The sequence below is a fragment of the Tepidicella xavieri genome (assembly GCF_004363315.1).
Lineage (GTDB): Bacteria > Pseudomonadota > Gammaproteobacteria > Burkholderiales > Burkholderiaceae_C > Tepidicella > Tepidicella xavieri.
On sequence record NZ_SNYL01000010.1, the window covers coordinates 1 to 54,581 of the forward strand.

General features: G+C 64.7%; 63 protein-coding genes and 1 other RNA gene (1 of these 64 running past the window's edge). 14 read left to right on the forward strand and 50 right to left on the reverse strand.

All coding sequences use genetic code 11. The features are described 5' to 3' along the window. Positions 1–112: 112 nt before the first annotated feature. The 28 genes from DFR43_RS09080 to DFR43_RS09210 form a co-directional block, all read right to left on the reverse strand. Positions 113–571, reverse strand: a complete 459-nt coding sequence (locus DFR43_RS09080; RefSeq protein ID WP_133597888.1) for a lysozyme — start codon at positions 569–571, stop codon at positions 113–115. Then, entirely contained in the window at positions 568–1,044 is a 477-nt protein-coding gene (locus tag DFR43_RS09085) for a hypothetical protein (RefSeq protein ID WP_133597890.1), read from the reverse strand. The genes DFR43_RS09080 and DFR43_RS09085 overlap by 4 nt, the downstream gene beginning before the upstream one ends. Beyond that, on the reverse strand, positions 1,041–1,343 hold the full coding sequence (locus DFR43_RS09090; RefSeq protein ID WP_133597892.1) for a DUF6127 family protein: 303 nt from the start codon (positions 1,341–1,343) through the stop codon (positions 1,041–1,043). The genes DFR43_RS09085 and DFR43_RS09090 overlap by 4 nt, the downstream gene beginning before the upstream one ends. A gap of 65 nt (positions 1,344–1,408) precedes the next feature. Further along, positions 1,409–1,759: a DUF2793 domain-containing protein gene (locus tag DFR43_RS09095; protein WP_133597894.1), complete on the reverse strand. Its 351-nt coding sequence runs from the start codon at positions 1,757–1,759 to the stop codon at positions 1,409–1,411. A gap of 3 nt (positions 1,760–1,762) precedes the next feature. Then, complete coding sequence (locus DFR43_RS09100; RefSeq protein WP_133597896.1) at positions 1,763–2,359, reverse strand: glycosyltransferase family protein; 597 nt, start codon at positions 2,357–2,359, stop codon at positions 1,763–1,765. Next, positions 2,359–4,632, reverse strand: a complete 2,274-nt coding sequence (locus DFR43_RS09105; protein WP_133597898.1) for a phage tail protein — start codon at positions 4,630–4,632, stop codon at positions 2,359–2,361. Before DFR43_RS09105 ends, DFR43_RS09100 begins: the two co-directional genes overlap by 1 nt. Further along, positions 4,632–4,793, reverse strand: coding sequence for a hypothetical protein (locus DFR43_RS09110; protein WP_342776097.1), 162 nt, complete (start codon positions 4,791–4,793; stop codon positions 4,632–4,634). The genes DFR43_RS09105 and DFR43_RS09110 overlap by 1 nt, the downstream gene beginning before the upstream one ends. A 134-nt stretch (positions 4,794–4,927) precedes the next feature. Beyond that, on the reverse strand, positions 4,928–5,155 hold the full coding sequence (locus DFR43_RS09115) for a hypothetical protein (protein ID WP_133597900.1): 228 nt from the start codon (positions 5,153–5,155) through the stop codon (positions 4,928–4,930). Positions 5,156–5,310: 155 nt separating this feature from the next. Then, complete coding sequence (locus tag DFR43_RS09120; RefSeq protein WP_133597902.1) at positions 5,311–6,102, reverse strand: DUF2163 domain-containing protein; 792 nt, start codon at positions 6,100–6,102, stop codon at positions 5,311–5,313. 5 nt (positions 6,103–6,107) lie between these two features. After that, entirely contained in the window at positions 6,108–7,679 is a 1,572-nt protein-coding gene (locus DFR43_RS09125; RefSeq protein WP_133597904.1) for a hypothetical protein, read from the reverse strand. Next, entirely contained in the window at positions 7,676–8,734 is a 1,059-nt protein-coding gene (locus DFR43_RS09130) for a hypothetical protein (protein WP_133597906.1), read from the reverse strand. The genes DFR43_RS09125 and DFR43_RS09130 overlap by 4 nt, the downstream gene beginning before the upstream one ends. 18 nt (positions 8,735–8,752) lie before the next feature. Beyond that, positions 8,753–11,458: an AAA family ATPase gene (locus DFR43_RS09135; RefSeq protein WP_133597908.1), complete on the reverse strand. Its 2,706-nt coding sequence runs from the start codon at positions 11,456–11,458 to the stop codon at positions 8,753–8,755. Then, positions 11,458–12,099 carry a DUF6441 family protein gene (locus DFR43_RS09140; protein ID WP_133597910.1) on the reverse strand — a complete coding sequence of 214 codons (642 nt, stop codon included), beginning with the start codon at positions 12,097–12,099 and terminating at the stop codon, positions 11,458–11,460. Before DFR43_RS09140 ends, DFR43_RS09135 begins: the two co-directional genes overlap by 1 nt. A gap of 4 nt (positions 12,100–12,103) precedes the next feature. Continuing rightward, complete coding sequence (locus tag DFR43_RS13625; RefSeq protein WP_164499723.1) at positions 12,104–12,259, reverse strand: hypothetical protein; 156 nt, start codon at positions 12,257–12,259, stop codon at positions 12,104–12,106. 29 nt (positions 12,260–12,288) lie between these two features. Further along, a complete protein-coding gene (locus DFR43_RS09145; RefSeq protein WP_133597913.1) occupies positions 12,289–12,702 on the reverse strand; it encodes a hypothetical protein in 414 nt (137 codons plus the stop codon). After that, positions 12,702–13,454 carry a phage tail tube protein gene (locus tag DFR43_RS09150; protein ID WP_133597915.1) on the reverse strand — a complete coding sequence of 251 codons (753 nt, stop codon included), beginning with the start codon at positions 13,452–13,454 and terminating at the stop codon, positions 12,702–12,704. Before DFR43_RS09150 ends, DFR43_RS09145 begins: the two co-directional genes overlap by 1 nt. A 2-nt stretch (positions 13,455–13,456) precedes the next feature. Next, complete coding sequence (locus DFR43_RS09155; protein ID WP_133597917.1) at positions 13,457–13,660, reverse strand: DUF7210 family protein; 204 nt, start codon at positions 13,658–13,660, stop codon at positions 13,457–13,459. Positions 13,661–13,667: 7 nt separating this feature from the next. Then, a complete protein-coding gene (locus tag DFR43_RS09160) occupies positions 13,668–14,093 on the reverse strand; it encodes a hypothetical protein (protein ID WP_133597919.1) in 426 nt (141 codons plus the stop codon). Between the two features lie 10 nt (positions 14,094–14,103). Next, a complete protein-coding gene (locus DFR43_RS09165; RefSeq protein ID WP_133597921.1) occupies positions 14,104–14,382 on the reverse strand; it encodes a hypothetical protein in 279 nt (92 codons plus the stop codon). Further along, positions 14,382–15,386: a major capsid protein gene (locus tag DFR43_RS09170; RefSeq protein WP_133597923.1), complete on the reverse strand. Its 1,005-nt coding sequence runs from the start codon at positions 15,384–15,386 to the stop codon at positions 14,382–14,384. The genes DFR43_RS09165 and DFR43_RS09170 overlap by 1 nt, the downstream gene beginning before the upstream one ends. A gap of 2 nt (positions 15,387–15,388) precedes the next feature. Next, the gene (locus DFR43_RS09175; protein WP_133597925.1) at positions 15,389–15,766 is read right to left on the reverse strand and encodes a head decoration protein; all 378 of its coding nucleotides are present in this window, start codon (positions 15,764–15,766) and stop codon (positions 15,389–15,391) included. A 1-nt stretch (position 15,767) separates the two neighbouring features. After that, on the reverse strand, positions 15,768–16,976 hold the full coding sequence (locus DFR43_RS09180) for a S49 family peptidase (protein WP_133597927.1): 1,209 nt from the start codon (positions 16,974–16,976) through the stop codon (positions 15,768–15,770). 11 nt (positions 16,977–16,987) lie between these two features. After that, the gene (locus DFR43_RS09185; RefSeq protein ID WP_133597929.1) at positions 16,988–18,475 is read right to left on the reverse strand and encodes a phage portal protein; all 1,488 of its coding nucleotides are present in this window, start codon (positions 18,473–18,475) and stop codon (positions 16,988–16,990) included. Position 18,476: 1 nt separating this feature from the next. Further along, entirely contained in the window at positions 18,477–18,698 is a 222-nt protein-coding gene (locus DFR43_RS09190; protein ID WP_133597931.1) for a phage head-tail joining protein, read from the reverse strand. Then, complete coding sequence (locus DFR43_RS09195) at positions 18,698–19,090, reverse strand: hypothetical protein (protein WP_133597933.1); 393 nt, start codon at positions 19,088–19,090, stop codon at positions 18,698–18,700. The genes DFR43_RS09190 and DFR43_RS09195 overlap by 1 nt, the downstream gene beginning before the upstream one ends. Then, a complete protein-coding gene (locus tag DFR43_RS09200; RefSeq protein ID WP_133597935.1) occupies positions 19,090–19,581 on the reverse strand; it encodes a hypothetical protein in 492 nt (163 codons plus the stop codon). The genes DFR43_RS09195 and DFR43_RS09200 overlap by 1 nt, the downstream gene beginning before the upstream one ends. Positions 19,582–19,598: 17 nt before the next feature. Further along, positions 19,599–21,569: a phage terminase large subunit family protein gene (locus DFR43_RS09205; RefSeq protein WP_133597937.1), complete on the reverse strand. Its 1,971-nt coding sequence runs from the start codon at positions 21,567–21,569 to the stop codon at positions 19,599–19,601. After that, positions 21,569–22,129: an elements of external origin gene (locus DFR43_RS09210; protein WP_133597939.1), complete on the reverse strand. Its 561-nt coding sequence runs from the start codon at positions 22,127–22,129 to the stop codon at positions 21,569–21,571. Before DFR43_RS09210 ends, DFR43_RS09205 begins: the two co-directional genes overlap by 1 nt. Positions 22,130–22,236: 107 nt before the next feature. On the opposite strand from DFR43_RS09210, the gene DFR43_RS09215 reads away from it, so the two are divergent. The 3 genes from DFR43_RS09215 (at position 22,237) to DFR43_RS09225 (ending at position 23,569) form a co-directional block, all read left to right on the forward strand. Next, the gene (locus DFR43_RS09215) at positions 22,237–22,443 is read left to right on the forward strand and encodes a DUF6900 domain-containing protein (protein ID WP_133597941.1); all 207 of its coding nucleotides are present in this window, start codon (positions 22,237–22,239) and stop codon (positions 22,441–22,443) included. 96 nt (positions 22,444–22,539) lie between these two features. Beyond that, a complete protein-coding gene (locus DFR43_RS09220; RefSeq protein WP_133597943.1) occupies positions 22,540–23,103 on the forward strand; it encodes a DUF3489 domain-containing protein in 564 nt (187 codons plus the stop codon). Between the two features lie 97 nt (positions 23,104–23,200). Then, positions 23,201–23,569: a hypothetical protein gene (locus DFR43_RS09225; RefSeq protein WP_133597945.1), complete on the forward strand. Its 369-nt coding sequence runs from the start codon at positions 23,201–23,203 to the stop codon at positions 23,567–23,569. On the opposite strand, the gene DFR43_RS09230 is transcribed toward DFR43_RS09225, so the two are convergent. The 18 genes from DFR43_RS09230 to DFR43_RS09315 all read right to left on the reverse strand — a co-directional run bounded on the left by DFR43_RS09230 (position 23,533) and on the right by DFR43_RS09315 (position 37,728). Then, entirely contained in the window at positions 23,533–24,798 is a 1,266-nt protein-coding gene (locus DFR43_RS09230) for a site-specific DNA-methyltransferase (RefSeq protein ID WP_133597947.1), read from the reverse strand. The genes DFR43_RS09225 and DFR43_RS09230 overlap by 37 nt on opposite strands. Then, complete coding sequence (locus DFR43_RS09235) at positions 24,795–26,210, reverse strand: site-specific DNA-methyltransferase (protein ID WP_133597950.1); 1,416 nt, start codon at positions 26,208–26,210, stop codon at positions 24,795–24,797. Before DFR43_RS09235 ends, DFR43_RS09230 begins: the two co-directional genes overlap by 4 nt. A gap of 312 nt (positions 26,211–26,522) precedes the next feature. Next, positions 26,523–26,945 (reverse strand): DUF6362 family protein, encoded by a 423-nt coding sequence (locus DFR43_RS09240; protein WP_009518273.1) that lies wholly within the window; start codon positions 26,943–26,945, stop codon positions 26,523–26,525. 1 nt (position 26,946) lies between these two features. Further along, positions 26,947–27,420 carry a crossover junction endodeoxyribonuclease RuvC gene (locus DFR43_RS09245; protein WP_009518275.1) on the reverse strand — a complete coding sequence of 158 codons (474 nt, stop codon included), beginning with the start codon at positions 27,418–27,420 and terminating at the stop codon, positions 26,947–26,949. A gap of 139 nt (positions 27,421–27,559) precedes the next feature. Beyond that, the gene (locus DFR43_RS09250) at positions 27,560–29,854 is read right to left on the reverse strand and encodes a phage/plasmid primase, P4 family (protein WP_009518277.1); all 2,295 of its coding nucleotides are present in this window, start codon (positions 29,852–29,854) and stop codon (positions 27,560–27,562) included. Beyond that, on the reverse strand, positions 29,847–30,443 hold the full coding sequence (locus tag DFR43_RS13950; RefSeq protein WP_009518279.1) for a sigma-70 family RNA polymerase sigma factor: 597 nt from the start codon (positions 30,441–30,443) through the stop codon (positions 29,847–29,849). The genes DFR43_RS09250 and DFR43_RS13950 overlap by 8 nt, the downstream gene beginning before the upstream one ends. Next, positions 30,436–30,648 carry a helix-turn-helix domain-containing protein gene (locus DFR43_RS09260; protein WP_133597952.1) on the reverse strand — a complete coding sequence of 71 codons (213 nt, stop codon included), beginning with the start codon at positions 30,646–30,648 and terminating at the stop codon, positions 30,436–30,438. The genes DFR43_RS13950 and DFR43_RS09260 overlap by 8 nt, the downstream gene beginning before the upstream one ends. Further along, positions 30,645–31,379: an isoleucyl-tRNA synthetase gene (locus DFR43_RS09265; protein WP_009518281.1), complete on the reverse strand. Its 735-nt coding sequence runs from the start codon at positions 31,377–31,379 to the stop codon at positions 30,645–30,647. Before DFR43_RS09265 ends, DFR43_RS09260 begins: the two co-directional genes overlap by 4 nt. Continuing rightward, positions 31,376–31,876, reverse strand: a complete 501-nt coding sequence (locus tag DFR43_RS09270) for a DUF6511 domain-containing protein (RefSeq protein WP_009518283.1) — start codon at positions 31,874–31,876, stop codon at positions 31,376–31,378. Before DFR43_RS09270 ends, DFR43_RS09265 begins: the two co-directional genes overlap by 4 nt. Beyond that, a complete protein-coding gene (locus tag DFR43_RS09275; RefSeq protein ID WP_009518285.1) occupies positions 31,873–32,727 on the reverse strand; it encodes a P63C domain-containing protein in 855 nt (284 codons plus the stop codon). Before DFR43_RS09275 ends, DFR43_RS09270 begins: the two co-directional genes overlap by 4 nt. 12 nt (positions 32,728–32,739) lie before the next feature. Next, the gene (locus tag DFR43_RS09280; RefSeq protein ID WP_009518287.1) at positions 32,740–33,363 is read right to left on the reverse strand and encodes a hypothetical protein; all 624 of its coding nucleotides are present in this window, start codon (positions 33,361–33,363) and stop codon (positions 32,740–32,742) included. Positions 33,364–33,368: 5 nt separating this feature from the next. Then, positions 33,369–34,181: an ATP-binding protein gene (locus DFR43_RS09285; protein ID WP_133598071.1), complete on the reverse strand. Its 813-nt coding sequence runs from the start codon at positions 34,179–34,181 to the stop codon at positions 33,369–33,371. Between the two features lie 89 nt (positions 34,182–34,270). Next, complete coding sequence (locus DFR43_RS09290; protein ID WP_009518293.1) at positions 34,271–34,753, reverse strand: hypothetical protein; 483 nt, start codon at positions 34,751–34,753, stop codon at positions 34,271–34,273. Next, the gene (locus DFR43_RS09295) at positions 34,750–35,076 is read right to left on the reverse strand and encodes a helix-turn-helix transcriptional regulator (RefSeq protein WP_009518295.1); all 327 of its coding nucleotides are present in this window, start codon (positions 35,074–35,076) and stop codon (positions 34,750–34,752) included. Before DFR43_RS09295 ends, DFR43_RS09290 begins: the two co-directional genes overlap by 4 nt. Positions 35,077–35,235: 159 nt before the next feature. Continuing rightward, positions 35,236–35,712 (reverse strand): hypothetical protein, encoded by a 477-nt coding sequence (locus DFR43_RS09300; RefSeq protein ID WP_009518297.1) that lies wholly within the window; start codon positions 35,710–35,712, stop codon positions 35,236–35,238. Beyond that, positions 35,709–37,076 (reverse strand): recombinase family protein, encoded by a 1,368-nt coding sequence (locus DFR43_RS09305; protein ID WP_009518299.1) that lies wholly within the window; start codon positions 37,074–37,076, stop codon positions 35,709–35,711. The genes DFR43_RS09300 and DFR43_RS09305 overlap by 4 nt, the downstream gene beginning before the upstream one ends. Next, a complete protein-coding gene (locus DFR43_RS09310; protein WP_009518300.1) occupies positions 37,073–37,543 on the reverse strand; it encodes a DUF2924 domain-containing protein in 471 nt (156 codons plus the stop codon). The genes DFR43_RS09305 and DFR43_RS09310 overlap by 4 nt, the downstream gene beginning before the upstream one ends. Further along, positions 37,540–37,728 carry a hypothetical protein gene (locus DFR43_RS09315; protein ID WP_133597954.1) on the reverse strand — a complete coding sequence of 63 codons (189 nt, stop codon included), beginning with the start codon at positions 37,726–37,728 and terminating at the stop codon, positions 37,540–37,542. The genes DFR43_RS09310 and DFR43_RS09315 overlap by 4 nt, the downstream gene beginning before the upstream one ends. Before the next feature lie 166 nt (positions 37,729–37,894). Between DFR43_RS09315 and DFR43_RS09320 the strand changes: the two genes are divergently transcribed. The 4 genes from DFR43_RS09320 to DFR43_RS09335 are packed head-to-tail and all read left to right on the forward strand — an operon-like array spanning position 37,895 to position 41,603. Then, the gene (locus DFR43_RS09320; protein ID WP_009518301.1) at positions 37,895–38,470 is read left to right on the forward strand and encodes a thermonuclease family protein; all 576 of its coding nucleotides are present in this window, start codon (positions 37,895–37,897) and stop codon (positions 38,468–38,470) included. Continuing rightward, positions 38,439–38,672 (forward strand): LexA family protein, encoded by a 234-nt coding sequence (locus DFR43_RS09325; protein ID WP_133597956.1) that lies wholly within the window; start codon positions 38,439–38,441, stop codon positions 38,670–38,672. The genes DFR43_RS09320 and DFR43_RS09325 overlap by 32 nt, the downstream gene beginning before the upstream one ends. A 35-nt stretch (positions 38,673–38,707) precedes the next feature. After that, positions 38,708–39,499 (forward strand): hypothetical protein, encoded by a 792-nt coding sequence (locus tag DFR43_RS09330; protein ID WP_133597958.1) that lies wholly within the window; start codon positions 38,708–38,710, stop codon positions 39,497–39,499. Continuing rightward, a complete protein-coding gene (locus DFR43_RS09335) occupies positions 39,489–41,603 on the forward strand; it encodes a 7-cyano-7-deazaguanine synthase (RefSeq protein ID WP_133597960.1) in 2,115 nt (704 codons plus the stop codon). The genes DFR43_RS09330 and DFR43_RS09335 overlap by 11 nt, the downstream gene beginning before the upstream one ends. 259 nt (positions 41,604–41,862) lie before the next feature. Here the strand turns inward: DFR43_RS09335 and ssrA are convergent. The 4 genes from ssrA to ompA form a co-directional block, all read right to left on the reverse strand. Further along, positions 41,863–42,238, reverse strand: a transfer-messenger RNA (tmRNA) gene (gene ssrA, locus DFR43_RS09340). A 13-nt stretch (positions 42,239–42,251) separates the two neighbouring features. Further along, on the reverse strand, positions 42,252–42,920 hold the full coding sequence (gene gph, locus DFR43_RS09345) for a phosphoglycolate phosphatase (RefSeq protein ID WP_133597962.1): 669 nt from the start codon (positions 42,918–42,920) through the stop codon (positions 42,252–42,254). Next, complete coding sequence (gene ubiG / locus DFR43_RS09350; RefSeq protein ID WP_133597964.1) at positions 42,917–43,630, reverse strand: bifunctional 2-polyprenyl-6-hydroxyphenol methylase/3-demethylubiquinol 3-O-methyltransferase UbiG; 714 nt, start codon at positions 43,628–43,630, stop codon at positions 42,917–42,919. Before ubiG ends, gph begins: the two co-directional genes overlap by 4 nt. An 86-nt stretch (positions 43,631–43,716) precedes the next feature. Next, the gene (gene ompA, locus DFR43_RS09355; RefSeq protein WP_133597966.1) at positions 43,717–44,382 is read right to left on the reverse strand and encodes an outer membrane protein OmpA; all 666 of its coding nucleotides are present in this window, start codon (positions 44,380–44,382) and stop codon (positions 43,717–43,719) included. Positions 44,383–44,643: 261 nt separating this feature from the next. Here ompA and gyrA point away from each other — a divergent pair, with 261 nt between their 5' ends. From gyrA to DFR43_RS09390, 7 genes are all read left to right on the forward strand, one after another. Continuing rightward, on the forward strand, positions 44,644–47,280 hold the full coding sequence (gene gyrA / locus DFR43_RS09360) for a DNA gyrase subunit A (RefSeq protein WP_133597968.1): 2,637 nt from the start codon (positions 44,644–44,646) through the stop codon (positions 47,278–47,280). An 8-nt stretch (positions 47,281–47,288) separates the two neighbouring features. Next, positions 47,289–48,407 carry a 3-phosphoserine/phosphohydroxythreonine transaminase gene (serC, locus tag DFR43_RS09365; protein ID WP_133598073.1) on the forward strand — a complete coding sequence of 373 codons (1,119 nt, stop codon included), beginning with the start codon at positions 47,289–47,291 and terminating at the stop codon, positions 48,405–48,407. A 21-nt stretch (positions 48,408–48,428) separates the two neighbouring features. After that, positions 48,429–49,553 carry a prephenate dehydratase gene (pheA, locus tag DFR43_RS09370; protein WP_133597970.1) on the forward strand — a complete coding sequence of 375 codons (1,125 nt, stop codon included), beginning with the start codon at positions 48,429–48,431 and terminating at the stop codon, positions 49,551–49,553. Positions 49,554–49,579: 26 nt separating this feature from the next. Continuing rightward, positions 49,580–50,476 (forward strand): prephenate dehydrogenase, encoded by an 897-nt coding sequence (locus tag DFR43_RS09375; RefSeq protein WP_133598075.1) that lies wholly within the window; start codon positions 49,580–49,582, stop codon positions 50,474–50,476. A 7-nt stretch (positions 50,477–50,483) separates the two neighbouring features. Continuing rightward, a complete protein-coding gene (locus DFR43_RS09380) occupies positions 50,484–52,523 on the forward strand; it encodes a bifunctional 3-phosphoshikimate 1-carboxyvinyltransferase/cytidylate kinase (RefSeq protein ID WP_133597972.1) in 2,040 nt (679 codons plus the stop codon). A 166-nt stretch (positions 52,524–52,689) separates the two neighbouring features. Beyond that, on the forward strand, positions 52,690–54,369 hold the full coding sequence (rpsA, locus tag DFR43_RS09385; RefSeq protein ID WP_133597974.1) for a 30S ribosomal protein S1: 1,680 nt from the start codon (positions 52,690–52,692) through the stop codon (positions 54,367–54,369). Between the two features lie 80 nt (positions 54,370–54,449). After that, positions 54,450–54,581, forward strand: partial view of an integration host factor subunit beta gene (locus DFR43_RS09390; RefSeq protein WP_133597976.1) — the 5' end (the start) only. It continues 165 nt past the right edge of the window; 132 of the gene's 297 nt are visible here — the first part of the coding sequence; its start codon is at positions 54,450–54,452; the stop codon falls past the right edge of the window.

Here is a 54,581-nt window from a genome sequence, read left to right on the forward strand (position 1 = left end):
AGGGCTGCCAGGGGCTGGAAATGCGGATCCAGCCGGTTGAAAGCCGACGCAGGCAGAGCCTCGGCTGCTTCGATGGGCACTTTTTCAACGGCCTGCTAAACCCTGAGGTGATTCAGACGGACAGAATACTCACTTCTGCCTCACGCCGGGCTACGAGGCCAGGCAGAACCTTGCCTCCACCGTAGACCCACCGCCGTAGCTCAGTCGCGGCTGCGGTCCAATCCCTCTGATTGACCCGCCGCCGCAGCGCCGATGTCTGCAGCCGCCCCGCGCCGAGGTTGAAGGTGAAATCCACGATGGCCGCGAGCCGTCCTTCGGGCTCAGTGGCTAGCACTGGGCAGTAGCGCAGCGTGGCGGCGAGCGCCACCCGCAGATCCTGGGCAAGGTAGGCCTCGGCCTCGCCTTCCGTGATCGGCGGATGCTTGGGGTCGCAGAGGTGGCCGTAGCCGATGGTCCAGTAGCCGGCCGGGCAGACGTAGGGATGCGCCCGGCCAGGATCGGCTCGCGGCACACGGTGGAAGCCCTCGAAGCGCTTGGCCAGGTCGATGGCCGCCTGCGGCACCGCGATCACGGCCGCACCCGGTCGAACACTCGCCCAAGGAACCAGAAGTTCAGCACGCCAGCCCAAAGCGCCTGATCGGCCTCTGTCCAGGCGTGCAGGATGGCCAGGCCCCAGCCCGCATCGGCAGTCACGGCGGCCGCGAACGCCGCCGTCTTGGCCGCGCAGTACAGCGCCATGAACCAGTAAGTGATCACCGGCCGCACGCTGGCGGACAAGGCGTCGACCCAGCGCACGCCGGATCGTTGACCTTGGGCGGCGACCGACTCGCGCAAGGCCTCGAGGGCGCCGACGTTCCACGCCGCATCCGCGCTCGCACCGATCTCGGCCATCCGCTGCGCGCCGCGCAGTTTCTCGAACTCCAGCGCCTTGTCCTGCATGGCGAGTTCATGGCTGCGCTCGCCTTTTCGGTCAAGCCACTTCAGGATCTCCGGCGCCAGACGGAAGGCTCCGCCCAGCAGCCCACCGAGCAAGGTCTCGATCATTGGCTCCCTCCCATCAGCTTGAGCTTGATGGCGGCCCCGACCAGCAGTGCGGCGAGGATGCCGGTGGTGACGACCTTGATGACGGTCTGCCACGCGGTGCGCCGCGCGTCGCGCCAGGCTTCGAGCAGGTCGCGCAGTTCGCGGATGTCGCGCGCAGCGTGGCCGTTTTCCAAGCCAAGGTGGGTCAGGACACGCTCGGCCCCGCGTTCAGCGGCGCTGTCCAGCAGTTCGTCGAAGTCCTCGCGTCGAATGAGCAGCATGTTTTCCACGAGGGCGGCAGGTTGGTGTTCGTCGGTCATTGCAGTCTCCAAAAACGACGAACCCGCCTTGTGGGCGGGTTCAGATGGTTGCGGGTGGGTGAAGATCAGATGGCGATGCCCGCGCTCCAGCCGGTGGACTTGTAGGCCGAGAGCTTGGCCTCGTCCTCGATGTAGCAAAGCCAGCCGATCTTGGGCACGTGGTACTCCCAGGCATCGGCAATGCGCACGGCGATCTGGTTGGTTTTGCCTGCCCACACGCCCGTGGCAGCGGCAGGAATGAGGTAGCGGTCGCCGTTGGCGGGGCTGGCCGGTGGTGTGGTCAGGTCGCGGTCTTTCACGGACAGACCTACCACCGCGCCGAGGCGCTTGAGGTTGGCGTCCATGCCGGTGTCCCAGCCACTTTCGCCGAGCGTCCAGCCGTAATTGAGTCCCAGGTTTGGGTCGGTCGATGACATGGTTTATCTCCAGAGATTCGAGGCTTGACGAATACGCCGGACAGCGTCCGGGTCGCCGGTGCGGTGGCTTTGCTGCGGGTGTTGTCGCCAATGCCGCCCAACGATGGGTAGGTACAGCACGCCGCCGCGCTTGGCCACGAGCAGGGTCAGCAGCCAGTCGGCGAAGTTGTTGAGGTCGGTGGTTTCCTTGAGCACGGCCTCGACGACGGATCGACGCATCACGATCAGGCCATGCACGTGGCTGGCGCTGTTGGCGTGCTGCCAACGGCTGTAGGCCAGACGCCGCACCGCGATGTCCTGGCCGTTTTCGTCGGTCAGCGCCTCGTCGGTGTAGGCCATCACCGCCTGTGGGCAGGCATCCAGCGCATCGGCCAGTTGGGTGAAGGCACTGGCTTCGTACAGATCGTCGGGATCGACGAAGGACACCAGTGGCAAGGTGCCTTGCGCATAGCCTGCCGCGCGTGCTTCTCCAATCCTGCCCGGAATGCCCGGCAAGACGTGCAACTGAATAGGCGCACCATCGAGACTGGCGATGCAGGCCTCCCGCCATTCGGCAGGCTCGTTCAGGGTGAGCAGATGAACATCGATGCGCGGCTCCATCACACACCTCCCCAATACTGTCCCCAGCGCAGGCCGTAGCCCGCGCGATCCAAGACACGCACCTGGGGCTGCCAGCTGCTCAAACCATCGCGCTCGGCACGGATCTCGACCGTAATGCGGTCGCCCAGCGCACCGGTATCCAGCGCGGCCACGGCCGCCGTCCAGACGTAGGTGGTGCCAAGCAGCCCCGTTTCCGTGTGCGCCAGCACGTTGTTGCGATTGCGGATGCCTACCGTATAGGTCACGCCCGATTCTGGCCCGATATCGCCTTCGTCCTGCCGCACGAGGTAGGCGGTCTGCTGCGTGCGGTCACGATGTGCCCACGCGACGTTGAGATCACCGGCCACAACGGCAGGCTCAGTCTGGCCATTGAGGCGGATACGACCGGGTGGATATGGCAAAGCCTGCCGACCAGCGAGCACCATCGGCTGCCCATTAGCGGCCAGCAGAGGATCGCCCTGATCGGTCGACGTGCGAGGCATCGCGCCCACGAACACCGACTCGCCCGGGGCGCGCTCCGCGCCTTCCGATGCCAGCCATTCGCCGACACCGATCAGACGAGCCCCCGAGGCATGTGCTTGGGGTGTGGTGTCTAGTACGCCGCGTGCAAGGTCAACCGTGGCCGCAGTGGTATCGAAGTCCAGGACAGCGACGGCTTCGCGGATTTCACCGCTGCCATCGACCAGATAGGCGTAGTCGCCCACGGCCAGTCTTTCCGGCTGGCTGATGGCCGTCACCGGCACACCGATGGCATCGGCCTCACTGGCTGGCAAGGCGGCATCGAGCGTCAGCAGCGGCGCATAGTCCTCGCCCACGACGGCAGTGAGGTCGCCGCCGGATGCGCCGGTAGCCAGTTGCCAGTTCAGTTGCCCGGTGCCACCGGCGGCAGCCAGCGCTCCAAGATAGGTGTCCGTGTCGGTCAGGTAGGCCAGATCTGCGCGCGACAAGCGCCGGGCCAGTTCCCAATACGGCACTTCGACGGCCAGTACCAAGGCGGGCGGCAAAGGTTCGATGGTCGGCTCATCGACGTGCGGTGGCGGGGGCGACAACACGGTGTTGCTCATCCCGAACACATCTTCCATCGCTTCGATGCGCCACTCGGCCGCGCCCAAGGTGCCGGTGTCGATGCCGGTGACGCGCACCACCATCTGATCCACACCCAAACGCGGCCAGTTCAGCAGAAACACATCGCCCGGCAGCGGCGCACGGGGAAGCCGGTCGCGCGCCACGGTCAGACTCATCCGGGCCAGGGGTGAACCCAAGGCGCGCAGGTCACGCAAGGCCAGCCGGGCAGCCAGCGGCCCGTAGTTGACGCCCGGGTAGTCGCGGCGCTGATTGATCACGCCGCCTTGCAACTGGATGGCGGCCAGGTTCTCGACGGTGACCGTCGCATCACCGCCCGTTTGCCAGTCGGTGTAGACCACGGTCAGTTCGTTGGGCAGCTCGCCCCACTGGGCGCGCTCAAAGCGTTCCAGCCGCACGATTTCGTCAGGTCCCAACTGCGGCAGACTGTCGATCCAGTAGTCGTCACGCAGCAGCTTGAGTTCAAACGTGCCTTGCTCCGGATCGGTGTAGAGGATGCCGCCAATGTGGTCGACGACCTGGCCGATGAAGCTCTCGATGGGCTGCTGGCGCGTCCAGATCAAATTGAGGCCGAAGCCCTCGCTCGACAACGCCCATGCCGCGTTCCAGAAGCTCCAGCCGATGGTGCTGTGCGGATAGCCCATGCCCCAGTGCGGATCGGTGAGGCACTGAACCAGGATGTGCGCCGGGTTCATGCCGACGCTGATCTCACGGGCCTCAGTCTCATCCCAGGTGCGGACTTCGGCGTTCCACGCCATCCACGGCGCATCGAACCAACCCGCCGTGAAGCGACGCACCCGTACCGCCCATGGCTTGATGTACGGGTTGTTGGCCGCGAACAGGATCTTGCGCGCCACCAAGGACAGCACACCTCGGAATGCCGGAATGGAACTGCCGAGACGGCTCATCAGGTAGTCGTTACGCCCCTGACCAGCATGGCCCGACAGCACATCGATGGTGCCCACGACGCCGCCTTCGCGCTCGTCGCCGCCAAACAGCGTGGGCTTGTTGATCGAGAGGCTGGTCAGCCCATGCCCGTTCGGTAGCGGCGCACGGTCGGCATCGCCCCACGCGGTACGGTCGCCCATCTGGATTTCCTGCACGGCATCGACGGGCCCTTGGCACAGGGCCAGATGCAGCCCCATCCGGTAGCGGTAGCCGACGGTTTGCTTTTTGCTACGCCCGCCCATCAGTCGTGCTCCCGCTGGCTGGACTGATTGCGTGCGTGCTCGACCACCCGCTGCGCCATGGCATCGCCGGTGGCCAGCAGGATGTCGGCGTCACAGCCATCGCGCAGGAAGGCGCGGAAGTCCAGATCGTGGCGCGCAAACCATGTGCGTGTTCCGTTCACGCAAAGGCCTGCGGCGCGCACGTGATCGATGGTGATGACGGTCTGCGTGGTCTCAAGAAACACGCCGGGCCGCCCCAAGTGTTTCTTGGCCCCTTGAGGGGCAAAACGAGCGAAGCGAGTTTCGGGGTGTGGGATCACTTTTTGCCACCTTTCTTCTTGATCGGATCGGCTTCCAGATCGCCGTACCAGACGACGTTGGAGCCGCGCAGCAGCACGGTGCCGAACACGACGGGAATCGGTCGGCCTTCTTCTGCGGTGGGGGCATCGACGTCGGACAGGGACGCCGGTTTGGGTTCGGGCGGTTTCGGGGCGAGCGCGACCGAAACCAGCGCCGCCACCACGAGGACGACGAGGTACCACATGGCGATTTCTCCTGGGATTCAGAACACGCCCGTCGAGAACGGGTTCTTGCTCGGGATGGCGGGAAAGCCGCCGTAGTTGTGGCTTCGGCCGCCGCTGCGCGGCTTCACGTCGGCTGTGCCGACATGGGCCTTCGCCGAAACGCTGCGGTTTTCGGTCAGAAGATCGGTGTGCCGCTGAAGGGGTTCTTCGTTGGAATGAACGGGAATCCACCGAAGTTTTCGAGGTTGCCGAAGCGCGACTCGCAGGTGGCCGTGCTGTGGTCGCAGCCTACCGTCAGCAGCACTTCGGTGCCGACCTCAAAGGCGACCGGATAGAGCAACTCGACGCCGCCACCGTAGTCACTGACGATCATGTGGCGGGCACCTGCCGGGGTTTGCAACCAGCCACCGGCCAAGCCACCGCTGACGCTGCCGGGCGTGCCGCCGTCGAAATCGACGTTGCGGCCATAGCTGTTGCTCACGATGGCACTGGCGGAAATGGGTGAGGCACCACAGGCTGCCGAATACAGCACGTGGGAACACTTGCGGCTGTAGAGCCGCCGCAACCCGATGCGCTTGAGGCTGACTTGCGCCGACTCGCAGCGAACACGAGCCACATCGTCAGCGACTTCGACGCCCAGCACCCGGCCCATCCAGCGCGTGCCGGAGATCCACCAGTAGTCGCCCCAGGTGTCACGTCGACCGATGCGCAGGGTGATCGAGGTGGTGTCACCGGTCAGCGAGTTGGCGAGCAGATGGCGCACCACATCACAGTTCGGCGGCAGTTTCAGATCCAGCCCAGCCTTCGCAGCTTCAGCACCCAGCGCCAGTTCGTTGCGCTCGATGGCAAGGCTCTGATAACGGTTGCCGTCGAGATCGACGTCGAATTCGTGGGGCGTCAGGAAGAACTGGGCGGTGTTGCTGGCGAAGGCGTATAGCTCGACTTCCAGCAAGGGGTTCTGGCTCATCGTGCTTACTCTCCCTCGTAGGTTTGACGGTCATTGCCACGTGGTTCGGGCAACTGGCGCGCGGTCAGGGTGATCTCCAGCAGCGTCGGGCTGTGCCAGTACAAGTCGATGGCATCGTGGTCGAGGCGGCAGCGCACGAGGCGAATGACACGGCTGCCTTCGGGCACTTGAGTCTCAAGTCCAGAGCGCAGCACCAACACACCGCCCTGATCCAGATGGCAAGTCGCCGTCAGGGCGTACTGCCGGTAGCCGTCCGGATGCACGATCGAGCAGGCGGCGGGGCGATGCCAGAACGCGGATATGTCTTTGCCATCCACGCGCAGGAAGCCATCTGCGGGATCGGCATCGACGGTCACCCACAGGATCGGGGCCAATCCATCGGGCAGCCAGAACGCTTCCAGACGGCCTTGGGTGCGCCACAACCGCGCCCGCCAGATTTCGATTTCATCGAGTGAGCTGGCCAGATAGCGCCGCTGCAAAGTCGTCGTCGACCACGGATCGTCCCGGCGCACCCACGGATCAGCGGGCGACAAGTCCTGGCGGGTGATCGTCGCTTGTGCGGCAGCCGTCGGATCGTCGCGCCAGTTGCCATCCGGCCAGACCGGGATCTCGTCGAGCCATGGGTCATCCAGGACATCCTGATCGGGCAATGGCGCAGGCTGGATCTGCGTAGGTACGTTGCCGCCGACCATGCCCGGCACCCACTGCGTGAGATCCGCCGGGTCGATGGCCTTGCCCCACACCAAGGGCATGACGGTGCTGCCCACGGCTGCGGCGCGTGCCAAGGGCTCCGTCAGCCACAGCAGGCCGCTTTCCACATCGCTGAGCTGGGCGATCTGCCAGCCGTCCAGAGCGATGATCAAAATCCAGCGGCCATTGTTCTCAGTTTCCTGCCAGCCCTGCACCCCATCGTAGGTCAGATGCACATTGGCCGAGAGGGGCCCGAACTGTTTCCCGTCCGCTTCCGTCACGCTGAGCGCCAGTGCGCCACGTTCGCAAGACTCGGTCAGGTGAACCGCGTACTGTGGCAGCGGCCACAGCGCCATTTGACCGAGATGATCGGCCAGCCAGTCGGCCACCAGGGCATCGGTCTGGCGAGCGTTACCCACCTTGTAGGTGAGCCAGCGCCGGGGAATGCGGCGGCGTGCCTGCCGGGATTCGCTGCCACTGGCCAGCCGCGTGACGCTGGTCTGCCACTCCAGCCGTTCCACGAGGGGCTCCATCCAATCGTGTCGGAAGGCAAACACGCCGCGTTGCACATCCGGCCACGGCTGGTCGCCAAAGGCATCCATACCGGTGGCATTGATGCCGCTCGAGGCCGTATCCCGGCGCAGCACTTCGACCAAAAAGGTCGGTGCATCGATGGGTGGCCAGGGGCCTGCCAAGGATTCCGCCAGCAGGCTGGCCGCCAGATTGGGGGGCAGCGGAGCCACAGCTGTTTCCGGCGTGAAGCGGGCTGCGCTCGCCCCGAAGGTGGCGCGCGAGAGCACTTCACCCTGGAAGGCGGGCAGTTCGCTTCCCGGCGTCGGCGAGCTTCCAACCTCCGCGAGGTCTTGAACGACGACGCGATCGGTCATGCTGACTCCACGCCGAACTCAGCGGCATTGAAGGCAGCCTCCGTCCACTGCACGTTGCCGTTCGGGTTGCGCTCGAACAGCGTGCTCTGCCACGCCAGTTGCTCCTGCAGAATGATGTCGGGGCTGACGGCGCTTTGCGCACCGCTGACCACGAGGCCTTTGAGCTTGCCCAGACCGGCGTCGGTCTTGCGCGCCAGCATGGTCAGTTGCACGCCGTAGATGGCAGGCGTGGCCATCACCGGCAGCGGCTCGACATCGAAGGACTGACGCAGACCGCTGCTTGCCGCACTGATTGCCGTGGCCTCGTCCTCGTCACTGACGGCTTCCCATGCGGCGGTACCGACCGGACTGGCTGTCCACTGGTTCAGGCTGCCATCGGCCTGAGCCTGCAAGGCATCGACGCGCACGTCGCCAAGAAAGGTGTTGTTGATCGTGCCGCTGGTGTCGGCAATGTAGAAGTCGTCGACATCGATGGTGAGCGGACAATTCTGACCGGGCACTGCGCCCACGAAAGCCGTGAGCAGTTGGCCACCGCCCTGGATGGTGTTCTGCGCCGTCATCTGGATGGCCAGGACGCCGTTGATGCGCACCGACAGAATGCCGTTGCTGGTGCCTTGGATGACCTGCAACTCGATGTAGTGCCAGCCGCGTGCCGAAGCCGTGGCTACCGAGGTCGAGATCAGCTGCTCGTAACCATACTGCCAGCGGTAGAGCTTGAGCCGACCGTCCTCGCCAATCTTCACCAAATGCGCGACCTGTGAGTTGGCATCGCGCACGCCGAGCAGCAAGGGTTCGGTGTAGGTGTTCTGGTACGGCACCACACGAATGGCCGCGCCCACGATGAGGCTGGTCTTGGTGGCGTCGAGGTTCTTGACGTAGCCGCCTCCGGAACCTTCCGGCAATCGCAGGGCATAGGAGGACGGACGACGGCCATTGATGCGGGTGGCCTGCGGCGACAGGTAGGCCGCCTTGCCGCGCGCCAGCCAAGGATCGCCAAAGCTGTCCACGGCTTGCGGGTCGTAGTGATCGAAACCGTCGATGAACAGAAGTGCCATTGGACTTTCCCCTGAAATTCAGCCTTGCAGCGCCGCACGGATGGCCCGTGCATTGCGCCCGATGATGTTGACGATGACTTTCTCCCCGGCAGGCGACTGCAGGTGGTCGTGGGTGACGCCCGGATCGACCGCGTTGACGATGCGCACCGCCTGGTTCATCTGCGGCTGCGCGGGCGGCACTTTCACTTGCGGAACCAGACCGCCTGCCGCGAAGGCCAATTCGCCGCCCTTGAAACGTGGGCCTGCCGACAAGCCGTTGAGCGAATCGAGAAAGGCCACGCCGACCTGGCGCACGGCGGCCGCCCGCACCACGTACTCGCCTGCGGACAGACGCGCCGGGATCGAATCCGAGGTGGCGCTGCCCGGCCCGGTGACCAGACCGCCACCCGCGAACTTCTTGATGCCGCCCAAGAGCGCCATCACCGCCGCGACCATCGCCACCATCGCGGCAATGGCCAGCCCCGGGCCGACGATGGGAATGGATGCCTGCGACGCTGCCGCACCGGCTCCCGCCTTGGCCGCATCCATCGACACCATGGCAGTGGTTTCCGTGGCCTTTTGCGCGACCTTGGCGGCGCTGGCCGCCGCATCGACGGTCTGCTCCTGCTGGATGAAACCCAACTTGAGGGCCAGCATCCGCGCCTGCATGGCGATCCACTGCTGGAACGGCTGGATCACGATTTGCTGCAGGAAGGTGTCGGCCACCTGCTGAAAAATGCTCGCCAAGGCACTGCGCCAGGTTTGCGCGCCGGTGATCATCCCGTTGAGCGCACTGCCGAAGCTCTCGCCGATGCGATTCCACAGCGGAGCCATTTCATCGACGGTGAGCCGGGTGCGCTCCAGCTCGTTGCGCCACGCCTGCACGCGAATCACCGCATCTGGCCCGATGGCCTGCGCGGCTTGCTGCATGGTCGGCAGCAGGCGCTCCATCTCGGCGGCCGATTGCTGCTGCAAGGCCACGATCTGCTGGCGCGCCTGCGCTTCGGTGAGTAATCCGGCCTGCTGCTGGATGCCGATGGCTTCTTGCGCATTGCGCAGTCGTTCGGTGACCTGTCGCCACTGGGCTTCCAGCGCCGCCAGATTGGCTTGCGCGGCCTTCACATTGATCAGCCGGTCAATGAGCGACACGCCGTCGGCATCGGCCTCGAGAGCCAGTCGCGCCCGTAGATCGCGATAGCTGCGTTCGATGGCGGCCTGCCGGTCGGCGTCGGTGGCCGTGCCGGTGATCTGCGCCAGTTCCTCGCGCGCAGCGGAGAGCGCATCGGCCAGTTCCCGCTCGGCTTGCGCCGCCTTGCGGGCATTGGCCTGCTCGATGTCCGTGCGCCGGTTGTTGAGCGTGATGAGTTCGGCTTCCGCCTTGGCGACTTCGGCCTTGGCACGCAGGCGGTCGTTCTCTGACTTGCCTGTGGTGGCGACTTGCTGACTGCGGGCCAGCTCCTGCTGCTTGCGGGCGATCTCGGCATCAACCTCGCGCTGCTCGATGGCCGTTTTCTGGGTGTAGTAGTCGCGCACCGAAACCAGACGGTCTTCGAGCGCAGCATCCAGCGCAGTTTGTTGCCGGGCCAGTCCATCCTTGAGCAGCGCAAACTCGGCGTCCAGCTGCGCTTTCATCAGCGTGGTTTGCGCGCTGGTCGTGTCCTGCGCGGGCTTGACGGCTTTGGGCTTGGTCAGGCGTTGCAGAAGCTCCGGATCGGCCTGAATCTTGGGTGCCTTGACCTCGATGGGCTTGGGATCGAACAGGCTGTCGCGGAAGGACGCCAGTTCATCCAGCCGTTTGACCAGATTGCCCTTGAGGTCGGCAATGATGGCCTTGGCCCCGTCGGTGTTGCCCTTGAGCGCTTCGACCGCCGCCGCCACACCGGCACCAATGGCCTCGCCCAGGGCGACGAAGGCCTTGCCAACCGTGGCGGCACCGAGCGCCAGGGTCTTGAGCACCAGCACCACGCCATCCAGGATTGCGCGCAGCGTGCCGCCTTGCTTTGCCGACTCGACCATGCCTCCGGCCATGTCGTTCAGGGCGGGCAGCAAGGACGCGATGATCTGGTTGCCGATGCTGGTGGTGGCCAGCTTCAGCTTGTCGAGCGCATCGTTGAAGTTGCCCGCTTGCGCTGCAGTCTCACTGCTCATCTGCACGCCGAGTGCCTGCATCTCGGCAGCGAGCTCATTGATGCCGTCGCGCCCTTGATTCAGAAACGGGATCAGCTCGGCTCCCGACTTGCCGAATAGTTGCACGGCCAGGGCGGTTTTCTCCGCACCATCGGGCATGGCCTTGAAGCGCTCGGCCAGATCCAGCAGCACCTGATCGGTGGCGCGCAGGGTGCCGTCCTGGTTCTTGAACTCGACGCCCACGGCGGAGAATCCGCGCGCGGCATCCTCCGACCCGGTCGCGGCTTCCAGCATCGTGGTGGACAGCTTGCGCAGGCCCTTCTCGAACGATTCGCCCGAAACACCGGACTGCTCGGCTGCCGGTTTCCAGACTGAAAGAGTCTCGACGCTGACACCGACACGTTGCGACATCTCATCCAGCGCGTCGCCAGTGTCGATGGCCGATTTCACCATCGCGGTCAGGCCTGCCACGGAGACAGCCACGCCGAGATTGGCCAGCACGCCGTTGACGCTCTTGGCGGTGTCGGTCAGGCCACCCAAGCCCCGCTTGATCGAGTCGAAGGCGGTCTTGGTCTGGTCGACGGCGCTGATCAGGATCTGGGCACGGTTGCTTGCCATCAGACTTTGTCCAGTTCTTGTTGAATCGCCCGCGCCAAGGCAGGCAGCGCGCGTTGCACGCCACCCGCCAGATTCAGTCGCCGTTTGAGATCGACGCGGCGGACCAACATTGCGATGGGAATCTCCTGGCCACGCTTGATCTGTTTTGCGCCAGTCCGGGCACGTTCGGCGCGCTTGAAGCGGCCCAGCTGCGCAGCGTTCTCTTTGATGTTCTCGGCCATCAGCAGCACGCGACCGTTCTTCTCGATGAAGAAGGCATTGCCCGAGCGCATCAGGCCGTCAATGACCGCCTTGAAGCGCTTGGGGCCGATGCGCCCGGGCAGCAGCGGGATCAACAGATTGCCACTGACCGTGCCGCCTTTTTCATGGATGCCCAGCCACGGAATCTTGCTGCCCACCCACAGGGCAGGCAGTTCCGTGGGCTTCTTGTCGAACACCTTGACGCCCATCGAGGAGATGAAACTGTTGCGCTTGACGGTGAAGGCCGTGCGCATCTCGGATCGCGCGGCGTCACGCACTTCACGCCCGCCCGATTGCATGCCTTTGGCGACGGCGGTGTGGATGGCACGACGCCGCTCGGTGCTCCATGCTGCCAACTGGCGGGGATCGAGCAGCCCGGTGGTGGTGAGGGAGAGACGCATGGCATCAGTTCTTCAGCAGATCGCGTTGCAGGTGCTCGATGCTGCGTCTGTCGCCCTGCGCTGCCACGGCATGAATGCCGAGCAGCTGGGCCAGTTGCTGCCGCTCGATCTGTCCGTCGGCATTCAGAAAGGCTTGCGCCTGCGTGAGCGTGTAGGCCATGACGTCGCCCAGGCGGTGCCCGGCGCGGATCAGGCGGGCGACGGCACTATCCCACCCACATTGCCAGCCGAGTTCGTCAGTGAGCGCAGCGTCGGCGCGAGTCGCTGGGCCGCGCCCTGAATCGCCGGGACGACGTGCGCCACGAAAAAATCCGCGTTGACCTCGAACACGGCGGCGGCCAGTTGCACGGCGTCCGCAAGATGAAGGTCGTTGATCCACGCACGCTCGCGTCGGGTGGTGATCGCCAGCAGGTCGAGCACGGCCTCACCGTGCCGCCCGAGCAGCGCGAGCCAATCCGGCTCGGCCGAGAGGTCGGCTGCGATGGGCCGCACCGCGGCGAGTAGCCGCGGCAACTCGCCCAGGCGGATCGGCGTGAGCTCGACGGACACACCGGCCACCGTGACCACCTGGGGCATGGGTGGGAATGTCTTGAAGTCATCCATCACAGCAGCACCAGACGGCCGAACTGACCGAGATCACCGCCCACTGGCTTGGTCAGATCCGCCAGCACCTGGCCCGACAGCTCGAACTTCAGCAGTTCGTCCGTGATGATCGAGAGTTCCTTGGCCGGGTTGATGGCCACGCGGTACAGGTCGATCACCACCTCGCGGTTGCCGTCGGCAGTATTGAGCCCCTCGAAGCGAATCCATCGCTCGGGCAGCGGCTGGGTGAACATCGCCGTGCTCTGCGCCGCACCATAGGCGTAATCGACCGTGAACGGCTCGGTGTACGGGCCGCCCGACGTGGCATCCAGAATCACCAGCGAGCCGTGCTTGGCATTGACGCTGTATTGGCTGGCCGGGAGCGTCTTGGGCGTGGCATCGGAGTCCTGGATCTGCACGGCCGAGACGTTCTGCATGGCCAGCGGGTACAGACTGCCCGGCGTGACCGGGAGGGGCAATGCTTCGCCAGTCACCGTACCGGGAGTGATCGTGGTCGTGGTGCCATAGAGCGCGAGCGCCAGATTGGTGGCGATCAGCTCTTCCAGCGTGCAGGCGAACTCGCCTTTCTTGGTCTTGATGAGTTGCAGGTCGGTCAGGCGCTGCCCCGACTGCGCTTCCTGGTGCTCGATGGTGTCCACCGACAGCGACACCTTCAGTTCGGGCACGTTGCCGACGAAGGTCAGCCCGGCCGGGTTGCCAAGCTCATCACGTGCGCCGATATAGACGCGGCCTTGTCCGGAAAAGTAAGCCATGTTCAGTCTCCTTGGGTGGCTGCAGTGGTGGAAACACCGGACGTGGCATCACGGCGGGTGGTTTTGGAATCGGTGGCAGTGGTGGCCGCTTTGGCCGTGCCTTGGGCGATCAGCCAACGGGCGCTGGCGTCATTCAGATCAAGGCGATCACCCACGGCGAGGCGCTTGCCTGCGTGGGTATGGGGTTTCAACAGTTCGATGTGCATTGGGGATTCATCCTGTTTGGGTAAGGTCGATGGCGTGGGTGCGGTAGCGGATTTCGTAGCGGGCGGGCAGCGCGACAGCCCCGGCGTCGGCGTCGTCGAATTCCCATTCGCAGTCGATCTCGCGCACGGCGATGGCCAGCCCGCCCAGATTCGGGTCGGCGAGCATTGCCGCGTGGGCCGCGACCAGCGCTTGGTCGGCGACGTCGAAGGCATCCGCGCCGCGTGCCACCACGGCGAGCCGGACGACCAGCAGCCGGTCGACGAGGTGGTTGGCGTGGGCGGTGATGCTGTCGCCATCGACGAACAGCAGCAGCGCCGGACTGGCCTCGCGGGTGACCGGCACGGCAGGCATGCGCAGCACCGGGATCGGGGCAATCGCATGGCCTAAGCGCGTGACGACCTCCCGCAAGACGCGCTCGCGGATGGAGTTCATGGGGCGTTCCTCAGAGTTGGGAGAGCGAGGCGCGACGCTCGGAGCCGTCGCCGATGGCACTCACGTCGCGCACCCGGTAGCTGTGGCCTGCCACCTCGACCATGTCCCCAACGGCCAGCGTCAGCCAGGACGCCGGGTAGTCGATCTGGTAGTCCCGCGACAGTGCGAAACCATCCAGCACGGTTTCGTCCGGCGCACGAAAGGCGCAGTGCACCGTGTTGCCTGCCACCGTGACGGCGGTGAGCAATCCGGCGTTGCGCGCCGCCTCGTAGAGCGTGACGACATCCATCAGGACGCCAGCACCTTCACCAGTACCGCAGGCCGGTGGCACATCGGCAGCGGGTTGGACTGCGTGTGCAGATCGGTGCCCCGGTCGAACTTGCGCGGTTCCTGCTTGGCGTACAGCGGCTGGCCCAGTGTGTTGGCCGTTTCGTTGAAGTCGGCAGGCGCGAAGTACGTGGCGAAGGTGTCCACCGTGCCTAGCGGAAAGGCGTGGCCTTCGCCTGCTTCGATGAATCGGCGCACGTTGTCGTCGCCATCGCTGGCTTCGCCTGCGTATTCCTCGAAGGTGATGCCGCAAAACGGGAAGCCCGAACGCATATCAGTGCGCAGCACCTGTCCGTCCTGCCAGCGATGGTAGGCTTCGATCACCTTCTCGTGGCTGGTGAAGGCGTCGAAGAACTCCGGTGACACGAGGCAATGCACGCCTGTCATCCGTTCACCCTTGAGGTTCTTTTCCATGTGGCGCTTGAGATCGAGACACTTCTTTTTGATGTCGGTGCCCGCGTTAGTCAGCTGGAAATTGACCACCTTCGGCGTGATCTCGAACAGGTCGAACAGGTCGTACAGCTGCGATCCATCGGCATCGAGGATGATGCCCTTGAGCGCGCCGATGCGCAGATGCTCGAGCGTGATCGCGTGCTTGTTGCGCATTGTCTGCAGATGCTCAGCCATCACTGTTGCGATGGTCTGCACTTCGGTTTCCGAGCCGAAGGCGCGGATGCCTTGCACTTCCTCCGGCAGCACCACGTCATCGTGCGGGATGTGCGGAATGGCAAAGGAGCGCAGCTTGCGCTTGCCGCGCACGCCAACCGTTCCGGGCGAACCCACCGGCATCGTCGGCAGCAGTGTCAGGACGCCGTTCTTTTCCTCGACGGCCACCGAACGAAAGCGCACCGGCTTGGGCGGGAACAGGCCCATGCTTTCCATCAACCCGTAGTTGTTGGGCAGGATGTTGATGGCAGCGGTCAGCGCCGACATCGAGAACGCGGGATTCTCGAAAACGTTGTTCATGGTCAGACTCCTTTGCGAACGAGGATGCCGAGGCTCTTGAGTTGCGCGATGGCAGCCTGTTTTTCGGCGGCGGTGATGGTGGCGGGCCACACCAGGGCGTGATCGGCGATGATGGCGTGGCGGGCCAGCATCAGCCCGTCCTCGCGGTCGATGAGCGTGGCGTCCACGGCCTGCATCAGCACGCCTGCGGCGTACTGGCTGCCATCGGTGGCCGATGGGTCGATCTGCTTGATCTTGCCGGTGGCGGTCACCAGACCGACCACTGTGCCCAGCGGCAGGTTTTGGCCTGCGCCCACGGTGATCTGGTCGCGCGAGTAGAGGTTCGGCGCTTCGTATTTCAGAAGATCGCCGAGGTTGAGGCCTTCAGTGACGACGGGCATGTCACTTCTCCAGTCCGGCGCGGGCGCGAGCGGCCAGCACCAAGGGGTTGTCGTTGAGGGATTGCGCCGCCGAGGTGGCAGCGTTCGGGGTGATCAGGCTGCTGATCTCCTGCCCGGTGGCGCGCGCCGTCAGCAGATGGCGGCGCACCGTGGCTGCCGGGGTGCGCGTTGCCAGAAAACCGGCAATGCGTTCGGGACATCCCGCCAGTGCGCACAGTTCGGCGACCTCCTGCGCGTCCTCGATGGTCATCTGCGGGGGCGTGCCATCAACGCGATCAGCATCAGCGCCAACCCCAGGGTCAGCAGTGGTTCCGGGTTCATTCATGAAATGCTCCAGTCGTGGTTGGTGAAGGTGTCCCAGCGCCGCAGCCGCGAGCGCCGGAGGGGGTGAAAGTGCAGCGGTGAGTTCGGCCAGCAGGTCGTCGAGAGTGCCGACGGCATCGGCAAGGCCAGCGGCAACGGCATCGGCCCCGAAGAACACGCCCGCTTCGGTGGCGCGCACCGCGTCATTGGTGAGGCCGCGATGGCTGGCCACGGTGTCGACGAACAACCCGTAGATCCGATCCACCTCGCTCTTGAGAAAGGCGTGCGCTTCATCGGAGATCGGTTCGTGCGGGTTGAGATCGTTCTTGCGCGCCCCGGCAAAGACGGTCGTGTAGCGAACGCCGTCTTTCGCGTCGCGTACCGACTGGTCGGCGTGCATGGCAATGACGCCAATCGAGCCCACGCCGCCGGTACGGGTGACAAAGAAGCGACTGGCGGCAGACCCGAGCGCGTAAGCCGCCGAGTACGCCATGTCATTGGCCAGCGCCCAGATCGGTTTGACCTGCGCCGCCGCACGCACGCGGTCGGCCAGATCGAACACGCCGCCGGATTCGCCGCCCGGGCTGTCGATGTCGAGCACGATGGCGGCCACCGAGGGGTCGGCAACGGCGGCATCGAGCTGGGCGGCGATGTCCTGGTAGCTGGTCAGGCCGGAGGCTGCTTCCAGTCCGACGGTGCGCCGCACCAGCGTGCCGTAGATCGGCAGGATGGCGATGCCACTATCCGAGGCGGGCGGACTGCGCGTAGCGGGTAACGGAATCGCCGTGCCGCTTTCCGTCAGGCCGATGCGTGACCCCAGAACGGCGAGGATGACTTCAAGTTTTGGGCGATGGATCAGCAGCGGCGCGCCAAAGATGCGCGCCGCCATGTGCGGTAGCAGGGTCATGGGGTGTTCCTTCAGGCGGACGACTGATTGCTGTCGGTGGCCTGTGCGTTGGGCTCGGCGCTGCCGCCATCCTTGGAGGTGCGACGCGGATCGGAGTCAAAGATCAGGCCAAGCTCATCGGCGCGCTGGTTGTCGGCGGCGATTTCGCGGTCGACATCCTCGGCGTCGTAGCCGAAGGCCGAGATGGCTTCCGAACGGCTGATCAGTCCTGCGCGGATCGCCAGCAACATCGCCTTGAATTCCTTTTCGGGATCGACCCATTGCCAGCCCTGCGGAATCCATTTGCAGGCGGTGTAGTCACGGCGGCGGCGGGCATAGCCCGGAGCCTTCATGGCGCCTGCCAGCACCGCCTGATCGAGCCAAGCATTCCAGACCGGACGGCAGAGCTGATGCACCAGCACGCCGTGCTGGATGGCCTCGGTGCGGCGGCGAAACTCCAGCATTCCGGCCCGGATCGACGAGTAGTTGACCCCGGAGAGGTCGCCGGTCAGTTGCTCATAGGTCACGCCGATGGCGGCCGCTACAGCACGAAACTGTGCGCGTAGGAATTCGCTGTAGCTTCCACCCACATCTGCGGGATCGGAGAACTTCACGTCCTCGCCGGGCTCCAGGATCTGCAGTGTCCCGGGCTCCATCCCAGCTAGCGCGATGCCTGCATCGTTGGCCACGCCTTCACCCATCAGGTTGTCCTCGGGGGACAGACGGGTGATAAAGCCAGCGAACATTGCGGCAGTTTTCTTGCGCACGAGCTCGGCATCGTCGTACTGATCCAACTCGTTCAACTTGACCAGAGCGCGCGCAAGCCACGGTTCGCCGCGAATCTGTCCGGGGCGCAGCACGCGGTAGAGATGGATGATCTCTCGCGCATCGACACGCACGGTGTCGAATCCGCCTTGCCCAGACATCGGCGCAAGTCGGCCGTCCTCGGGATGCGAGCGATACAGGTGATAGGCCACACGTCGCCCCATCGAATCGAACTCGATGCCAGAGCGCACGACATTGCCGGATGGCAGCTCCGTGTTGAGATGCAGCGGCAGGTGTTCGGCCTCGAGCAACTGCAGTTGCAGGGGTACGTCCAGACCATCCTCGGGGCGACGGGGACGTAATCGGATCAGGCATTCACCACCTTCGCACATCGCGCGTGCAGCCAGTGCCTGCAGGCCGTAGAAATCGGTCTGCCCGCTGGCATCGGCTTGTTCCGTCCAATCGCGCCAGAGGGCCTGTACCTCGGCGCGGAAGGTTTCGTCCTTGGCCATCGACTGCGGCTTGATGCCGGTGCCGACCGCGTTGGAAACGAAAGCCTCGATACCGGCATTGGCCCACGCATTGCGGCGAACAAGATCGCGGGATTTGACGCGCAGTTCATTTGAGGTGGCCAGCATGGCTGCCACGGCACCGGGATTGCCGGGCATCCACGCAAGGGATCGCCGCCCGCGTCCCGCTGCTTCGTGAATAGGTGACTGTCCGAACAGGCTGCGGAATTTGGAGTACCACGCCATCTCAGAACCCCTTGCCCGTGGTGACCCGGATCTGGCGTGGCGCACCGGGCCACAGTCCGGTATCCACGGCCTGCTCGAAGAGGTCGCGCTTGACCGCCGCAATGGCGGCCTGGAGTTCATCGATCGAGCGGTACTCGACCGTCTTGTCGCCAAAGGTCACGCGCTTTTCGCCCTTGACCAGCGCCGCTTCCAGTGCGTCGAGGTGTGCTTGTGTGTAAGCCATCAGCGGTACACCGTGAGGTTGATTTCGGATGAGTCGTCGAACGACGCGGCCGTGGTGGCGCAACTGATGTCGACGAACTGGGCAGTCTTCTGGTCGGTGCTGGATCGCACGATGGCAATGCGCTGCGTGCCGCTGTTGGTGCTGCTGCGGGCGAGCGCCGTCCAGCAGTAGTTGGAATCCGGCATGGCAGTAGCGAAGGTCACGCGGTAGCGGCCCGCCGCCGTCCTGGTCACGCTGGACACGTTGTGCGACGAGCGCACGACGATCTGGCTGCCGACGTAGCCAAAGCAGACCCACGCCCGCGCCAGACCGGGGTGGGCTGCGTCGATCTTGGTCTTGACCTCAAGCCCGACACGACTTGCCAGCGCACTGATGCGCGATGCGAGGCTCATCAGACCAGCGCGCCTACGAAGACCGCGACGAAGTCGGTATCGGTGTTGCCGACATCGCTGGCGGCGACAGCGCCGATGTTGCTGCGAGCCTGAAGTTGTTCGGCTACGGTCAGCGACTGAGCGGCGTCGAAGCGCACGCGGTTGTTGACGGCGGCGAGCAGCGCATCCAGACCACTGGTGCCGTTCTGCAGCAGTTGCTGGATTTCCAGCAAGGTGTCGTAGGCAGCATCGGCACCGCCCAGGATTTCTGACTTCAGTGCATCGAGCAGTGTGACGATCTTGCTGGACGAATAGGTGCTGGTGGTGGCGATGTTGGCGTCGTCAATCACCGCCGAGGACACCACGGCCGCCTTCAGTTCGTTGATGGCCGCGACCAGATTCGATTTGTCGGTGGTGGTCAGGTTGGCGAGGTTGCCCGCCTTGGCGCGGACGTCGTTGAACTCCTGCGCGACGCGGATGACCAGGCTTTCGATACGGGTAGCAAGACTCATGTTTTCTCCTTGGGATGTCAGGACAGCCAGCGGCTTTTGATCACGCGCCGACCGGGGTTGCGGTTGCCAGAAACAGCGAGGCCACCGCGTTGGGTGGCCTCAGTGGGTGATTCAGTTGTCTCAGGAGATGGCGGACTTGCCAGCCCCAGTTGTCGCTCCAGTTCGCGCCAGTGGCGTTCCTCAAAGCGATCCAGTCCCGCGCTGGATGCGGCCGCGCGGGCGTAGACGTAGCAGTCGAGCGCCTCGTTGCGCTCGCGCATCTTTTGCCACTCGCGCACCGGGAAGCCGTTGCGGTCACGGCGGGTGATCAGTTGCTCCGCGCAGAGTTGCTGGATGAACTCGGCATCGATTTTGGGCAGATGGACGAACCCGGCCGGGAACACCGTGGTCAATCCGTCCTCGCCAACATCTGCGCTCTTGCGCAGGTTGTTGTAGAGCTCGAGCTTGGCGATGCCCACTGCCACGCTGTAGACCTTGATACCCCGGCGCAGCTTCTTGCCCGCCTGGGAGACGTCCACCGCCGTTGGCGTGCCGATCAAGGCGGCGCCCCCCATCGCACCACTTCGCACGCCCTTGACCGCCATCACCCGGCTGTCGCGCACCTGCCGCACGAAGGCGTAGGCCTCCTGGGTCGCAAAGCCGGTGTCCAGCGCGAAGCGGGCCAGTGGCATCTGCGCCCCGCCAGCGTGCGTCCAGGTCTCGGCCAGCATCTCTGCGAGGCGCTTCCACACCGCGTCACGGGCGGTGTCGCCCATCAGCACCCGGTGCTCGATGAGCCAGCTCTCCTTGCCGCGCCCGAAGGCCCAGACCGACGCCTCGATGCGATCCTTCTGCACGTCGGCACCGCCCACCAGCAACAGGCCACCCTCGGGCACCCGGCCCAGCGGATAGTCCTCTCGCCGCTCGACCAGCCGCTGCCAGTCCGGCGCTTCGCCTTCCTCGACCCAGGTTTCACCCAGCTCGGTGTTCTTGAAGGTCTTGATCGCCGCAGCCGACCCGGACTCCTTGCTGACCGCAGCCTCCCAGGCTGCGGCGATGTCCCGCCACGAGCGCCAACCCACCGGGCTGTACAGCGAGGACAGGTGAAAGCCCGCTGTCTTGACCCCGTTCTCGGGGACAAGCGCGCGCCACTCGCCATGCTCCAGCATCCATGTCTTGTGATGCTCGGCAATCGCGGTGTCACATGACTCGCAGATGTAGGCAGCGGTTTCCGGTTGCCCTTTGTCCCAAAGCAGCTGCTCGAAACGCAGCCACTGCCGGTGCGAGCAATGCGGACACGGCACGAAGTAGCGCCGCTGGTCGCTGGCCTCATACTCGCGCTCGATAGCCGATGCCCCAGAGATCGTCGGCGTCGAGACGATGAAGATCTTGCGCCGCGCAAAGGTGCGCGTGCGGGCCTCGGCCAGCGAGATCGCATCGCCTTCGCCCTCGACGTCCAGGGGATAGCCGTCCACCTCGTCGAGGAACAGGTAGCGCACCGGCATTGAACGCAGGCCCACGGCGCTGTTCGCGCCGGTCATCACCAGCACGCCGCCGCGGAACTCCTTGGCCAGGATGGTGTTGCCCGAATCGCGGCTCCTCGCCGGTGCGATCAGTTCGGAGAGCACCGGCGACTCCTCGATCAGCGGGTCGATCCGCTGTTTGGAGTTGCGCTTGGCCATCTCCACCGTCGGCCACACCGCCATCATCGGCCCGGGCGCGTGGTGGATGACGTAGCCGATCCAGTTCGAGCCCATCTCGGTGGCCCCCAACTGGGCGGCCTTCATGAACACCACCCGCTCGACCGGCGAGGTCGGCGACAGGCAATCCATGATGGCCTTCAGGTACGGCGTGCGGCTGGTGCGCCAGCGCCCCGGTTCGGCAGAGGCCTTGCTGGACAGCACCCGGTGACGGTCGGCCCACTCGGACACGGTGAGCAGCGGATCGGGCGTCAGCCCCTCGCGCCACGCGCGTTCGATCTCGGCCGCGCCTTCGTACTCGAATTCCATCAGTCCACCCGTGGACGCAGCTCGCCCAGTTCGATCAGGTGCTCACGCACCGCCGCCTCCAGGGCGATGTGCATCGTGTGCGGATCGACGCCGAGCTTGGCTGCCATCTGTGCCGAGATGCGTGCGGGCCAGTTGAGCCACGCATCGCGTTCTGATCGCGCCAACTTGAAAACATGGGCGATGGCCTGCGGCCGATCCACCAGCTCGCCTTTGAGACGGGCCAGGCGCACCTTGTTGGTTTGCGCCTTGACCACCTCGTTGACCGTGCGCGCCTGCAGCAGCGAGGTGCCGCCCGCCGACATCGGCGGCGTGCTGGCGTCGATGGCATCGCGCTGCGGTATTGCTTCGGCTGGTGCACGTCGCGTCTGCGGCGTGCTGATCTTTTGCTGCGTGGCGGCGCGTCGTGGTTGCAATGTGTTCTGTGCCCACTGCGCGTCCGCCGCATCCGGGTCAATCGTGCCGTCCGGCAGCGGCGTGATCCGCCCGGTGTCGATGGCCTTCTTCACGGCCACGTGCGACACGCCACGGTGGCGCGCGTAGGCGCGAATGGACAGTCCCATCGTCACCTTCTTCAATCATCTGTTCGTCAATCTGCGAATTGAGCTTGGCTTCCATCGGGAACAGCGCGTTCATCACGTCACGCCAACCATCCCCGAAAGGAAACGCCATGAACCAGATCGACACCGTCCTCACCCTGATCGCCCGCAAGCACCTGGGCATCGACACCCTGCAAACCCGACACGCCGACAGCCTCGATTTCCACGACGTGGCGGTGTGGTGCCTCAAGGACGCGCTGGAAGCGGCCTTCAAAGCGGGCGTCGAACTCGGCGCATCGAGCCAGAAGGCCACGGAAGCGGATATCGCCGAGGACTGATTGGAAAGCAACGAAGCCAAGCAAAAAACGCTTGGCTTCACCGCCGAACAGCGCGTTCATCGCGTCACCCGATCAACCTCTGCGAAGGAGCAGACCATGACCACCACCACCCTGACCCCCGCCCAGCACGCCATCCTCGCCCACGCCATCCACCACACCGGCGGCAAGATCGAGTGGTTTCCCGAGCACATCAAAGGCGGTGCCCGCCAGAAAGTGCTCGACGGGATGTTCAACCGCGCCCTGATCACGCCCGATGGCGAGGGCTGGCGTGTCGCCGCCGAGGGCTACGACGCCTTGGGGCTGGCTCGCCCTGGCCTCGGCAACCAGCGCATCGGTCGATTCGAAGCCCGTCTCGACCGGATCATCGCCAACGCTGAAGCCGCACAAGCTGGGACGGGCGATCCTGAACTGGAGGCTGCGGTTGCGGCGGCAGAAGCCACCTGGGCCAAGCCGCGCACCCGGGCGAACAGCAAACAGGCCGAGGTGATCCGGATGCTGCAACGCCCCGAGGGCGCCACGGTCCGCCAGATTTGCGAGGCCACCGGCTGGCAGCCCCACACGGTGCGCGGCACCTTTGCCGGCGCCTTCAAAAAGAAGCTCGGTCTGAACCTCGTCTCCGAGAAGTCTCAGGGCGGCGAGCGGGTCTACCGCATCGCCTGAGCAGAAAGATCGAGAAAGAAGCCAAGCAGCGCTTGGCTTCTCAATCGAACAGCGCGTTCATAGAGCCATCGCAACGATCCACCGAACGGAGCCCACGATGACGACCCAGCAGACCATCCCCGTCACCCAGAACGCAGCCTGGGGCTTTTGGGGCACGATGAACGAGCACGCCAGCGCCGCATGGCCCCTGGCGATGACCGCGATCTCGGATGCCACCGGCCAGCCCCTCGAATCGGTTCGGGCCTTCCTCGACAGCCGCCACGGCCGCCACTTTGCCGACCACGTCCAGAACGGACTGTACGAAGGCAAGGCCCTGGCGGACGCGATCCACGCCGCCACCCGGCAATGGATGGCCTGGACCATCGGACGCCAGACCAGCAAGGACTACGGCATCCCGCGCGGCCTGCCTTACCTGACGGGCTTTGTGATTCACTGCGAGATCGTCGAGGAATCGCTGGCCGCGTGATCGAAGGCCACACCATCGGCTTCGCGGGTGGCCTGCCGGCCCGTCCAGTCCTGCCAGCGGCGTACGATCACATCGACGTACTTCGGATCGAGCTCGATCAGGCGCGCCGAGCGGCCTGACTTCTCGGCGGCGATCAAGGTCGTACCGGAACCACCGAAGGGGTCGAGCACCACATTGCCCGGGCGGCTCGAGTTGCGGATCGCCCGCTCGACCAGTTCGACCGGCTTCATCGTCGGGTGCAGGTCGTTCTTCTGCGGCTTCTTGATGTTCCAGACGTCGCCCTGGTCGCGGTCGCCGCACCAGTGGCGCTGTGCCCCCTCGGGCCAGCCGTAGAGGATGGGCTCGTACTGGCGCTGGTAGTCCGAGCGACCCAGCGTGAAGGTGTGCTTGGCCCAGATGATGAAGGTCGACCAGTGGCCGCCGGCGGCGCGGAAGGCTGACTGCAGCACGTCGAGCTCGCTGGAGGACATGGCCACGTAGATCGCGCCTTGGGTGTGGGCGATCAAGAGCGTCAGCGCATCCCGCAGGAAGTCGTGGAACCCGTCGCCCAGCGCGTCATTGAGGATCGGACGGTGCTTGCCGCGCAGCTTGTCTTTGGCCGAGTTGGCGTAGTTCACGTTGTAGGGCGGATCGGTGAAGACCATGTCCGCACGCTCGCCGTGCGGGAACAGGAGCGCGTAGGCCTCGGCGGTGGTGGCGTCCCCGCACACCAACCGATGGGGGCCGAGCAACCACACGTCGCCGGGCTGGGACACCGGTTCTTCAGGGGCCTCGGGCACCGCCTCGTCGTCGGTCTGGCCGCTGTGCTCGGGCTCGTCACCCGCCAGCAGATCGGCCAGCGCATCGGCGTCGAAGCCGGTAAGATCGAGATCGAAGCCTTCGAGTTGCAAGGCTTCGAGTTCGATGCGCAGCATCGCGTCGTCCCAACCGGCGTTCTCGGCGATGCGGTTGTCGGCGATCACCAAGGCGCGGCGCTGGGTGGGGGTGAGATGATCGAGCACGACCACCGGCACGACTTCCAGCCCGAGCTTCTGCGCGGCGGCCAGCCGTCCGTGGCCAGCGATGATGACGCCGTCGCTGCCTGCCAGGATCGGGTTGGTGAAACCGAACTCGGCGATGCTGGCGGCGATCTGCACCACCTGCTCCTCAGAGTGGGTGCGCGCGTTGCGGGCGTAAGGAATGAGTTTGGCGGTCGGCCAGTGCTCGATCTTGTCGGCCAGCCAGTTCATGCCACCCCCTCGGCTGGCTGGGTCGTGGCACGATCCGCCACCACCTGCTCGAAGGACTGACCGGTGGCCATCAAGCGCACCGGCACCCCGGGGTGGTTCTGCTGGAAGCGCCGGATGGCGACGTCCACGTACTCCGGCGCGATCTCCACGCTGCGGCAGCGGCGGCCCGTGCGCTCGGCGGCGAGCATCGTGCTGCCGCTGCCGCCGAAGGGCTCGAACACGAGGTCGCCCGCGTCGGTATAGGCCTCGATCACGAATTGGGGCAGCGCGACCGGGAACACAGCCGGGTGGTCGATCCCCTGGCCGATCTTGCCCTTGTGGCGCATCACGCGGATCACGCTGTCGGGGATGCGGCTGTCCTGCGTCGGTTGACCGGCATGCGTCCAGCCGCCGACTTCGCCGTCCTTGCCCCGCATTGCCGTGCTTGATCCATCGGCGCGAAGGTGCGATTCCTGGCCTGCGTGCTTGCAGGGCACGATCTTGTTGGGCTTGCGGCTCTCGCGGTTGAAGTGGAAAACGAACTCAAAGCTCGGCGCGAATCGACCCGCCCAGTCGCCGGGCATGCCCGGCCCCTGATCCCAGACGTACCACGCAAAGCGCCGCCATCCCTGTTGGCGCATCCAGGACAGCCAACCGTCCCAATACGGGATGACCTCGTTGTTTCTGTGGATCAGCCCCAGGTTGACCAACACCTGGCCATCGCCGGTCATCGGCAGGTGCGCGAACACGCCGCGCATCAATCCGTCCCAATCGGCGATGCCACCCGAGGTGTAGTCGCGCTGGTTCCCGTAGGGCGGCGAGGTGAAGCACAGACGAGCGGCATCGCCGTCCATCAGTGCCGCAACCACGGCCGGGTCGGCGGCGTCGCCGCAGATCAGGCGGTGCACGCCGATGGCCCAGACATCGCCGGGACGGGACACCGCCACGGCGGGGGCGTCGGGCACGTCGTCCGCTGCATCCTGTTCTTCTACATCGGATTCCGGGTCGGTACCGGCGTCGGTCACCTCACCCGTGAGCAGCGCCTCGATCTCGGCATCCTCGAACCCGGTCAAGGCCAGGTCGTAGCCGGCCTCGGACAGTTCCGCCAGTTCCAGCGCCAGCATCTCCTCGTCCCAACCGGCATTGAGCGCCAGGCGGTTGTCGGCGATCACGTAGGCGCGCTTCTGGGCCGGGGTGAGGTGGGCCAGTTCGATCACCGGCACCTCGTCCAGCCCAAGCTTGCGCGCCGCAGCCAGACGCCCGTGACCGGCGATGATCCCGTTGTTCCCATCGACCAGGATGGGGTTCGTCCAGCCGTACTCGACGATACTGGCCGCGATCTTGGCGATCTGCGCCTCGGAATGCGTGCGCGGATTGCGGGCGTAGGGAACCAGCGCCTCGACCCTGCGGTACTCGACGTTGAGCGTGTTCAAAGGGCAAGTCCAAAAGCAAAACCCGCCGAGCGCTGCCGCCGGGCGGGTTGGGTGAATGAGGATTCTGGCGGGGTGGTAACCGGGGCCGGTAACCTGGCCGGGTGGTAACCTGTTTTTGCGCCCTGACGCTAAACAAGCGCCGCGCTCGCGCCCCCCGCATGGCGGTTTCGGCAGGAAGGACCCGTTTTGCCTCGGGCCGCGCGCCGAACCGTCACCGCTGTCCAGAAGATAGCGGAAATACTACTCCCGACCGGGGTGGTTTGTTGCAGGGGCAAAAACCGCTGTAGGTATCCGATGGCAGCGCATAACAGCCTATCTGCGCTCATTCGCGTTCAAAGACGATACCGCGACGGTGCAATCGTTGAGCTGGTCAGCCACCGTCTGCAGCGCCCGCTGCCAGCGCCGCCACGCGGTGGTGCGGTCGCAGGCGAAGCGGATCGTGATGTCCCTCCAGCCGTAGCGCTTGGCCCGCATCCACACCAGGTGGCGCTGCTCGACCTCCAGCCACTGCACCCAGCGCATCGTCTCCAGCATCCGGTCGATGGCCTCGGGGCTCGGTGGAAAGGGGCGGTAGACCTTCTCGTCTGCTGCGAAAGCCTCCCACTCCTTGCGCACGAAGGCCGGCCAGGTGTTGAAGTAGCCCTGCACGCGCACCGGGGGCAGGCGCCGCCCGGTGTTTGCCGCCTCCTCGAAGCGCGCCGCCACGTCCTCAACCGTCCAGTCCTTGCGGGCCACGTCACACCTCCTGTCCCAGGTGGTGGTGGACAGCCCAGTACAGGAGGGCCAGCGCGTCAGCTTCGTTGTCGTCAGCTGGGGCATGGCCACGAGCACGAGCAGACGCAATGATCTCGTCTTTGCTGGCGTTTCCCTTGCCCGTGGCGTGCTTCTTGATCGTGCCCACCGGCACGCCCTGGTAAGGGATGCCGTGGTGCTCACACCAGGCGGTGAGCGTGGCCAGGAACCCGCCGTAGGCGTGCGCCGCATCGGTCGAGACGTGGCGGCGCACTTCCTCGAAATACAGCGCGCCGATGCCGTCCGCATGGCCCTTGAGTTCGGTGAGCCAGCGTTTGAAGCGCAGAAAGCGCATGCCGCCGCCTTCGAAGCGCTGCGGCCGGAAGCTCTCGCTGCCACTGGTGATCTGGCCGTCGCCGCTGCGCAGCGCCCAGCCGGTTTGGGAGCCCAGATCGAGGGCGAGGATGGTGGTGGTCATGGTGTCAGTCCTTATCCGGTGCGGATCTGACGCAGCTGACACGGACTATCGAAACCCTCCATGAGGCGCGCGCACGCACGCGCGCGTAGGAGTTACGACAAACTGCGTCAGCTGCGTCAGACCGGATGGTTTTCATGGGTTAGTCGTCCGCGTAAGGGGTGTAGGAAGCGGTCGGCGGGTGCTTGAGGCCAATGCCTTGAAACCCGCGCACGCCCATGCCGTTGCGCCATTTGTCGAACCCGCGCGTGATCAGCAGATCGGAGAAGCGTCGCTGTGCGCCGACAAACTCGCCCGCGGCTTCGGCCCACTGCCGCCAGTCGTTGAACAGCTCGGCAGTCAACGACTTGGCGTTGGGCTCGCGCACGCAGCGCTCATCGAGCCAGCGTCCCAGCGCGTCCTCGGCCTCGAAGTACTCCTCGGTGGCTTCCACCACGCAGCGCGGCGGATCGAGCCGCCCCAGCCTCTGCCAGGCGAGGCACCCTTCGACCGCCCAGGCCAGGATGCCGTCGCGCTCGGCCAGCAGCTTCTGCTGGAGATGCTTGTCGCGGCGCTCGGGCGGCACCGTGATCGTGAAGGGGATCAGGTGCAGTCGCCGCTTCATCGCCTCGTCAATGTTGCGAATCGCCGGTTTGTGGTTGCCCGCCACGAACAACTTGAACTGCGGGAAGAACTCGAAGAAGTCCTGCCGCATGAAGCGCGCCGAGATCTTGTCGCCGCCGGTGAGGCTCTTGACCTTGGACTCGGCCCAGCGCCGGCCCTGCTCGGTCTCGATCGCTGCCACAAAGCGCGCGCCGCGCAGGCCCGCCATATCGGTCGGGTGGCGGTCGCTGCGCGTTTCCATGAAGGTGTCCATCGGCGCACTGGTGGCGTAGTCGCCCAGGATGGTGGCCAGGGTGTTGACGAACACGCTCTTGCCGTTGGCTCCCGTGCCGTACAGGAAGAACAGCGCGTGCTCCTGCGTCGAGCCGGTCAGCGCATAGCCCGCCATGCGCTGCAGGTAGGCCTGCAACGCGGCATCCCCGCCGGTCACTTCGGCAAGGAACTGCCTCCACGTCGGGCAGTCGCCGCCCGGAGTGGCTGCGGTGATCTTGGTCATCCGGTCGGCACGGTCATGCGCGCGCATCCGTCCCGTCTTGAGGTCGACCACCCCGCCCGGCGTGTTGAGCAGCCAAGGGTCGGCGTCCCACTCGGCGGTGGTCGCGGCATGACGTCGATCCGAGCGGGCCAAGCGTTCCACCCCGCTCACGGTGCCGGAGGTGGCGAGCTTGGCGGCCACTTTGGGGTTGTCGGCGCGCACTGCCATCTGGCGGCACACACTGCGGATCAAGTCGGTGGCCGCCAGCGTCTCCTCGTGACGCCAGCGCCGCCCATCCCACACCAGCCAGCGCCCCCATGCCGCCACGTAGCGCCAGTCACGGTGATAGCGCCGGGTGAAGGCCAGTGCCAGCGCATCCTCCGTGCCCCACACCGACTCGTCGCTGCTGACCACCGGCTCGTCGGCATCGGCCACGTCGTGCATCTGCACGCGCGGGCCGTGGGTGAGGAAGGTGGCGACATCGAAGCCCTCGGCCACGGCGTCCGCCGCGTCCCAGCCCTCGGCGGCCTCCTCGGGCGGGTAGAGGATGTGGCAGGACTTCGCGCCCGCTGCCAGAACGGCCTGCGCCGCCTGCACCGCGTACTCCCAGCCCGGCTTGTCGCGGTCGGGCCAGATCAGCACCGCTTTGCCCGCCAGCGGCGACCAGTCGGTCTTGTCCACCGGGGCGTTGGCGCCGTGCATCGCGGTGGTGGCCACGAAGCCCGCGTCGATCAGCGCCTGCGCGCATTTCTCGCCTTCGACCAGCACGACCTGCGCGGCACTGATCATCCCGGGCTGGTTGTAGAGCGGGCGCGGCTCGGGCGGGGTCATCTTGCGGCGGCGCGCGTCCCAGGGCCGGAACTGCTTCTTCTGACCGGGCGGGTCGTAGCGGTAGACGACGGCGATCAGCCTGCCTGCCGCATCCAGGTAGTCCCACTTGGCGGTGGCGGGGCCGAGTTCATCGACCGGCATGCCCTTCTTGCTGGCCTTGCGTACTGGTGCGGAGCGCGAGCGTCCGAGCAGATCGGAAGCCTCGTCGAGCACACGCGGAAAGTCGCTCAGCACGTCGATACCGAGGTGCGCGGCGATCAGGTCGAAGATATCGCCACCATCGCCAGTGGCGCGATCCGTCCAGAGGCCAGCCTTCTCGCCGTCGAGCACGATCTCCAGGCTGTCGCCGGGGCTGCCCAGCACGTCGCCGATTAGGAACTTGCCACGACGTCTCTTGCCTGCTGGAAACAGCGTGGCCAGCACCGAGGAAAGGCCTGCAATCAGCCCGACCCGTAGTTCCTCGCGTTCCCTGTCATTAAGGACGCGCCGGGGTTCGACGGTTAATTGGGTGTCGTTGAAGTCAAGCATCGGCGGCACCTCCGATCACATCGGCGATGCCGGCCAGCTCCTGCGGGATGCGAGACTTGTGGCGCAACTTGCGCAAGGCCTTTGCTTCGATTTGACGGACGCGCTCGCGCGTGACTTCCATCTTCTCGGCGATCTCATCCAGCGAGGAATCAGAGAAAAAGCGCTCGCGAATCACGCTGGCTTCACGCGGCGTCAGCGAGTCAAGAGCATCCTGAATGATGCGGCTTGCCTGCGCATGGCTGGCCAGTCGCAAAGGATCGGCTGACGCCCCTCCACCGGCCAGTGCCTGCATGCTGTCTGCATCCAGATCGATGCTGGAATGATTCTTCGCCAGTGGCTGAAGTTGAGCGTCCGACCAAAGATCGGAGGGCGATGCGTTCAGGAAATCGCACAAGGCCCACGCGCATTCACGCAATAGCCCGTCCGGTGTCAATGGTGAGCGCGTGAGATTGATGTACGGCAATAATGCCCCGTAGTAGCTGATGCCGACGGCAGCTGCGAAAGGCGCGCCTGGCCTGTGGCCCGCACGCTCGATGGCACGCAGCAGACGGGCATTGCGTACGGAAATGCGAACACGGTAGTCACTCATGTGCGCCTCCTTGCGTGATTGCCCATGCGCTGAGCTCCGACATCCGGAAGCGAACCATCTGGCCTATCCGGTAGTGAGGAATGCGCTTCGAGACGCGGCACCGAGGCTTGGTGAAGTAATACAGCGGAAGATTGAGCAGACGGGCAACGTGGCGCGCCCCCATCATCGGTTCCGCCGCTGGTACTTGTGATTGGGGATGGTTCATGTCGTCCTCCAGCAGCGGTCTTGCCACGCACACATCCGGCATTCGAAGTGGGTCGGCTCATGGAAGGCGCGTGGCAGAAGCTCGCCTGCCTCAGTCGCCGTAATGACCTTCACCGCCCGGTCCGACATGCGCTGGGCAAGCGCCGCGTCAAAGGGCACGAGCTCGGTGTAGATCTCCATCGTGTCGGCGTTCAGCGCCGTGAAGATCGCCGGGTGCTCGTGCAGTTCGAGATAGGCCTGGTAGATCGCCACTTGCGCGGCGTAGATCGGCTTGGCCACGGCGAGCCGGTTTTTCTCCAGCTCGCGCCAGGACTTCGAGCCGAGGCACTTGTTTTCCCAGAGCGCGGGATAGGCGAAGCCCACTGGGCCACCGACGATGACGCCATCGATGTGACCCTGCAGACGGCCGTCGGCCACGGAAAAGCCGAACTGCTGGCCGTCGGCCTTGCGGGTACGCAGGTCGAAGCCCGCGTCCCGCAGCCACGCGACCATGCAGTCCTCCATGACGTGGCCGCGCTGGAAGATCCGCAACATCCGGCCTTCGGTGTCGCGGCCGGGGTCGACCGGTGCCTTGGCGTACTCGTACTGCAGCGCGCGCTCGCAAGCCACGCCGAGACGCGAGGCACCAAGGTACTGGCGTTCAGCCTGCCGGTCGCGCGCCTGTTGCATCGCGGCGTCGATCAGCGCCGTGACCTGCCCAGAGATGCTCGAGGAGGAATTGAAGTCGATCATGGCTTCTTCCCCTTCGGCTCGTCCCAAGGCAGGTCGTCCTCCAGATCTGCGAACGGATGGACGGCATCGGGGGCCAGCGGATCGGGCGTGGGCGGCAAGCCGCGCACCGGCGGGTACTTGCTCACCTCGTGGTGCGCGACCATCGCCTCCGTGTAGCGGGTCACGATGGCGTCGATCACCCGCAGCGCCTCGGCCTCGGAGTACTCGCCCAGCGGCTTGGCAAAGCCGATCTCGCCCGCCGCCTCGCCGAAGGCCTTGAGGCACTGCTTCATCGCGGCCAGCTCGACATCAGACGGATCGATCATGGCGACCCCCTTGATGTCGGTGTGTCCTTCCCGTACCCGCAGCCAGTTGCCGTACAGCGCGTGGAACGCCTCCTGGCAACGCCGCGAGCAGAACACCCAGTCGATGGGATAGCGCCGGGGATCGCCGACTCCGTGCCGGTTGTCGGTGTGGCCGTAGCCCCGGGCCTGTCGTTTGCAGATCCAGCATTTCACGCCACCTCCTCGAGTTCATCGAGCAGCAGGCCCAACTGCAGGGCAGCGCCCGCAAAGGCGGCTTCGCAGCGGCGCTTGAAGTCGGGGTAGCTCGTCGAGCTGCGCGCAATCGCGGTGACCGCGTGAATCTGCGATTCCAGATGCGCGAGCCCCTGATCGGACAGCCACTGGTGGTGCTTTTGCGAGATGCCCTTGCGGTTGCGAATCTCGCCCAGCAAGTCCTCCGGGAGCACCGGCCCATAGACCCAGCGCAGCGTGATCTGACCGACAACGTGCGGAGGGTTCTGGTCGTGCCCCTGGTACTTCCAGCCGAACAAGCGGTAGATGGCGCGGTAGTAGTCTGGGTGGAAGCGGCGCTCCCACGAGGCGCAGGACTGGCGCAGCAGCTTGGAGATCAACTCCTGCAGCGCGTCGGGGGCGCGGTGGTACTGATAGCCGGTGGCCTCGTCGATGAGCGCGACCTCGCCGGTGGTGGCCAGCGCCCGCATGATCTTCATGCAGTTGGGCACGATGCCCTGGCGGGCCTTGTGCAACGTACCGTTGATGGCGGCGTTGACGACCGCCGATGCGACGTCGGCAATGATTCCGGCGGGAAAGAACTGCGCCTGCCGCCCCGATGGCAGCAAAATCGGCCCAGATGATTTCTCCAATAACGACAATGAGTTAGGCGCGATTTCGGCGAGAAAGCGGGCAAAACGGCCACCCTTGTGCGATTCGTGGAAGCCGAGAAGCTTGGCCAGTTCTTTGCGGACGTAGCCGCGCTCACCGGTGGTGAGCACGACCGCCTCGCAGCCGAGATCGCCGAAATGCACAACGCCGTAGTGGCTGGCAGTGAGCATGGATGCGTTCATGGTCGCCCCCCCTCACTGCGCCCAGGACGGTTTGCCCGTCACCGACGCTCGCTGCGGGGCCGGGGCCGCATAGGTGGGCGCAGCCTGCACCGGAGCGCCGGAAGTGCCACCACCGGAAGTCTTGGGCGGCACGCCCATCAACTTGGCGTAGTCGGGGTGGTCGGGTTCGACCGCGATCCTGACCACGTTGCGGTCCTGGCCCTTGGCATCCTTCTCGATGTCCACGCGGGCGATGAACTCCAGACCATCCAGTTCGTGGAACCCCTGGATGCGGCGCGCGGCGGCGGCCTGCGGGCTGTTGTCCTGCGGGTGAACATTGCGGGCGCTGTTGAGGGCCGCGCGGATGAAGCTGCGCCCCATCTGGCCCCAGGTGGGGCCCTTCTTGGAGTAGAGGCCGATGTTCGACCACATCTTGCGCTTCGCGTACTCGCCCGAGGTGACCACGAATTCGGCGGCGAGATAGATGGAACCGGTCTCGAAGGACTCGGTGGCGTAGCCGCCGCCCCAGCCCTGCGACGGGTCGTCGTAGCCACCGGGCTTGAGGGTCATGCGCACCGGGACGACGGTGCCCCTGGGAATCAGATCGAAGCCGGATTGCTGGGCTTCGGCATCGTTGAAGTCAGTCCATGCGGTCATTGCGATTACTCCTGGGATTCGATGTGTTCGGGGGGGACGGCGCTGGCAGGCGCGACGGTTGCGCCTGCGCACTTGGCGATCAGCGCGCCGAGATGTGGTGGCTCCAGCAGGTCGAGGCGACCGCTGCGGTCTTTGGCCGGAAAGCCGTAGGGATTGACGGTGTGGGTGACGAAAGCGCGGTAGCTACTGCCGTCCTCGGCCTTGATCTCAGCCAGCGTCACGACCTCGTCGACGATGCCGGGCAGCTCCAGACTGGTCTTGCTGCCCTCGATCTGCGGCACGAACACCTTGCGGTTGTAGTCATCAAGGCGCTCGTCGAGGATCGCCACGAACACCACGTTCTTGCCCCTAGCGTGCTGCAGGTGGGTCAGCGCGCTGATCATTTCCTGGCCGAGCAGGCCATAGGCCGCACGCAGGTCGGACTTGCCGGATCGCTCGCTGACGGCACCCGGCTGCGTCTTGCACCACGCGAAGCACTGGCGGGACAACTGGGTGATCGAGTCGAGGAAGAAGGTCTGGTAGCGGTCGAGTTGCGCCGGGTCGCCAAACTTCTCGACGACGTGGTCGTAGTGCGCCTGCGAGAACGCAGCCTCCGACGGCAGCGACTTGTCCGGACCCGCGAGGAACACGAAGAAGTCGCGGGTCTCCGGCCAGGAGGCTGGGCGGATGGTGTCGCCCGGCCAGTCGGCTACGGCCAGGTCGCCCGCCTCGATGTCTAGGAACAGCGTGGTCGCCGGGTCGAGGTCTTTAAGCCGCGTGGTCTTGCCGATGCCGGACTTACCCAGCATCAGCAGCTTGACGCCCTTGCGCTCGGCCATCCGCTCGATGGCGGACACGATGGGGAGCTTTTTGCTGGTGGCTTCGCCACCTTTCGCCTGCGGCTCACGAAACTGCGCTGCGCTTGTTTTCATGCCGCACCCCCATCGAGCGTCAGGGTGATGCTCGGCTTGCCTTCCTCGACCGTGCGGGCGGCAGCGAACTGCTGCTGCAGGGCCGAGGGCCAGTTGGTGTAGCGCGACTCAGACACCGACAACTTGACGTCGATGTAATCCTCGACCTTGTCGCCCGAAGCGACGATGCGCTCGGCCATCTCCTTGAGGATGCCCTGATTCCAGGTCACCTTCTTGGGAAGCTCGTACTTGATGTGCAGCGCACCGTCCCTGACATGGACAGTGCCGAAGTCGCGGCCAGAGTCGCGCAGTGCAGAACGGGCCTGCTCGCCGTAACGCTGGAGCTTGGCGGCATCCAGCTTGGTGCGCAGTTGTTTGAGGTAAGCGACGGCCTCGTCGACATTGCGCTCGGCAGCGACGAAATCGCTGATCGGTAGCGCCGCCAGCTGGGCAGTGCTCATGGCCGCGAGGTCGGCGGGGTAGAGAGTCAGTTCTTTCATGACTGACCTCCTTTCACCGGCACACGTTCGGATGTGGAGGCGTAAACGTGGCGTTTCTCGTAATCGAGCACCCCGTTCTCGCCCTCGAGGGGGTAAGCCACCTTCTTCGAGAACTTGACGAAAAAGGGACCTTTTCCCATGCCGCGCCAGCGGGTGAGGGTCTTGGGGGACATGCCCCAGCGGTTGGCGAGCTCGACCTCGCTCAAGAACCGCCGTTGGGATAGCGCCGTGGTTTCAGGGGTAGGCGTCGAACTGAAGCCGACGCCGGAATTGAGGCCCGGTGTGCCACCGGAGCCTCCAGCTAATGCCATGGAATAGGCCATTGCCGTGCTCCTTCCCGTTCAGGGATTAGGGCGCGACCGGTGGCCAATCCTGTACTGGCCGTTGATGACCGATGCACGCCTTCATCGGGGAAGGCGCTACATCCGGCGTAGCAACAGCTACATTTGGCGTAGCGGAAAATTTTTTTGTTGGTTCCTCCGCTACCCGAGGGACGCGATCAAGCGGCGTTGCTCATCCCAGTCCAAAGGCACCTTGGCCCGCAGCAGGGCTTCCAAGGACACCGCCCGGGGCAGCCGTCCTTCGTAGGCGGCCTGGATGATGTCGGGGGCGAGAAGCGCCAGCCGCAGCAGATCGTTGACGGTGGAACGGTGGATGCGCTCCCGTTCGGCGATCTCGGTGCCGCTGGCCACTGTTCCGTTGTCGATCAGCTGCTGCCAGTAGATGCCACGTCCCAGTGCCTTGAGCAGAGGGCGATCCTGTTCGGGGGAAAGCACCGGGGTATCGGTAACGGCGACAGGCTGGCTGACGCCTTCCGGTGCGACGATCACCTTCTTGACGCCGCGCTTCTTGAAATGAAATGGCACGAAAGTCGTGATCCGGACACCGCCGCCTTCCAGCGGGTGGTGGCGCTCGTGGGGTTTGCCATCGCTGACCAGCTTCTTGGACGAGCGGTTCATGGGACAAGCTCCATTTCCAGCATTTCGCCCCCAATGCTGTTCGCCTGCAACTCACCGGCCAGATCCCGCCATCCCGACTCACGCCAGACGATGTCGATGCCATCGGAGAGGAGCTGGACACGCTCAATCAGCAGGTTGACCAGCCGCACCTGTTCAGCGGGGAACAACTGCTTCCAGACCTCGCCGAGGCGGCGCATGGCCAGCACGGTGGTTGGCTCGTCGATCTCCGGGTAGTTGATGCGCACCGTGTTCCAGACCCCTTGGATGCTTTCGGGCGACTGGAGCGCGCCCACCAGCAGGTTCACCACCACTTCCTCGATCTGGTCGGCCGGGATCATCCCGGTGGCGCTGCTGCGGTAGCCGTAGCGGCTGTCCGCCTTAGGGATGTAGTAGCGGTACTTCTTGCCCGAGGGCTTCTTGCTGTAGGTGATGTGGTACTTGCCACCATCAGGGCCGTACATCAGTCCGCGCAACAACGCATCGGTCTTGTGCCGGGTTTGGGTCTTGCCCATGCGCTGGTGAGCATCCTCGGCGAGGATGGCTTGCACGCGATCCCAAAGCTGGCGGGTGATGATCGGCTCGTGCTGTCCAGCAAACACCTCCCCTTTATGGCGGATCTCGCCAACGTAGATTGGATTGCGCAGTACCTTAGAGATGTACTTCTTGTCCATTGGCGTGCCGTTGCGCACGCGGCCATCCTTCAGGCGGTTGGGCTTGGTAGTGATTCCCTCCAGGGCCATCTCGCGGACGATATCCGTGATGGAGCGTGTCTCAGTGAAGCGCGTGAAAATGCGTCGGATGGTTTCGGCATCCCTCTCCTCGATGACCAGCTTGCGGTCTTTGACCTCGTAGCCCAGCGGGGTGTAACCGCCCATCCACAGGCCCTTGCGCTTGCTGGCGGCGATTTTGTCGCGGATGCGCTCGCCGGTGACTTCACGCTCAAACTGCGCGAAGGACAGCAGGATGTTCAACATCAGCCGTCCCATCGACGTGGTGGTGTTGAATTGCTGGGTAACCGAAACGAACGACACCTTGTGGCGCTCGAACACCTCCACCAGCTTGGCGAAGTCGGTGAGGCTGCGTGTCAGGCGGTCGATCTTGTAGACGATCACGATGTCAATTTGGTCGGCAATGATGTCGGCCATCAGTCGCTTCAAGGCCGGGCGCTCCATGTTGCCTCCCGAGTAGCCGCCGTCGTCGTAGTCGTCGGCCACCGGCAACCAGCCCTCGGCACGCTGGCTCACGATGTAGGCTTGGCCCGCTTCGCGCTGGGCGTCGAGGGAATTGAAGGATTGGTCGAGGCGCTCGTCCGTGGACACGCGGGTGTAGACGGCGCAGCGTTTCTTGGTCACGACAGTGCTCACTTGGTGCCTCGCTTCTGCTTGTTCTTGTTGTTCTTGGTGATTCCGAAAAACAGCGGCCCTGACCACTGCGTGCCGGTGATGTGGCGGGCGACGCCCGACAAGCTCTTGAAGCGACGGCCTTCGTATTCAAAAGTGCCGTCCGCCTGCGCGGTAACGCGGTGTTCGCGGTTGTCGAATTCCCGTACCAAAACGGTTCCGGGAACGACCTGGACTTCGACGCCACGCTGCGTCTTGATGTTGGATTGAGCTTCGCCGATCCGTGCCAGTTGCGTCTTCACGAGCAGGGTGGTACCCAGCGCCTCCTCCTGCATCTTGTAGGCGACGCGGCCTTCGACATAGGCCCGGTTATGGTGCGGTGGTCGCTGCGGGAAATACTTGTCCCAAAGCGCCCACAAGTCTTTCATGGACAGCTTTGGCAAATTGGCGATTTGCACCGCCAGGGACGGTGGTGTCTTTGGTACGTTCACTTGAAAACTCCTTCTGTAGAGGGGTTTGTATGAACGCGCTCGGGTGCCGAGAAGCCAAGTGGAATATCGCTGTCTTGCGGACGCGTGGAATGCAAGCGTGCGATGGCGGCCGCGATGATTTCTGCGGCCTCGCGTGCCCGTTGCCGCGGCGACATCAATTCAGGGAGTGTTGGTTCGACGGTCATTTCGGTAGCCATTAAAGTTGTCAGACCGTTACGAAGAATATGCACGCAGGGCGGTCGGGGTATCCCGTTTCAGCGTGCATCAGATGGGGAGAGCGAAATTTCGAGGAGATTTTTCTGGGCGACATTGATCGCCTTGACGGCTTGCAGTGCCAGCGCGGAGACCATCATGGGCAGAGTGGTTGGCGTGGCCGACGGCGACACGGTCACCGTCCTCGATGCGGATGGGACACAGCACAAGATCCGGGTGGCGGGGATCGATGCGCCTGAGAAGAAGCAGCCGTTCGGACAGCGATCCAAGGCGTCGATGTCCAACCTCGTGTTCGGCAAAGACGTCGTCGTGATGGGCAGCAAGCGCGACCGCTACGGGCGGCTTGTTGGCAAGGTACTGGTCGCCGACTCCTCCTGTACCGCACGCACCTGTCCGAAGACACTGGATGCCGGGCTGGCACAGATCACAACCGGGATGGCTTGGTGGTACCGCCAGTACGCACGGGAGCAGTCCGCCGAGGATGCCGGTACCTACGAGCTCGCGGAGCAGGATGCACGCGACCGCCACGTCGGGCTGTGGCGTGATGCTGCTCCGATCCCCCCTTGGGAGTGGCGTCGCGCCACGCACCCGCAGTCAGGCCAGAGATTTCCGCGTTGGGTCGCCTCCATTGACCTGATTTTTGTCAGGTCATATATTATGCAAATCGGCAAGGAGCAATGCCATGAGCAAGCGAAAGACCGAGGGCATTACTGAGCCGCAGACCAGAACGCTGAGGGCGATTTGCCAAATCTTCGACAGCACAGGCCTGCCGCCCACCGTCAAGGAATTGGCCGAGGTGCTGGGCATCAGCCACGCCAGCGCTCACGAACAAATCGCGCAGCTGGTACGCAAGGGGTACTTGAGAAAAGAGGAAAAAAAGGCCCGGAGTATCGTGATCGTGAAACGGCACGAGTGATCGCGATGCTTTGATCTGAACAAAGGGAGTCCTGGATGGGGCACGTTCGGCTCGGAGTACTGCCAAGAACGAAGGCGTGGAAGGAGGTCGTCGGTCTGATCGCCGCCGGCGCAAACGTCTCCCAAATTGCGAATGCCACCATCACGGCGGCCGAAAAGGCCTTCTCTTTCGTGATGAACGATGTGGGTTACACCGAGGCCGTCTGGCTGATGACCCAGATGGCGATTGCCGCCAAGAAGCCCGACATCCACCAGCACCTCGCTGCTGCGGGCATCCATCTTCCCACTGATCCCTCGCTCGTCGATGTGACCACGGCAATCACCGAAGCGCTGGATCGGCGCGTGGAAGGCACCGGCAAGCGCTCCGATCTCGGCATGCTCGCCAACCGGGCCATCGTTGGCGCCGTCAACGATGTACTGGCCCCCAAGCTCCATTCACTGTTTTCTTCCGACCCGGACACGATGCGGGCGGCCCTGGCGGATTTGGGCAAGCCCCGTGAGTTCGGTGAATTCTCCAGGCATTTCTTCGCCCGGCTTGCCAACGAGGGACTGCAGTATTTCTTGAGCAAAGTCATCAACACGCAGCTCGGCGAGGGGATGCGTTTTGCAACGATGAATCAGGCGGCCGAGTTCAACCTCGCGCTGCAAACCCACACCCGGGAGGCATCGCTCATCGTCGAGCAGTTTTCGAGTGAATGGTTTTCCAAGCACCGTTATCACGAAGGCGGTGACATCTCCAGAAAGTCATCGGACGGGTTCGCGGGCTACGCGCTGAAAAAGATGAGGGATGAGTTGAAGGTGGGAGCGAGTAGCGGCGATGCAAGATAAGCGATACATCCTTTGCGGCAACGTATCCGCCAAGGGCATCAGTGAAGACCCCGCACGCGACCTGCGCTTGCGGCTCTCGGGCAGGGCCGGGTTCGGGAACATCACCCTGCGGATCGAAGACGTTCATACCAAAATGTTTCGTGGCGTGCCGCCACTGTTTCACGACCTGCTGGAGATCGCCACCTATGTCTATAGCGCCGATCAGGCGGTCAGACGCGGCGCGGACGATGTCGATACCTTTGGCAATGGCTGGCGGCGCGACCTGCACTTTGTGGTGCCGGTGCGTAACCCTGACTTCTGGAACAGGCGGGACGTACGAGAGGCGCTGTGCTCGACGCTTGGGTTCCTGTCCGACGACCAGTACCAGTTCGACTTCGTCAGGCTCGACCAAGATCATCAGTTCCAGGAGTACCTTGAGTTCAACGACACCCAGCAGATGTACGGGATGCCGGAGCAAGTGGTCATGTTCTCCGGAGGGCTGGACTCCCTGGCCGGTGCCATTGATGAGGTTGTGAATCAGAGGAGGCGCGTGGTCCTGGTCACTCACAAGTCGACCTCCAAGCTCAACAAGCGACACCGTGTTCTCGAAGAGATGCTGGCCGCGAAATCAGGCGACAACGTGCCGCACCGCATTACCGTTCGCGTCCACAAGACCAAAGGACTGAACCACGAGTACACCCAGCGCAGCCGGTCGTTCCTGTACGTCTCCATCGGCGCGACGATTGCGAGGATGCTGGGCCTCAAGAGTGTGCGCTTCTACGAGAACGGCGTGATCAGTCTGAACCTCCCGGTATGCGCACAGGTGGTGGGCGGTCGAGCCACGCGCACAACGCACCCCAGGGTGATGAAAGGCTTTCAGGACATCATCACCCTGGTGGCCGGCGAACCCTTCATCGTCGAGAACCCGTACATCTGGAAAACCAAGGCCGATGTGGTCAAGGTCATCACCAACGCGGGTTGCCATGATCTGATCAAACATTCGATGACCTGCACGCACACCTGGGAGATGAGCAACCAGCACACCCATTGCGGCGGCTGCTCGCAGTGCATCGATCGGCGTTTCGCCGTCCTCGCCGCCAAAGCCGATCAGCACGATCCGGTGGAGCACTACAAGGTCGACGTGTTCACCCAGAGCAGGAAGAAGGACGAGGATAAGATCATGGCGGCCGCTTATCTGGAGCGGGCCAACCAGGTGAAGAACCTGACAGGCGTGGCCGACTTCATCAGCAGCTATCCCGATGTCGGTCGCGTGCTCAAGTACCTGAACACCAGCGCCGGGCAGGCCGCGCAGCGGGTGTTCGACCTCTACAAGCGGCACGCCGAGGAGGTAACCGGTGCTGTCGACGAACTCGGGCGGCGTTACTTCACCCAGATCCGGGAACGGTCTTTGCCCGGCGACTGCTTGCTGCGAACGGTCTACGAGTCCGCTTCGGTGAATTCGATCCCCGCCGTGGTGTCGGTCGAGAAACAGCCGGAGAACTTCTTCCGCAAGCGCGGGGCAGTCTGGGAAGTGCGATTCCAGGGCCGCAACACCATCTGCCTGCTCAACGTCGACAAGGGCGCGGAGTACATCAACCTCCTGCTGGCGTTTCCCGAACGGGAACTGTCGGTTTACGAAATCGCCTGCGGAAGCGCCGCCAATGCCGTCGATCTGCCTACCAATAGCGGGGTTGCGCCTGAAGAGATCGAGGATGGCTTTCAGGTCGTCACCGGCGCACCGCTGACCGACGCGGGCGATGTTGCAGATCGGCGTGCCCTCCGCGAGTGGCAGCAACGTGCCCGCGAACTCCTCGGCGAGATCGGAGAGGCGCGCGACTCCGGAGACCACGCGCGAGTCGAGGAGATCGAAGAGGAGATGGCCTTCCTGACCAAAGCGCTGGAGGGAGGAAAGGGACTCGGCGGGCGGCAACGCAAGGCCGGAGACAAGCGCAAGAACGTCCGGGACGCCTTTCGCAATGCCGTCGACCGAGCCATCAAACAGATCGAGAAGTACGACAAACCCTTGGCGGAGCACCTGAAAGCCAGCATCAAGCACGGAAACGAGGTCGTCTACCGGCCCGGGATGCCGATCACCTGGGAGGTCCGGCCCATCGTAAACACATAGGCCAGTTCCGGGGCCGGGTCGCCTGCGTGAACGCGGTTTCCGTGACGAACAAGCAGCCGAAAATCCCCGCCGTTGCTGGCGAGAGCGCGGCGGCGTCCTTCGCAGAAACAGAGAATAGACGGGAACAGAGAACGGAATACGGCCTGAAACCGGACCGCGCGGGGCAGCGGCGTCCTTCGCAGCAAGGCCGGAACCCGCGCCAATACTGGGCGTGCGCCCAAAAAAGAAAAGGGGACAGAGCGAGTCTGTCCCCTGTGATTGGTGGAGCTGGGGGGAATCGAACCCCCGTCCGCAAGCCTTCTTCGCGCAGTTCTACATGTGTAGTCGTCTGATTGGATCTCGCCTGACAAGCTGCGCAGCGACACGCTGCAAGCCAAGCCAGCAACCTTGGGTCTCACTGCCAGGCAAGTTGCCCGCCTGACAGCCAGCCTATGTGAATTCCCTCGCAGTCAGGACGGCTTTGCAGCCACCCTCACCCAGCCCACAGGCCAACTGTTGCGAGGCTCGCCGGATTAGGCGGCGAGTGTGAAACGTTCGTCGTTTGCAGTTACTTTTTTTCTGCGGTTTAACGAGGTGACAGAACCTCGACATGCCCTGCTGCGTGCCCGAACCCACGTCGAAACCAATGCAGCCCCATAGCCGCTTAGTTTACGTCAAGTCCAGAAAGTTCAAGAGGGCCATGGGCGTCTCGATGACGGCATCGGCCCCCCAGGCATTCACATCGGCTTCCACACCCAAATAGCCATACCGGGCCGCGATCGTCGGCATGCCCGCGGCTTTGCCGGCGACGATGTCGCGATGATCATCACCCACATAAATGCATCGATCGGGTGCCACCCCCAGACGCCGTGCGGCTTCGAGGAGCGGGGCCGGGTGGGGCTTGGGGTGCGGCGTGGTGTCTCCGCCGACAACGGCTCCCACCCGCGCAAACAACGGCATGCCCGCGGTCAACGGCAACGCAAAGCGTTCCAACTTGTTGGTCACCACCCCCCACGCCAAGCCGTGGTTCTGCAAGGCGCGCAGCATCTCATCCACTTCGTCAAACGGCTGCGTGCGTTGCGTCATGCAGGCTTGATAGCGGTCAAAGAACTCCTGCTTCAAGCCCTCGAAATCGGGATGATCCGGCCCGTAGCCAAACGCGACTTGAATCATGCCACGGGCACCGGCACCGGCCAATGGTCGGTAGCGTGCCAAAGGCAGTGAGGGCAGACCACGGGCAACCCGCATCTGGTCTGCCGCATACCCGAGATCGGGCGCACTGTCCACCAGGGTGCCGTCCAGATCGAACAGCACCGCCTGCACGCCCGCAAACTTCATGCAGGCTCCTTTTGCGTGGCCAACAGGTAGTTCACACTGGTGTCGCCACTGAGCCAGTAACGACGCGTCAGCGGGTTGTACTCCATGCCTCGCGTGGCCCGAAGCGTCAGGCCAGCAGCGCGGCAATGCGCCGCCAATTCACTCGGCTTGATGAATTTGGCGTACTCATGCGTGCCTTTGGGGAGCAGTTGGAGAATGTACTCTGCGCCCACGATCGCAAACAGGAAAGACTTGGGATTGCGGTTGATGGTGGAGAAGAACACCCACCCCCCTGGTTTGACGAGGCGGGCGCAGGCCTGGACCACCGAGGCCGGATCGGGCACATGCTCCAGCATCTCCATGCAGGTGACCACATCGAAGCTTTCGGGGCGCTCTTCGGCCAGTTGCTCGGCGCTGACCTCTCGGTACTGGACGCCCGTGGTACCCGCCTCCAGCGCGTGGAGTTGCGCCACTTTCAGCGCCTTGCCCGCGAGATCGATGCCCAGGACCTCGGCGCCTTTGCGGGCCATGGCATCGGCCAGAATGCCCCCTCCGCACCCCACGTCCAACACTGCCTTGCCCGCCAAAGCGGCGAGCCGGTCGATCCACTCCAGCCGCAAGGGATTGATCTGGTGCAAGGGGCGGAATTCGCTTTCCGGGTCCCACCAGCGGTGGGCCAATTCAGAGAATTTGGCCAATTCGGCCGGGTCGGCATTGACGTTTCTGTCCATGGGGGAATTATCGCCTTGCCCGATGGCAGGCAACAAAAAACCGCGCCGAAGCGCGGTTTTTTGCGATCCGTGATGCGATCGGTGGATCAGTTGTTGGGACGGGTGCCCACCACTTCGATTTCCACGCGGCGGTTCTTGGCACGGCCTTCGCGGGTGCTGTTGTCGGCCACGGGCTGAGTCTCGCCCTTGCCTTCGGTGTAGATGCGGTTGGCATCGATACCCTTGCTGACCAGATAAGCCTTGACGGCCTCGGCACGACGCTCGGACAAGCGCTGGTTGTATTCGGCAGGGCCGGTGGAGTCGGTGTGGCCGACGGCGATGATCACTTCCAGGTTGATGCCCTGGATCTTCTCGACCAGGTCGTCCAGACGGGCACGGCCTTCAGGGCGCAGCACGGCACGGTCGAAGTCGAAGAAGGCGTCGGCAGCGTAAGTCACCTTGGCAGCGGCCGCCACGGGCTCGGGAGCCGGGGCCGGGGCCGGGGCCGGGGCGGGAGCCGGAGCAGGCGCCGGGGCGGGAGCCGGAGCAGGTGCGGGAGCCGGGGCCTGAGCTGGTTGAGGCACGATGGCACCGTCACAACCTTGAGCAGCGGTGGCCGGCGTCCAGTTGGCGTTGCGCCAGCAGAGCTCGTTGGTGCCGTTTTTCCAGACGGTGCCGTCTGCAGCGCGCCAGTTGTCAATGGTTTGGGCGCCTGCGGCAGAGGCCAGTGCAGCCGTGGCGAACAGTGCTGCGATTTTGTTCAAGTTTTTCATCGGAATCCTCATTGATTAGGGTGAAATAACAGAGAATCAACCGAAGCGTGGTCGCCTCTCCCGAAACGGTTTCATTGTGCCATATTTGATCAAACGCGGCACTTTGAGCCGTTTCGGCATGTTACGGCTTGCAACGCGCGCGACTTTTTGTTGTCTTGCAACAACAGGTCGCGCGGCCTCCACCCTCGCATGCGCTCCACATTCCAGCGCTATACAGACACATAAAATGGCGGATTGTTCCCGAATCACGCCGTCGCACGTATGACCTCATTTGCCAAGGAAACCCTGCCCATCAGCCTCGAAGAGGAGATGCGCCGCAGTTACCTCGACTACGCCATGAGCGTGATCGTCGGCCGCGCCCTGCCCGACGCCCGGGACGGCTTGAAGCCCGTGCACCGCCGCGTGCTGTACGCGATGCACGAGCTCAACAACGATTGGAACCGACCTTACAAGAAGTCGGCGCGCATCGTGGGTGACGTGATCGGTAAATACCACCCGCACGGCGACTCGGCGGTGTACGACACCATCGTGCGCATGGCGCAGGATTTCAGCTTGCGGCACATGCTGATCGACGGCCAGGGCAACTTCGGCTCGGTGGATGGCGACAACGCCGCGGCGATGCGCTACACCGAAATCCGCCTGGCCAAGATCGCGCATGAGATGCTGGCCGACATCGACAAGGAAACCGTCGATTTCGGCCCCAACTACGATGGTTCGGAGAAGGAACCGCTGGTGCTGCCGACGCGCCTGCCCAATCTGCTGGTCAACGGCAGTGCTGGCATTGCGGTGGGCATGGCCACCAACATCCCACCGCACAACTTGAACGAGGTGGTCGATGCCTGCCTGCACCTGCTGCAACACCCCGACGCCAGCGTCGATGACCTGATGGAGATCATCCCGGCGCCGGACTTCCCCACCGCGGGCATCATCTACGGCATCCAGGGCGTTCGGGACGGCTACCGCACGGGGCGCGGCCGTGTGGTGATGCGGGCCAAATGCCATTTCGAGGACATCGACAAAGGCCAGCGCCAGGCCATCATCGTTGACGAGATCCCTTACCAGGTCAATAAAAAATCGTTGCTGGAACGCATCGCCGAGCTGGTGCACGACAAGAAGCTCGAAGGCATCAGCCACATCCAGGACGAGTCCGACAAGTCCGGCATGCGCGTGGTCATCGAGCTCAAGCGCGGCGAAGTGCCGGAGGTGGTGCTCAACAACCTGTACAAGCAGACCCAGTTGCAGGACACCTTCGGCATCAACATGGTGGCGCTGGTCGATGGCCAGCCCAAGCTGTGCAATCTCAAGGAGCTGATCGACCTGTTCCTGCAGCACCGGCGCGAGGTGGTGACGCGGCGCACGGTGTTCAACCTGCGCAAGGCGCGCGAGCGCGGCCATGTGCTCGAAGGCCTGGCGGTGGCGCTGGCCAACATCGACGAGTTCATTCGCATCATCCGCGAAAGCCCCACCCCGCCGGTGGCCAAGGCCGAGCTGATGTCGCGCCGCTGGGACAGCGCCCTGGTGCGCCAAATGCTGACCCGCGCCCGGGCCGATGGCAGCCTCGTCAATGCCGACGACTACCGCCCCGAGGGGCTGGAGCGCGAATTCGGCATGCAGGCCGATGGGCTCTACCGCCTCAGCGACACCCAGGCGCAGGAAATCCTGCAAATGCGGCTGCAACGCCTCACGGGGCTGGAGCAGGACAAGATCGTGGCCGAATACAAGGAGGTCATGGCCGAGATCGACGACCTGCTGGACATCCTGGCCAAGCCGCAACGGGTTTCAGCCATCATTGCCGAGGAGCTGACGGCAATCAAGACCGAGTTTGGCCAAACCAAGCTCGGGGCACGCCGCAGCCAGATCGAGCACAGTGCGCAGGATTTGTCCACCGAAGACCTGATCACCCCCACCGACATGGTGGTGACACTCAGCCATGCCGGCTACATCAAGAGCCAGCCCTTGAGCGAGTACCGGGCGCAGAAACGGGGCGGACGCGGCAAGCAGGCCACCGCCACCAAAGAGGACGACTGGATCGACCAGCTCTTCATCGCGAACACGCACGACTGGATTTTGTGCTTCAGCAACCGCGGGCGGCTCTACTGGCTCAAGGTCTGGGAGGTGCCGTCGGGCTCGCGCGGCTCGCGCGGACGGCCCATCGTCAACATGTTCCCGCTGCAAGACGGCGAAAAAATCAACGTGGTGCTGCCGCTGACCGGCGAATTCCGCAGCTTCCCGGCCGACCACTACGTGTTCATGGCCACGGCAGGCGGCACGGTCAAGAAAACGGCACTCGATGAGTTCAGCAATCCCCGCAAGGCCGGCATCATTGCGGTGGACCTGGACGAAGGCGACTACCTGATCGGCGCGGCGCTGACCGACGGTCAGCACGACGTGATGCTGTTTTCCGACGGTGGCAAAGCGGTGCGCTTCGACGAAAACGACGTGCGCCCCATGGGCCGCAATGCCCGTGGCGTCAAGGGCATGACGCTGGAGGACGGGCAAAGCGTGATCGCCATGCTGGTGGCCGAAGACGAGACCCAGAGCGTGCTCACCGCCACCGAAAATGGCTACGGCAAGCGCACGCCGATCACCGAATACACCCGCCACGGGCGCGGCACCAAGGGGATGATCGCCATCCAGCAAAGCGAGCGCAACGGCAAGGTGGTGGCCGCCACCCTGGTGCGCCCGGACGATGAAATCATGCTCATCACCGACACCGGCGTGTTGGTGCGCACGCGCGTGGCCGAAATCCGTGAGCTGGGCCGCGCCACGCAGGGCGTCACGCTCATCAGTCTGGATGAAGGCGCCAAGCTCAGCGGCCTGCAGCGCATCGTCGAAAACGACGCCAATGGCGACGGCGGCAACGAAGACGGCGCGACCACCGGCGGAGAAACACCGTGACACAAACCATGCGCCAGCGGCCCTACAACTTTTCGGCCGGCCCGGCCGCCATGCCCGAGGCCGTGCTGCAGCAGGCGGCCGCCGAGATGCTGGACTGGCACGGCAGCGGCATGAGCGTGATGGAGATGAGCCATCGGGGCAAGGAATTCGTCTCGATCTGCGAGCAGGCCGAGGCCGACTTGCGGGAACTGCTGGCCGTGCCGCCTACCTTCAAAATCTTGTTCATGCAAGGCGGGGGCCTGGCGGAAAACGCCATCGTGCCCATGAATCTGGCGGCACGGAAACCGGCTCGCCTGATGGATTTCATCGTCACCGGCGCATGGAGCCAGAAATCGGCCCAGGAAGCCCGCAAATATGGCGACGCGACCGTGGCCGCCAGCGGTGCCGATACCGGCTTCACCACCATCCCGGCCCCGGCCACCTGGCCGCTGCGCGACGGCCTGAGCTACGTGCACCTGTGCAGCAACGAAACCATCCACGGGGTGGAATTTCACGAGTTGCCCGACCTGCAGGCGCTGGGTTGTGACGCCCCGCTGGTGATCGACTTTTCCTCGCACGTGCTGTCGCGTCCGGTGGACTGGTCGCGCGTCGGGCTGGCCTTTGGCGGAGCCCAGAAAAACATCGGCCCCGCCGGCGTGACGCTGGTCGTGGTGCGCGAGGATCTGCTGGGCCACGCCCTGCCCGTTTGCCCCAGCGCCTTCGACTACCGCACCGTGGCCGAGCACGCCTCCATGTACAACACGCCACCGACCTACGGCATCTACATGGCTGGACTCACCTTTCAGTGGCTCAAAGCCCAGCGCGAAGGCGCGCTCAGCGGCGTCGCGGCCATGGAGGCACGCAACCTCGCCAAAGCCCGGCTGCTGTACGACTGCATCGACGGCTCGCAGCTCTATGTCAACCGGGTCGATCCGGCGTGTCGCTCACGCATGAATATTCCATTCCAACTGCGTGAGGAGCGACTCAACGACGCTTTCCTGGCCCAGGCTCGGGCGCACGGGCTGTTGCAGCTCAAAGGGCACAAATCCGTCGGCGGCATGCGGGCCAGCCTGTACAACGCCATGCCCTTGGAAGGGGTGCAGGCGCTGGTCGAGTTCATGCGCGATTTCGAGCGCCACCATGCCTAACCCCCTCCTGCGCCCCGTGCCATGACCGACCCACGCCCCCCCCACTCCGCGCCCGGCCCCGTGCAGAGCGAGGCCCTGGCCGCGCTGCGCCAGCAAATCGACGCCATCGATCAGCAATTGCTGAGCTTGCTCAACCAGCGGGCACGGGTGGCCGAACAGGTGGGCGAGATCAAACGCGCCGAAGGCTCCCCCTTCTTTCGCCCCGACCGGGTGGCCCAGGTCATCGACAAAATCCAGACCGCCAACCGTGGGCCTTTGCTCAACCAGCATGTGGCGGCCATATGGCGCGAAATCATGTCGGCCTGCCTGGCGCTGGAGGCTCCGCAGCGGGTCGCCGTCCTGGGCCCCGAGGGCACTTTCACCGAGCAGGCGGCGATCGAATATTTTGGCAGCGCGGCCAACCTGATCCATTGCAGCAGCTTCGACGAAGTCTTCCACGCCACGGCGGCGGGCACGGCCCAGTTCGGGGTCGTGGGCGTGGAAAACTCCACCGAAGGGGTGGTCACCCGCTCGCTGGACCTGTTTCTGCGCTCGCCGGTGCACATCGTGGGCGAGGTCAGCCTGCTGGTGCGGCACAACCTGCTGCGCCAAGCGCCCAGCCTGGACGGCATCGAGGTGGTGATGGCACACCCCCAGGCGCTGGCGCAGTGCCAGGGATGGCTGTCCACCCATTTGCCGCAGGCCGAACGCCGCGCCGTCGCCAGCAATGCCGAAGGCGCCCGCCTGGCCACGGAGAACCCCGCCTGGGCGGCCATTGCCAGCGAACGCGCCGCCGCGCAGTTTGGGCTGCACATCGTCTCTCACGCCATTCAGGACGAAGCCTACAACCGCACCCGCTTCGCCATCATCTGTCTGCCACAAACCATGGCCATGCCGCCGGCTTCCGGCAAGGATTGCACCAGCCTCGTGGTGTCGGTGCCCAACCGCCCAGGCGCGGTGCACGACCTGTTGGTGCCCCTGAAGCAAAACGGCGTGTCCATGACCCGTTTCGAGTCCCGACCGGCCAAATCCGGGCAATGGGAGTATTACTTCTACATCGACATCGCCGGCCATCCCTCGCAGCCGCATGTGGCCACTGCGCTGCGTGAGCTGCAAAGCCTCTGCGCCTTCTACAAGGTGCTGGGGGCGTACCCGGTGTCGGATTGAGGGCCAGCCACATGCGGCCCACACCGGTGTTTGAGCAATTGGGGCTGATCGGCTGCGGCCTGATGGGCGGATCGTTCGCCCTGGCGCTGAAGCAAGCGGGCTTGGTGCGCCGGGTGGCGGGCTACAGCAAATCGCCCAGCACGTTACAACGCGCCCGTGAACTGGGCGTGATCGACGTGGAAGCGCCCTCGGCCCTGCTGGCCGTCTCTGGCGCCGACCTGGTGCTGATTGCCGTGCCGGTGGCGGCCACCGAAGACACCTTCAAAGCCATTCGCCATCTGGTCGGCCCCGAGGCGCTGGTGATGGACGTGGGCTCCACCAAAGGCGATGTGGTGGCCGCAGCGCGGCGCTCGTTCAAAGACAAGCTGGCGCAATTCGTGCCGGCGCACCCCATCGCCGGCAAGGAGTGCGCCGGCGTGGACCATGCCGATGCCCGGCTGTACCACGGCTGCCAGGTCATTCTGACGCCAACGCCCGAGACCCGAACGGCCCAGGTGGACCGGGCCCGGCAAGTCTGGACGGCCTTGGGCGCGCAGGTGCGCCAGATGAGCCCCGAAGCCCACGATGCTGCCTACGCCACCGTCAGCCACCTGCCCCACCTGCTGGCCTTTGCGGCCATGAATGCCATCGGCGCCCAGCCCCAGGCCCAGGAATTTCTGGAACTGGCTGGCCCGGGGTTTCGCGACTTCACCCGCATCGCCGCGAGCGACCCGAGCGTCTGGCGCGACATTTTGCTGGCCAACCAGGCCGAGGTGCTGGCCCAGGCCCGCCATTTCCGCGCGGCGCTCGACACGCTGGAAGACGCCATGCGCCGTCAGGACGCCGCCGCCCTGCAATCGCTCATCCGCCAAGCCAGCGAAGCCCGCGCCCGCTGGCGGCTCGGCGGCCAGGCCGATCCATCGGCCCCGCCCGAATCCCCCTGAATAGCCCATGTACGCCATCCCGTTTCTGGACATCCCCCCATTGCGCAGCGCAGGCGGCACCGTCACCCTGCCCGGCTCCAAGAGCATCTCCAACCGGGTATTGCTGCTGGCCGCGCTCAGCGACGGGGAGACCACGCTGCACGATCTGCTGGACTCCGACGACACCCGCGTGATGCTGACCGCGCTGCAAACCCTGGGCTGCCAGGTCACGCGACTCGGGCCGCAGCAAGTGAAAGTGCAAGGATTGGGCGGACGCCTGCCCGTGCGCCAGGCGCAACTTTTCCTGGGCAATGCCGGCACGGCCATGCGCCCACTGACCGCTGCGCTGGCCTTGCTCGCCAGCACGCACGGGGGCGTGTTCGAGCTCAGCGGCATCCCCCGCATGCATGAGCGGCCCATCGGCGACCTGGTCGATGCCTTGCGCCAACTCGGCTGCCCCATCGCCTGCCTGGGGCGCGAAGGCTACCCGCCGCTGCGCGTCGGCCATGGCGCGCCGGTGCCGCTGCAGCTGCAAGCCCCCATCCGCGTGCGTGGCGATGTGTCCAGCCAATTCCTGACGGCGCTGCTGCTGGCCTTGCCCCTGGTGGCCCAACAGGATGTGACCATCGAAGTGGTGGGCGAGCTGATTTCCAAGCCTTACATCGAGATCACGCTGGCCCTGCTGGCGCGCTTTGGCGTGGCCGTGATACGCGACGGCTGGCAGCGCTTCACCATCCCGGCCGGCAGCCGCTACCGCTCCCCCGGCGGCGTGCACGTGGAGGGCGACGCCTCTTCGGCGAGCTACTTCATCGCCCTGGGCGCGATTGCCCCCGCATCCCCCGGCCACGACGGCATCACCATCCAAGGCGTGGGGCTGGCGTCCATGCAGGGCGACATCCGCTTCGTGGACGCCGCTCGCGCCATGGGCGCCGACATCACCGGCAGCGCCAACCAGCTCCATATCCGCCGCGGCCACTGGCCCCTGAAGGCCATCGACCTGGACTGCAACCACATCCCCGATGCGGCCATGACCCTGGCCGTGATGGCCCTCTACGCCCAGGGCACGACCACGCTGCGCAACATCGCGAGCTGGCGCGTCAAGGAGACCGATCGCATCGCCGCCATGGCCTGCGAGCTGCGCAAACTCGGCGCCACCGTGGAGGAGGCCCACGACGCGATTCGCATCACCCCCCCGACCCACTGGCACGCGGCCCGCATCCACACTTATGACGACCACCGGGTGGCCATGTGCTTTTCGCTGGCCGCCTTCAACCCGGCCGGGCAGCCCGTGCGCATCGAAGACCCAAAGTGCGTCGCCAAAACCTTTCCCGACTATTTCGAGACGCTGTTTGGCGTGTGCCAGGCCGCGCCGGCCGACATCCCCGTGATCTGCATCGATGGCCCCACCGCCTCGGGCAAAGGCACGCTGGCCACCGCCGTGGCCGAGCGGCTCGGCTACCACGTGCTGGATTCGGGCGTGCTGTATCGGCTGGTGGGGCTGGCCGCCGAACGCCAGGGCATCCCGACCGATGCGGCCAGCCTGACCCAGCCCGCCGTGGCCGAGCGGCTCGGCCAGCTGGCCGCCACGTTGCCAGTGCGGTTTGACGCCGGCCGCGTGTGGCTCGATGGCGAAGACGTCAGCGATGCCGTGCGCACCGAATCGGCCGGCATGGCCGCCTCCCGGGTATCGGCGCTGCCGCCCGTGCGGCAAGCGTTGCTCGACCTGCAACGGCGCTTTCGCGCCCTGCCCGGCCTGGTGGCTGACGGCCGCGACATGGGAACGGTCATCTTCCCGGATGCCGCGCTCAAGGTGTTCCTGACCGCCAGCGCCGAGCAGCGGGCCAATCGGCGCCATAAACAATTGATTTCCAAAGGAATCCCTGCTAGAATAGAAGACCTTTTGGCGGATTTGAAGGCGCGTGATGCCCGCGACATGTCGCGGCAAGACGCGCCCCTCAAACCCGCCGAAGACGCCTTGCCGCTGGACAACTCTGCGCAAAGCATCGAAGAATCGGTGCAGCAGGTGCTGGCTTGGTGGCAGGCGCGGCGCCCGGATTGGGCGCATTGAAGCGCCGCCCGCAAGGGCGGCTTGGCCCTGATGGCCCCGCCGGATGTTCTGCCGTCCGCAGGCCGGAAGGTTATCAACCTGCAACCCGCACACCGCCTGGTGTTGCGATCTTGTACATGCCGCATGTGCCACCACACGCAAAGGCCATGCGGTTTTAGGAAACCACATGTCTGAATCTTTTGCCGCCCTGTTCGAAGAGTCGCTGAAGCGCGCCGAAATGCGCCCGGGCGAAGTCATCACCGCTGAAGTCGTGCGCATCGAGCACAACCACGTGGTGGTCAACGCCGGCTTGAAGTCCGAAGCCTACGTGCCCATCAGCGAATTCAAGAACGACCAGGGCGAACTGGAAGTCCAGGTCGGCGACTTCGTCTCCGTGGCCGTCGAAGCCGTGGAAAACGGCTATGGCGACACCATCCTGTCGCGCGACAAGGCCAAGCGCCTGGCTTCCTGGATGGCGCTGGAAAAAGCCCTGGAATCGGGCGAATTCGTGACCGGCACCACCGGCATGAAAGTCAAAGGCGGCCTCAAGGTCATGGTCAACGGCATCAGCGCCTTCCTGCCGGGCTCGCTGGTGGACAGCCGTCCCACCAAGGACCTGACGCCGTACGAAAACAAGACCATGGAGTTCAAGGTCATCAAGCTCGACCGCAAGCGCAACAACGTGGTGCTGAGCCGCCGCGCCGTGGTCGAAGCCTCCATGGGCGAAGAGCGCGCCAAGCTGCTGGAAACCCTCAAGGAAGGCGCCATCGTCACCGGCGTGGTCAAAAACATCACCGAATACGGCGCGTTCGTGGATCTGGGCGGCATCGACGGCCTGCTGCACATCACCGACATGGCCTGGCGCCGCGTGCGTCACCCCTCCGAGGTGGTGCAGGCCGGCCAGGAAGTCACGGCCAAAGTGCTCAAGTTCGACGCCGAGAAGCAGCGCGTCAGCCTGGGCCTCAAGCAGATGGGCGACGACCCGTGGCTGGGCGTGGCTCGCCGCTACCCCGCCGGCACCCGCATGTTCGGCAAGGTCACCAACATCGCCGACTACGGCGCCTTCGTCGAGCTGGAGCCCGGCATCGAAGGGCTGGTGCACGTCTCTGAAATGGACTGGACCAACAAGAACGTGGCCCCGAGCAAAGTCGTCTCGCTGGGCGACGAGGTCGAAGTCATGGTGCTGGAGATCGACGAAGACAAGCGCCGCATCTCCCTGGGCATGAAGCAGTGCAAGCCCAACCCCTGGCACGAGTTTGCCGAAACCACCAAGCGCGGCGACCGCGTCAAGGGCCCGATCAAGTCGATCACCGACTTTGGCGTGTTCGTCGGCCTGGCCGCCGGCATCGATGGCCTGGTGCACCTGTCCGACCTGTCCTGGAACGAGCCCGGCGAAGTGGCCGTGCGCAACTTCAAGAAGGGCCAGGAAGTCGAGGCCGTGGTGCTGGGCGTAGACGTCGAGCGCGAGCGCATCAGCCTGGGCATCAAGCAGCTGGACGCCGACCCCTTCACCACCTTCGTCTCCATCAACGACAAGGGTGCCACCGTGACCGGCAAGGTCAAGAGCGTGGACGCCAAGGGTGCCGAGATCGACCTGGGCGACGACATCGTCGGCTACCTGCGTGCCTCGGAAATCTCCCGCGACCGCGTGGAAGACGCCCGCAACGTGCTCAAGGAAGGCGATGAAGTCACGGCCGTGATCATCAACATCGACCGCAAGACCCGCAACATCCAGCTCTCCATCAAGGCCAAGGACATGGCCGAGCAACAGGAAGCCATGGCCAGCCTGAGCCAGAACGCCGGCAACGCCGGCACCACCAGCCTGGGCGCGCTGCTGCGGGCCAAGCTGGACAGCAACAACGGCTGATCGGCCGCTTGAAGTCCTCGGGGCCCGGTGCCGACCCACGGCGTCGGGCCCTTTTTGATGTCATACAGCGCATTCCTCTCATGACCCGTAGCGATCTCGTAGATGCCTTGGCCGAACGCTTTGGCCAGCTCGGTCAGCGCGATGCGGAACTGGCGGTCAAGACCATCCTGGAAGCCATCGGCGACGCCCTGGTCAAAGGCCAGCGCATCGAG

Coding starts and splice junctions, on each gene's coding strand:
- DFR43_RS09155 (WP_133597917.1), bottom strand. CDS start 13,660: ATGCACATCGAACTGTTGAAACCCCATACCCACGCAGGCAAGCGCCTC.
- DFR43_RS09330 (WP_133597958.1), top strand. CDS start 38,708: ATGGGGCACGTTCGGCTCGGAGTACTGCCAAGAACGAAGGCGTGGAAG.
- DFR43_RS09210 (WP_133597939.1), bottom strand. CDS start 22,129: ATGGGACTGTCCATTCGCGCCTACGCGCGCCACCGTGGCGTGTCGCAC.
- DFR43_RS09125 (WP_133597904.1), bottom strand. CDS start 7,679: ATGACCGATCGCGTCGTCGTTCAAGACCTCGCGGAGGTTGGAAGCTCG.
- DFR43_RS09280 (WP_009518287.1), bottom strand. CDS start 33,363: ATGACCGCATGGACTGACTTCAACGATGCCGAAGCCCAGCAATCCGGC.
- DFR43_RS09170 (WP_133597923.1), bottom strand. CDS start 15,386: ATGAACAACGTTTTCGAGAATCCCGCGTTCTCGATGTCGGCGCTGACC.
- gph (WP_133597962.1), bottom strand. CDS start 42,920: ATGAAGTTTGCGGGCGTGCAGGCGGTGCTGTTCGATCTGGACGGCACC.
- DFR43_RS09150 (WP_133597915.1), bottom strand. CDS start 13,454: ATGGCTTACTTTTCCGGACAAGGCCGCGTCTATATCGGCGCACGTGAT.
- DFR43_RS09285 (WP_133598071.1), bottom strand. CDS start 34,181: ATGGCCGAGCGCAAGGGCGTCAAGCTGCTGATGCTGGGTAAGTCCGGC.
- serC (WP_133598073.1), top strand. CDS start 47,289: ATGCGCCAGCGGCCCTACAACTTTTCGGCCGGCCCGGCCGCCATGCCC.
- DFR43_RS09230 (WP_133597947.1), bottom strand. CDS start 24,798: ATGAACTGGCTGGCCGACAAGATCGAGCACTGGCCGACCGCCAAACTC.
- DFR43_RS09325 (WP_133597956.1), top strand. CDS start 38,439: ATGAGCAAGCGAAAGACCGAGGGCATTACTGAGCCGCAGACCAGAACG.
- DFR43_RS09195 (WP_133597933.1), bottom strand. CDS start 19,090: ATGAGCCTCGCATCGCGCATCAGTGCGCTGGCAAGTCGTGTCGGGCTT.
- pheA (WP_133597970.1), top strand. CDS start 48,429: ATGACCGACCCACGCCCCCCCCACTCCGCGCCCGGCCCCGTGCAGAGC.
- DFR43_RS13950 (WP_009518279.1), bottom strand. CDS start 30,443: ATGAGTGACTACCGTGTTCGCATTTCCGTACGCAATGCCCGTCTGCTG.
- DFR43_RS09090 (WP_133597892.1), bottom strand. CDS start 1,343: ATGACCGACGAACACCAACCTGCCGCCCTCGTGGAAAACATGCTGCTC.
- ompA (WP_133597966.1), bottom strand. CDS start 44,382: ATGAAAAACTTGAACAAAATCGCAGCACTGTTCGCCACGGCTGCACTG.
- DFR43_RS09225 (WP_133597945.1), top strand. CDS start 23,201: ATGACGACCCAGCAGACCATCCCCGTCACCCAGAACGCAGCCTGGGGC.
- DFR43_RS09300 (WP_009518297.1), bottom strand. CDS start 35,712: ATGAACCGCTCGTCCAAGAAGCTGGTCAGCGATGGCAAACCCCACGAG.
- DFR43_RS09145 (WP_133597913.1), bottom strand. CDS start 12,702: ATGGATGACTTCAAGACATTCCCACCCATGCCCCAGGTGGTCACGGTG.
- DFR43_RS09220 (WP_133597943.1), top strand. CDS start 22,540: ATGACCACCACCACCCTGACCCCCGCCCAGCACGCCATCCTCGCCCAC.
- rpsA (WP_133597974.1), top strand. CDS start 52,690: ATGTCTGAATCTTTTGCCGCCCTGTTCGAAGAGTCGCTGAAGCGCGCC.
- DFR43_RS09275 (WP_009518285.1), bottom strand. CDS start 32,727: ATGAACGCATCCATGCTCACTGCCAGCCACTACGGCGTTGTGCATTTC.
- DFR43_RS09180 (WP_133597927.1), bottom strand. CDS start 16,976: ATGACCCTGCTACCGCACATGGCGGCGCGCATCTTTGGCGCGCCGCTG.
- DFR43_RS09320 (WP_009518301.1), top strand. CDS start 37,895: ATGGGCAGAGTGGTTGGCGTGGCCGACGGCGACACGGTCACCGTCCTC.
- DFR43_RS09115 (WP_133597900.1), bottom strand. CDS start 5,155: ATGTGGTACCTCGTCGTCCTCGTGGTGGCGGCGCTGGTTTCGGTCGCG.
- DFR43_RS09095 (WP_133597894.1), bottom strand. CDS start 1,759: ATGTCATCGACCGACCCAAACCTGGGACTCAATTACGGCTGGACGCTC.
- DFR43_RS09140 (WP_133597910.1), bottom strand. CDS start 12,099: ATGCGTCTCTCCCTCACCACCACCGGGCTGCTCGATCCCCGCCAGTTG.
- DFR43_RS09105 (WP_133597898.1), bottom strand. CDS start 4,632: ATGGGCGGGCGTAGCAAAAAGCAAACCGTCGGCTACCGCTACCGGATG.
- DFR43_RS09175 (WP_133597925.1), bottom strand. CDS start 15,766: ATGCCCGTCGTCACTGAAGGCCTCAACCTCGGCGATCTTCTGAAATAC.
- DFR43_RS09295 (WP_009518295.1), bottom strand. CDS start 35,076: ATGGCCTATTCCATGGCATTAGCTGGAGGCTCCGGTGGCACACCGGGC.
- DFR43_RS13625 (WP_164499723.1), bottom strand. CDS start 12,259: ATGGCCTACACGCTCACGCAGGCGCAAGCCTTTCTGAATGCCGACGGA.
- DFR43_RS09205 (WP_133597937.1), bottom strand. CDS start 21,569: ATGGAATTCGAGTACGAAGGCGCGGCCGAGATCGAACGCGCGTGGCGC.
- DFR43_RS09185 (WP_133597929.1), bottom strand. CDS start 18,475: ATGGCGTGGTACTCCAAATTCCGCAGCCTGTTCGGACAGTCACCTATT.
- DFR43_RS09135 (WP_133597908.1), bottom strand. CDS start 11,458: ATGGCAAGCAACCGTGCCCAGATCCTGATCAGCGCCGTCGACCAGACC.
- DFR43_RS09315 (WP_133597954.1), bottom strand. CDS start 37,728: ATGACCGTCGAACCAACACTCCCTGAATTGATGTCGCCGCGGCAACGG.
- DFR43_RS09120 (WP_133597902.1), bottom strand. CDS start 6,102: ATGAGCCAGAACCCCTTGCTGGAAGTCGAGCTATACGCCTTCGCCAGC.
- DFR43_RS09165 (WP_133597921.1), bottom strand. CDS start 14,382: ATGGATGTCGTCACGCTCTACGAGGCGGCGCGCAACGCCGGATTGCTC.
- DFR43_RS09260 (WP_133597952.1), bottom strand. CDS start 30,648: ATGAACCATCCCCAATCACAAGTACCAGCGGCGGAACCGATGATGGGG.
- DFR43_RS09130 (WP_133597906.1), bottom strand. CDS start 8,734: ATGGCACTTCTGTTCATCGACGGTTTCGATCACTACGACCCGCAAGCC.
- DFR43_RS09160 (WP_133597919.1), bottom strand. CDS start 14,093: ATGAACTCCATCCGCGAGCGCGTCTTGCGGGAGGTCGTCACGCGCTTA.
- DFR43_RS09335 (WP_133597960.1), top strand. CDS start 39,489: ATGCAAGATAAGCGATACATCCTTTGCGGCAACGTATCCGCCAAGGGC.
- DFR43_RS09200 (WP_133597935.1), bottom strand. CDS start 19,581: ATGAGTCTTGCTACCCGTATCGAAAGCCTGGTCATCCGCGTCGCGCAG.
- DFR43_RS09290 (WP_009518293.1), bottom strand. CDS start 34,753: ATGAAAGAACTGACTCTCTACCCCGCCGACCTCGCGGCCATGAGCACT.
- DFR43_RS09265 (WP_009518281.1), bottom strand. CDS start 31,379: ATGATCGACTTCAATTCCTCCTCGAGCATCTCTGGGCAGGTCACGGCG.
- DFR43_RS09250 (WP_009518277.1), bottom strand. CDS start 29,854: ATGCTTGACTTCAACGACACCCAATTAACCGTCGAACCCCGGCGCGTC.
- DFR43_RS09100 (WP_133597896.1), bottom strand. CDS start 2,359: ATGGAGCCGCGCATCGATGTTCATCTGCTCACCCTGAACGAGCCTGCC.
- DFR43_RS09085 (WP_133597890.1), bottom strand. CDS start 1,044: ATGATCGAGACCTTGCTCGGTGGGCTGCTGGGCGGAGCCTTCCGTCTG.
- DFR43_RS09215 (WP_133597941.1), top strand. CDS start 22,237: ATGAACCAGATCGACACCGTCCTCACCCTGATCGCCCGCAAGCACCTG.
- gyrA (WP_133597968.1), top strand. CDS start 44,644: ATGACCTCATTTGCCAAGGAAACCCTGCCCATCAGCCTCGAAGAGGAG.
- ubiG (WP_133597964.1), bottom strand. CDS start 43,630: ATGGACAGAAACGTCAATGCCGACCCGGCCGAATTGGCCAAATTCTCT.
- DFR43_RS09190 (WP_133597931.1), bottom strand. CDS start 18,698: ATGGCTTACACACAAGCACACCTCGACGCACTGGAAGCGGCGCTGGTC.
- DFR43_RS09245 (WP_009518275.1), bottom strand. CDS start 27,420: ATGACCACCACCATCCTCGCCCTCGATCTGGGCTCCCAAACCGGCTGG.
- DFR43_RS09380 (WP_133597972.1), top strand. CDS start 50,484: ATGTACGCCATCCCGTTTCTGGACATCCCCCCATTGCGCAGCGCAGGC.